Source organism: Haloferax sulfurifontis ATCC BAA-897, from assembly GCF_000337835.1.
Classification (GTDB): domain Archaea; phylum Halobacteriota; class Halobacteria; order Halobacteriales; family Haloferacaceae; genus Haloferax; species Haloferax denitrificans.
Genome location: NZ_AOLM01000004.1, coordinates 112,822 through 168,625 on the forward strand (window position 1 = coordinate 112,822; position 55,804 = coordinate 168,625).

A 55,804-nucleotide genomic window follows, 5' to 3' on the forward strand; every position below is an offset into this window, starting at 1 on the left:
GCGACGATGGCGTCGGCGCACGTCGGGACGGCGATTCCGAACTCGCTGGCGGTCGAATACCACTCCTACGAGCTGGGCTGGTGGGGCGACCTCGTCGAGGAGACGGTCATCGAGGACGGCTACATCGAGATTCCGGAGAAGCCGGGCCTCGGCGTGACGCTGGACATGGACACCGTCGAAGAACACATGGTCGACGGCGAGACGCTGTTTGACGAGGCGTAAGCCGAAGTCAAATCAGTCGGGCTTCGCTCGACGCGATTCGACGAGTCGTAAGCTTCGGCGAACCGGTGAATCTCTGATTCGCCTCGTCCGACGAGGCGTAAGCCGAACCGAAACCACAGCAGGACTCACGGACCCGCGTTTCCATTTTTCCGACCTCGCACGCGGAGCCGTCGGCTCGTCTCCTCACCTCTCGTCGACCAGTCGAACGCCGGCGGAGGGACGGCAGGCGAACACGTCGGCGTCGGGGCCGACGCGCTCGGGGGCGGCGGCTCGAATCGCGCGCGCGGCTTGGTCGAGCGCGTCGCCGTCGACTAACGCGACCGCGCTTCCGCCGAAGCCGCCGCCGGTCATCCGCGCGCCGTAGACGCCCGGCGTCTCGGCGGCGAGTTCGACCGCCGCGTCGAGCTCCGGACAGCTCACCTCGTAGTCGTCGCGCAGGCTGTCGTGGGCCGCGAGCATCGCGTCGCCGACGCGGTCGAGGTCGCCAGCGACGAGCGCGTCGCGGGCGCGTCGGACGCGCTCGTTTTCCGTCACGACGTGCCGAACGCGGCGGTAGTGAACCGGGTCCAGCGCGTCTGCGTGGGCGTCGAGGAGGGCGCGGTCCACGTCGCGCAGGGAGTCGAGGTCGCGGTCGGCGCGCTCGCGCAGGCGGTCGAGCGCCGCCTCGCACTCGCGGACGCGGTCGTTGTAGCCCGATTCGGTCAGTTCGTGGGAGACGCCGGTGTCGATGACGAGCACGCCGACGCCGTCGCCGAGGGGGACCGACTCGGTCTCGCGGCTCCGGCAGTCGAGAAAGAGCGCCGAGTCGGCCTCGCACAGCGCGGCCGAAAACTGGTCGAGGATGCCGCACTCGACGCCGACGCCCTCGCGTTCGGCCCGCCAGCACGCCAGCGCGAGGTCGGCGGCGGGGCGGTCGCGCCCGGCGACCGCAAGGAGCGCGCGACCGACGGAGAGTTCGAGCGCGGCCGACGAGGAGAGTCCCGCGCCCGTGGGCACGTCGGATGCGATGGCGAGGTCCGCGCCGCCGATTGGGTCGTCCTCGCGGAGGACGCGCGCGACCGCGGCGACGTAGGCCGCCCACCCGTCGGGGTCGTCGTCGGGGGCGAGCTCGGCCGTCTCGTCGAAGTCGGCGGCGCGGACGCGGAGTCTGTCGTCGCTTCTCGGGCGGGCCGCGACCGCGACGTGGCGGTCGACGGCCATCGGGAGGCAGAGGCCGTCGTTGTAGTCGGTGTGGCCGCCGACGAGGTTCACGCGGCCGGGAGCGACGGCGACCGCCGGGGCCGTGCTCGCAGGTGCGTCTGCGGTCGACGCCGAGCTGTCGCCCTCGACCCGGAGCGACGCGAGCGCGGCGTGCGCGCGCTCCACCGGGGTCGAGGCCGTCGGGGCCACGTCGTCGGTATCGTCTCCCCCGGTCATTCGTGGCCGCTCCCGTGCGGTTCCTCGTCGCTCGCCGCGGCGTCGTCGCCGTCGCCCGCAACCGCGTCGCCGCCGAGTCGCCGGGCTATCTGCCGGCCCAGTTCGCGCGGGTTCGCTTCGGTCACGCGGAGGTCGTCGCCGACCGCGACCCGGCCGGGCGCGAGCACGCCCGCGCAGATGCCGCCGCGGGACTCGCGGAGCGCGTCGCCCACGTCGTCGTCGCCGACGAGGTCCGCGAGGTGCGCGCAGGGCGGCCTGAGCTTCGTGCCGCGAAGTTCGGCCCCGCCGAGTTCGAACGTCGCGTCGAGCAGACCGGCGAAGTCGACGCCGCGGACGACGACGTTCCGGCGGTGCCGGCCGCCAGCGAGGTCGAGGTCGTACTCGCGCGCCGCGTCGTCCAGCACCGCGGCGTCGACGAGCGTCACCGGACAGCCGTCGGTCGCCGAGTAGAAGCCGTCGCCGTCGGCGTAGCGGTCGCCCTCGATGCCGCCCGGCGCGACCGAGACGGCCTCGTGGGAGGCCATCGGTTCGGCCTTCGACGGCGCGGTGTACAGCGCCTCGACGCGCCCGCGAACCTCGGAAGTCATACCTCCGGCTACCACTCGGGGACACGAATAGATTGGGTCGGCGGCGCGGGGCTGGGCAGTGCGGGGCGGGCCGGTCGTCGCGGCGGCGACTCAGCAGAGCGGCTTCGGGTCGACGCCGAGTTCGGCGAGGCCGTCGGCGTAGTCGTCGTACGCCAGTTGGACGACGTACTCTGCGACCATCCGGGCGCGCTCCCAGTCGGCGTCGGTCGCACAGCGGTCGTCGAGGAGGTCGAGACCGGCCGACAGCGTCTCTTCGGTCTCGGCTTTCAACTCGCGGAAGAGGTCGGCGCGGGGCTCGTCGGCCTCGTTGACGAAGAAGCCGATGACCTGCGTGTGGGTCCGAACCGAGACGAGGCCGCGGCCGACCATCCCGGCGGCGGCGCGCTCGATAGCGACCTCGCGCCCGCGGAGGTACGCGTGCATCACGCCGGGTTCGTCGGGAAGGTCGATGTCCTCGCCGAGGGCGTCGAGGACGCGGTCGAGATGTTCGGCCTCTCGGGTCGCGGTGGCCTCGAAGGCGGCTCTCGCTTCGGCGTCGGCCTCGTCTGCGGCCCACGCCGCGAACGTCCCGCGGGCCGCGTGCTCGGAGTACGCGGCGGCGCGGAGCACCGCCGGTTCGGAGAGGTCCGCCTCGGTCAGCGCCAACAGGAGCTTCGACGAGCCGAGCCGGTCGAGTTGGGTTCGCTTCGCCGTCTCGACTGACTCGCGGAACGAATCGGCGTCCATGCCGGATATCGGCTCGCCAGTCACCTGAACGTTCGGACCGGTCGGCGAATGTGGGATTCTCACGGCAATCAATCCCGGTATCATTCGTGATATTCCGCGGAGAGGGTTGAAATACCGGTGTCCGTTGAAGAAAGTATATGGCAGACTCCTCGGGGCAAGTCGACGCCGGCGCGCGAGCGCGCGTCGACGGAGACGCACTTCTCTCGCAGTTGGATATCGATGCGGCGGAAATCGACCGACGGAAATCGTTCGTTCGGCTCTCGGAGGGAGACGAACGTCGCCTGCGCGACCTCGAACCGCTCTTGGACGAGTTTGCGGACGAGTTCGCGGCGGAGTTCTACGACCACCTCGGCGAGCACGCGACGGGGAAGTTCTTCGGTCGCTCGACGAAGACGACCGAGATGTTACAGGCCGACCAGGCCACGTATCTCCGCGAACTCGGCCGCGGCGAGTACGACGGGGACTACTTCGCCAAGCGGGCGCGCATCGGGAAGTTACACGATATGATAGACCTCGGGCCGAAGTTCTACCTCGGCGCGTACTCGGTCTACTACGAGGGCATTCTCGGTGCCGTCGCGGACGAGGTGAAAGCCGAGTTCACCGGCGGCGACACGGCCGGGAGCGATGCCGACACCGAGTTCGACGCCGACGGCAACCGTGGCGGCCTCTTTTCGGGACTTCTCGGCGGCGTGTCCGGCGTTTCGGGCGGGCTCGGCGGCGGCGACGACCGGGTCGAAGCCGCCGTCGACGAGGTCGTCGCGCGCGTCCTCCCCGTGTTGAAGCTCCTGTCTCTCGACCAGCAGGTGGCGATGGAGACGTACATCCACTCGTACAGTCAGGCGGCGCGCGAGGCCGCCGAGCGTCGGCGCGCCCTCGCCAACGAGGTCGAAGCCGACGTGAGCGCCCCCGTCGAGTCGCTCCTGCGGAGCTCCGAGGAGGTCACGGAGCGAACCGACGACATCGAGGCCACGGCGCAGGCGCAGGCCGACGACATGGCGACCGTCGCCGCCGAGGTGTCCGAGATGAGCGCGACCGTCGAGGAGATCGCGGCGACCGCAGAGGAGGTTGAGCGGACCAGCGCCGACGCCGCCATGCGCGCCGCCGAGGGCGAGGACGCGGCCGACGAGGCCATCGACGTGATGCGCGACGTGAGCGAGGCCGCGGAGACGGCCTCCGAGGACGTCCAGCGACTCCACGACCAGATCGCGGAGATAGACGAGGTGCTCGACGCCATCAACGACATCGCCGAACAGACGAACCTGCTCGCGCTCAACGCCTCCATCGAGGCCGCCCGCGCCGGCGACGCGGGCGAGGGATTCGCCGTCGTCGCCAGCGAGGTGAAGAACCTCGCCGAGGAGTCGCAGGCCCGCGCCGCCGAGGTCGAAGGCACGGTGGGACACATCCAGACCGAGGCGCAGGAGACCATCGACAGCCTCTCGCAGACGACCGGGCGACTGTACGACGGCATCGACCGCGGGGAAGACGTGATGCGGAGCCTCTCCGACATCTCGGCCGCGGTCGAACAGGCCACCGTCGGCGTCGGCGAAGTCGCCTCGGCGACCGACGACCAGGCCGCGAGCGCCGAGCAGGTCGCCGGCATGGTCGACGACGCGACCGCCCGCGCGACCACCGTGTCGGACCAAATCGGCGATATCGCAGACGCCAACCGCTCGCAGACCGAGCAGGTGCTCTCGATTCGCGACGCGGCCGACCGCCTCGGCGGCGGCGAGACGGGCGGCGTTGACGGGTCGAACGCCTCACCGGAACCGGGCTCCGACGCCCCGTCCGCCGGTGGGGTCGACGGCCCGCCGGGCGACGTCGTCGACGAGTTCGACTTCGACGAACCGCCGTCGCGCCGTCTCAGTAACGACGGCGGAACGACCGAGTAGCGAACGCTCCGCTCTCTTTTCGGCCCGCGGAGCGTTCTTCCGACCGGCGCGCGTATCGTGTGCGTATGACTCCCGAGGAACTGGCGGCCCGACTCGCCCGCGGCGACCCCACGACGGTGCTCGACGTGCGCGACCGCGACGAGTTCGAAGCGTGGCGCGTCGACGGCGCGGCCGTGACCGCGACGCAGATTCCGGCGATTCGCTTCACGCAGGCCGAGATTCGCGGCACGGTCGACGAACTCGCGGCGGAGTTCCGAGGCGCGCCCTCGCCGGTGGTCGTCGTCTGCGCGGAGGGTCGGTCGAGCGCGCACGTCGCGGACTTGCTCTCCGCGGCCGGCGTCCCCGCCGAGAACCTCGAAACCGGCATGGACGGCTGGGCGCGCGTCTACCGCGCCCGCGAACTCTCGGTCGGGAACGCGGACGCGACGGTCCTCCAGTACGACCGCCCCTCCAGCGGCTGTCTCGCCTATCTGGTCGTCGGCGGCGACGAGGCCGTGGTCATCGACCCCCTTCGGGCGTTCGCGGACCGATACGTCGCAGACGCCCGCGAGCGCGGCGCGGACGTCGTCGCCGCCGTCGACACCCACGTCCACGCCGACCACGTCAGCGGCGTCAGAGCGGTCGCAGAGCGCGCTGACGCGACCGCCGTCCTCCCGGCGGGCGCGACCGACCGCGGCCTCGACTTCGACGCGCGACTCGTCGCGGACGGCGAGCCCGTCGGCGTCGGCGACGCGGAACTCGTCGCCGTCCACGCGCCGGGACACACGACCGAGATGACCGCGTTCCGCCTCGGGGACCTGCTCGTTGCGGGCGACAGCCTCTTTTTGGAGAGCGTCGCCCGCCCGGACCTCGAAGACGGCGACGAGGGCGCGACCGACGCCGCGAGACGGCTTCACGCGACGCTCACGGAACGGTACGGCGAGTTCGCGGACGACACGCTGGTCGCGCCAGCCCACCGCGGCCCGCGGACGGTCCCCGACGGAGACGGCGCGTACGTCGCCGAACTCGGGGCGCTCCGGGAGCGACTCGGGGCGCTCGCGATGGACGAGGACGCGTTCGTCTCGTTCGTCTGCTCGGATATGCCGCCGCGGCCGGCCAACTACGAGCGAATCATCGAGACGAACCTCGGGCGCGACTCGCTGACCGACGAGGAGGCGTTCGACGTCGAGTTGGGACCGAACAACTGCGCGGCGACGAGCGAGGCGTGAGACGCGGTCCGCGGGCAGATTGCGAGCCGAGCGAGTACGTCGGACCGGCGCGTCGGCTCGGCGACTCGGTACGAAGCGGAGAACGCGGGCCGGCGGACCGGCCCCGGTGAGTACCCGTCGTCAGTCGTCGTCAGCGGCGGTGCCGGCGGCCGCGGCGTCGCCCTCGATGCTCGGCGGGTAGACGCCGCGGTCGAGTTTGAGGTCGCTCTGCGGGCGGGCCATGCAGGTGAGCGCGAAGCGCTCGGCCTCCTCGTCGGTCAGCCCGCGGGCGGCGGGCTGGGTGACGTCGCCTTCGAGAATCTCGGCGGAGCACGCGAGGCACATCCCGACGCGGCAGGAGTACTCCTGTGCGATGCCCTCCTCGATGCAGGCCTTGAGAATGGTCTGCTTGTCGGAGACGGTGATGGTCTCGCCCGTGCCGACGAACTCGACGGTGTACTCGGTCATACCGCGGCGTATGCGCGACCGCACCAAAACTGTTTATCAAAGCCGCGGCGACCCCGTCGCCGACCGCGACGACACGCGGTTCGGACTACTCCTCAGCCTCGGCGTCGGCGTCCGCGCTCTCGTCGGCGTCCGCCTCGTCTTCGTCTTCGTCGTCCAGTCGGATGGTGAGCACCGGCACCGGCGACGTGCGGACGACGCGCTCGGTGACGCTCCCGAGGAGGTAGTGGCTCAGGCCCGTGCGCCCGTGGGTGCCCATGACGACGAGGTCGATGTCGTGGTCGTCGATGTACTCCCGGATGGAGCGGTAGGCGGTCCCGGTGACGACCTCGGCCTGCACGTCGATGCCGGCCTCCTCGGCGGCCTCGCGGACGTGTCGGGTCGCGGCGTCGCCCTCCCGTTCGAGGGCGTCGATGACCACGTCCGCGCCGGCGTCGAGCGAGGTGTAGATGCTGGTGTCGACGACGTACAGGGCGTGAATCCGCGCGTCGTACGTCTCCGCGATGTCGAGGGCGTGGTCGATGGCGCGTTCGGCGGCCTTGCTTCCGTCGGTGGGGACGAGGATTTCGCTGTACATGACGGATTATACTTAGTTCGGAACGCGGTTAATACTACTCCTCGTTCCCGTCGCCTCGGAACGACAGGACGGCTTCCTCGCACGTCTGCAGTCCGTCGATTCGCTCGGTCTCGCCGTCGAGTGCGACCGTCTCGACGACCGACCAGCCGGCGTCGTCCTCGTAGGCGACGCCTTTGACCCACGCGTCGGTGGCGAAAAGCAGGCTTCGGGCGGGGCCGTCGTCCTCGACGGCGACGACGAGGTCGAACGCGTCCGCGCGATTCAGCGACGTCAGCTCCTGCGGTTCGAGGGGCCGAGGGGGTAGCGACTCGATGAGCGACATATCGGAGTGCTACCGGTCGGCGGGGATGACGCTTTCGAAGGGGCGGGCCGGGGGGCCTCCGCGAGTCGTAACCTTTCTGCCGTCCGGCGCGTCACGTCACCTCATGACCCCCTCCCGCGCCGGACGGCGTCCCGACCGGACGGCGCTCGCCGTCGTCGCGCTCGCGGCCGCGGCGCTCGTCGTCCGCCTCGTCGGCCTCGGCGACCGGCCGCTCCACTGGGACGAGGCCCGCGTCGGCTACTGGAGCCTCCGGTCGCTCGAAACCGGCTTCCTCTCGTATCGCCCCGTCGCCGGCGGGCCGCTGGTCTACCACCTCTCGCGGCCGTCGCTCGCGCTCGTCGGCGCGACCGACTTCGCGCTCCGCCTCCCCTTTGCCCTGTTCGGCGCGGCGCTCCCGCTCGCCGCGCTCCTCTTCCGCGACCGCCTCGCCGACGACGAGACCCTCGGGTTCGCGGCCGTCCTCGCGGCGAATCCGATCCTCGTCTACTACGGGCGGTTCGCCCGCGGCGACGTGCTCGCGGTCGGCTTCGCGCTCGTCGCCTTCGGCTTCGCGCTCCGCCTCGTCGACGGCGCGGGGCGGCGCAACGCCTACGGACTCGCCGCGGCCGTCGCGCTCGCGGTCGCCTCGTCGGGGCTCGGCGTCGTCGCCCTCTGCTGTCTCGGCGTCGCCGGACTGCTGGTGTTCGACCACGCGGCGCTCCTCCCGTCGGCGCGCCCGGCCGCGATGCGCCTCGGCGAGTACGCCGCCCGACTCCGCGGCGCGGCGACCCCCGCGGCTCGCTCGGCCCTCGTCTTCGTCGCGGTCTACGTCTTCGCCTTCGCGCCGCGGGCGGGCGACACCGACGGCGCGGGTCTCTACACGCCGGGGACGGTGCTCGGCGCAATCGACGCGGCGCTGTTCGACTCGGTCCGTCGCTTCGTCGGCGTCCGCGTCGTCGACCGCTACCCCGAGGGGACCCACGAGTACCTCCCGTATCTCGGCGACCTCCTCGGAACGCTCGCGTTGGCGGCGCTCCCGGTCGTCGTCCTCGGTGCGGCGGTCTTCCTCGTCGACCGCTACACGGCCGGCGGGCCGCGCTCGGAGGTGTCGGCGGCGGTCTACTGGGCCGGCGCGTCGCTGGCGTTCGTCCCCATGCTGACCGAGGTGTCCGCGCCGTGGCTCGGCGTCTACGTCGTCGTCCCGCTCGCGCTCCCGGCGGGCGTCGGCCTCGCGGCGCTCGTCCGCTGGGGCCGTCGCGCCTTCTACTCACGGGACGCGCCCCGCGTCGCGGCCGCGGTCGTCGTCCTGCTCGCGCTCGTCGCCCAGACCGGCGCGGTGGCGTCGAGCGAGGTGTACGCCCCGAGCGACCGCGACGCCGAACTCGCGCAGTTCGCCCAGCCGTCGGAGGAGTTCTCGTCGTTCCGCGACAACCTCTCGGCGTGGGTCGGACCGACCGACGACGACGCCCCGGAGGTGCTCTACTACGGGAGTTCGATGTACGTCGCCGACGGCGCGGCCGACTACCCGCCGGTCCCCGAGGCGTGGGGCGAGCGGCTCCCGATGGCGTGGTACGTCGAGCGACTCGGGGCCGACTCGACATCGGCGGCGACGCCCGAGGCGCTCGAAGCCCGGTCGTCGGTTCCGCCGGTGGTCATCGCGCCCGCCGACGAGCGCGGGACGGTCGCGCCGCTCCTCGACGGCTACGTCGCACACCAGTACGACACCGGCCTCTGGGGGCGGTCGGTCGTGGTGTTCGTGAAAAACTGAAACTGCGCGTCTTCGACGGTCTCAATCGGTGACGGCGAGCCGGGTCCGGTCGGGTCTACGGGCCGACGCTCAGCGGAAACCCATCGCTTCGATCTGTTCTTGGTAGCGGTTTCGGATGGTGACCTCTGTCACCTGCGCCACGTCCGCGACCTCGCGCTGAGTCTTCTTCTCGTTGCAGAGAAGCGACGCGGCGTAGATGGCGGCGGCGGCGAAGCCGGTCGGCGACTTGCCCGACAGCAGGCCCTGCTCGGCGGACACGTCGATGATCTCGGTCGCCTTCGCCTGGACCTCCTCGGAGAGGTCGAGCGCGGAGGCGAACCGCGGGACGAACTGCTTGGGGTCGACGGGCTTGAGTTCGAGTCCGAGTTCCTGCGAGATGTAGCGGTACGTGCGGCCGATCTCCTTCTGCGGGACGCGCGACACCTCCGCGACCTCGTCGAGCGAGCGCGGGATGCCCTCCTGACGACACGCGGCGTACAGCGCCGACGTGGCGACGCCCTCGATGGAGCGGCCGCGAATCAGGTCCTCGTTGAGCGCGCGGCGATAGATGACCGACGCGACCTCGCGGACCGACCGCGGGACGCCGAGCGCCGAGGCCATGCGGTCGATTTCGCTGAGCGCGAACTGGAGGTTGCGCTCGCCGGCGTCCTTCGTCCGGATGCGCTCTTGCCACTTGCGCAGGCGGTGCATCTGCGAGCGTTTCTCGGACGAAAGCGAGCGGCCGTAGGCGTCCTTGTCCTTCCAGTCGATGGTCGTCGTCAGCCCCCGGTCGTGCATCGTTTCCGTGATGGGCGCACCGACGCGCGACTTCGACTGCCGCTCGGAGTGGTTGAACGCCCGCCACTCCGGGCCGCGGTCGATCTGTCGCTCGTCGAGGACGAGGCCGCAGTCGTCACACACCAACTCCCCCTGGTCTGCGTCCGTGACGATCTGGTCAGAACCGCACTCCGGGCAGTTGACTTGCTCGTCCTCTTGTGCCGTTGCCTCCTCCTCTCGTTGACGCTGCCGGCTCGGACGTTCCATTAAAAGGTTTCTGGTGGAGCGTGAATTTAAACCTTTGTAACAGAAATATGATACAGGCCGCTGTCTGGCGATTCGACGAGTTCGGATTCGGGCAACCCGGACGCACCTACTTATACGGTTCCCTGACAAACGGTGAATCGAATGGTCAGACGTGCTACCGCGACACTCGTTGTCGTCGCGCTCGCGGTCCTCGCGGGCTGTCTCGGCGGGGGCGGCGCGGACGCGACGACGACGGTCGAACCGACCGCGACAGCGGCGGCGTCGACGACGTCGCAGTCGGGGTCGCCGACGACCGCGGCCGCCCTGGGCGACGTGACAGTCGAGGTGGTCGAGGTGGTCGACGGTGATACCATCAAAGTCGTCATGCCGGACGGCGCGCGCGAGACGGTCCGCCTCCTCGGCGTCGACACCCCGGAGGTCCACGCCGAGAACACGCCCGACGAGTTCGAGGGGGTCCCCGAGACGGAGGCCGGACGGACCTGCCTCCGCGCGGCCGGCGAGAACGCGAGCGCCTACGCGAAGTCCCGGCTCGCCGACCGGACGGTCGAACTCCGGTACGACGAGAAGGCGGGCGAGCGCGGCTACTACGGGCGGCTCCTCGCGTACGTCGTCGTCGACGGCGCGGAGTTCAACTACGACCTCATCACCGAGGGCCACGCCCGGGTCTACGAGAGTTCGTTCGAGGAGCGCGAGCGCTACGAGCGCGCCGAACGCGACGCCAGAGAGCGCGGGGTCGGCCTCTGGTCCTGCGCGACCGAGGGCGCGGCCGCGGGGGGCGCGGACGCGACCACCGACGACGGCCTCTCCGTCTCGGTCGTCGCCGACGCGCCCGGCAACGACAACGACAACCTGAACGAGGAGTACGTCACGCTCCGGAACGACGGCGACGCGACACTCGACCTCTCGGGGTGGACCGTCTCCGACGCGGCGGGCGCGACCTACACGTTCGCCGGGGGGACCGAACTCGACCCCGGCGCGTCGCTGACGCTCCACACGGGGTCGGGAACCGACACCGACGAGGACGTCTACTGGGGTCGCGGCGGCGCGGTGTGGAACAACGGCGGCGACACGGTCACGATTCGGGACGCCGGGGGAACGGAGGTCCTCTCGTACACGTACGAGTAGCAGTGTTGTCCGAGTAGAACCTCGTCGGGACGAGCAGAATCGCTCGCGCGGGGTCGAGGGGAATGGGGGTGGAGCGTGCTCCCCCAACGGTGGTACGACACCTGTCAACATTAGTCTCTAGGTTGTCACGTTCGCGGAGATATCCGCGCGTCATCGGCGAATCTGCCTCTGCCTAATTACTACTGTGCATTTACAAAGATATATAAATAACTAGAGAAAATGTATGCGCAACATGAGCACGCTCGAATCCTCGTCCGTCGAAGCCGCCGTCACCGCCGGCCGCCCCGCCGACCTGACTCCCGTCGTCCTCGACGCGTCGCGGCTGGAGTCGACCGCACCGTCGCACCTCCGCGACCTGAAGGCCGGACTCGCCGAGGAGGGCTACCTCCCGGCCGAACTCACCGTCGAAGCCCGCTTCGGCGAGGACGACCCCCTCGCGGTGCAATCGGAGTCCGACCGCCTCCGCGAGTACGTCCGCGCCGCCGCGTTCCTCGGCGTCGGCCGGGTCGCCGTCGACGTCGCGGAGTGCTGTCGCCCCGACGACGCCGAGTCGGCGCTCGCGGCGCTCGGCGAGCGCGCCCGGCGCGAGGGTGTCGCTTTTGAGCTTCGAGGTTCCATCGACGGCTGATGGCAACCAAGGCCGCGCTGGAGGCGCAGTTGGCGGTGGTCGCCGGCTTCGAGAACCCGAAGGTCTCGCTCGAACAGTACCCGACGCCGCCGGACCTCGCCGCGCACCTCGTCCACCTCGCGGACCTCCGCGGCGACATCGAGGGCGCGACGGTCCTCGATTTAGGTTCGGGTACCGGCATGCTCGGACTGGGCGCGGCGCTCCGTTCGCCCGCCCGCGTCGTCGGCGTCGAACTCGACGACGACGCGCTCGCCACCGCGACGGACAACGCCCGCCGGGTCGGCGCGAGCGCCCCCATCGACTGGATTCGCGCCGACGCCACCCGCCTGCCGCTCTGTCTCTCGGACGACCGGCAGGCCACGGTGCTCATGAACCCCCCGTTCGGCGCGCAACGGGGCAACGAACACGCCGACCGCGCTTTCCTCGAATCGGTCGCGTCGGTCGCCGACGTGTCCTACTCGGTCCACAACGAGGGGAGCAAGGAGTTCGTCGAGTCGTTCGTCGCCGACGCCGGCGGCGACCTCACCGACGCCTTCCGGGCGACGTTCGACCTCGACCGCCAGTTCGAGTTCCACGACGAGGACCGCCGACAGCTCGACGCCGAAGTGTTCCGCATCGAGTGGTGAGCCGGCGGCGCACCGTCGCGCAGACCGGGAGCCGCGGCGGTCGTCCCGCCGGTACCGTCACCGCGCGACGCCTAACCCACGCTAATTGTACGTCTCTGCTCGCGCGACGCGGACTCTCGTCCCGCGCGACTCGGCGAACACGAGGGAGTTCTCGCGGACGAACCGAATCCCGTCGAGCGTCGTCGTCGTGTTCTCGGTCGGCATCGGTCCCCTGACGGTCCCGCTGTCGGACGACACCTGCACGTCGTAGCCCGTCGCCGTCGGCACGACCGAGACGCTCCGCCGGGCGACGACGGGTTCGGCCCGGACCGGGCCGGTGTCGTACGCCAGTCGCGCCTCGCCGTCGGCGACGAGGAACACCCGGTAGGCGGTTCCCGCGCCGGTGACGACGTAGCCGTCGCGGACCGCCGTCACCCGGTCGCGCCAGCCGAGACCGCCGAGTCTGACCGCGGATTCGCCGTCGAACGCCAGCCGGTTCGTCGAGACGGCGGTCGTCCAGATGCCGCGCCGCTCGCTTTTGACGATGACCCCCGAGGTGTTGGTCGTCGTCGACTCGCCGAACAGTTCGACGTCGAAGACGGCGGTCAGCCCGTTCGGCACGTCCTCGGCGTAGGTCACCTCGTAGTCCCTGACTGTGACGCTCTCGCCCGGCAAGTCGTCGCCGCTCGCGGTGAACGTGTTGTACAGCATCGCCGGCCCCGACAGCGCCGCGACGACCACGAGGAGCACGGCGGCCCCGGCCTGCCAGCGGCGGGCCGAAAATATGGAGGTGTCGGGCGCGTACGCCCGGAGCGGCTTGTCGGAGGCCGCGACCGTCAGCGCGACGACGGTCGCGAGCGCGACGACGAGCGCGAAGCCGACGGCGCGAAACAGCACGTAGGTATCGCCCCCGCGGTACCAGTACACCGCCCACAGCGACTCGCTGACGGCAAACAGGAGGACGCCGGCGAAACTGCGGAGCGCGGGCGGGGGCGACCCCTCGCGGCGGTGACTGAGCCACACGCCGAGGAGGACGCCGAACAGGAAGCCGATGGCGTGGCCCTGAATGGCGATTTGGGACCACCACGGCGTCGAGAAAGTGGGGCGGGCCGACGAGACGACCTCGGGCGACAGCATCGCGTTGTAAAACAGGCTGACGACGCGCCCGGAGACGAACGCCAACACGGTCGCGAGCGGGCGGAAGACGAGCGCGAAGCCGGCGAACGCGAACACGACGCCCGAGAAGCCGACGACCGGGCCGAGCGCGAAGACGGCCGTCAGGAGCCCCACACCGAAGACGACCGCGGGGAAGACGACGAGCGACCGGACGTACGGGTTCTCGCGGGCCGACCCGAACGAGGTGGACCCGCGGCGCGTCGGATAGTGGCTCCACGCGTACTCCGCGACCGGCGCGAGCGTGAGCGTGCCGACGAGGTTGCCGACGAGGTGGCCGGGACTGGAGTGGGCGAACGCGGCGGTCAGCATCCCGGTCGGATAGAAGTACGACCACGCCCGGAACGGGATGACGATGGGTCGGTACCACGACGACCAGCCGTCCTGAACCACGAGGTAGACGAGGAGGACGCCGCCGGCGCTGACGAGCGTTCCGAGCGGGAGGCCGAACAGGAAGCGCCGCCGGAGCGCCGCCGAGACCCGACTCGGTCTGTCGACGACGGCGAGCGCGACGGCGGCCGCGAGGAGCGCGAGGAGCGCGGCGAGCCGCTGGAACGGTATCCAGCCCGGAATCTCTAGCATTAGCTACCTGTGTCGTGCGAACGGGTGGTAAAGAAACCCGCGGAGAACTGCTTGAGAAGTGCTAGCGAACGACACGAACCCGACCGCGAGAGGCGACTCCGCGTCGGGCGGTCGGTCGCGGGGAGCGTCGCGGTCGACGGCCGCTCAGATTTTGCCTTCGGCGTCGTCGGCCAACTCCTCCATGCGCTTGCCGACGCGGCCCGCGCTGGAGAACTCGTCGTCGCTCATCGCGGTCGCGAGGGCGTTGCCGAGCACGAACACGGCGTGTTTGTGCTCGCTTTTCGATTTGTGGACGTGGGAGGGCTCGACGGCGAGCTCGTCGTAGGGGTCGAACAGGCTCGAATCGACGTGCTCGCGGGCCGAGAAGTGGTCCTTGATGATAACCATCTGTTCGTGAAGCTCCAGCAGTTCGTCCTTGTGCATGAGCGTTGGGTAGGAGCGAAGGCGGTTTAAGAGTTATTGGGGGATTCTGTCACTCGGCTCAGAAGACGTACTCGTCTTCGTGGCCCATCATTCCGTCGTCTTCGTACGCGCGGTCCTCGTCGGACATCGGACCGCTGGTCTTGTACGCGCGGATACCGGTCGACAGCAGGTCCTCAATGGCCTCGTCGCGGTTGACGAACTCGCCCTGTTCGACGAGTTGGACGATCTGCATCTCCAGGTGTTCCGGCACGGTAATCTCTACTTTGGGCATCTGAACGTCCGTCGCTTTGGAAGGGCCGTATATAACTCTACCGGGGGAATAATCGGGTTTTCCGAAGGTCGTCCGGGCGAACGCGAACCGTCGTTTACCTTCGGTTAGTGCGGTCCGTTTCTCCGGTCGCCGGCGGGTGTCCGGAGTCGTTAGTGATAGGTGCGTCGGGCCGAAGTTTCGAGCATGGCCAACGACGTGACCCACCTCTACGAGGAGTTCGGCGGCGACCGACTCCCGCCGGGCCAACGCGAGACCCAGCGCTTTCCCGTCCTCTCCAAGAGCGGCACGCCCTCGTGGGACCCCGAGACGTGGTCGTTCGAGGCGTGGGGCGCGGTCGACACCGAACTCGACCTCTCGTTCGACGAGTTCCGCGACCTCCCCTCCGAGACGCAGGTACAGGACTTCCACTGCGTCACCGGCTGGAGCAAGTTCGACTGCGAGTTCGAGGGCGTCACGTTCCCGGCGCTCGCCGACGCGGTCGGCGTCGACGACGACGCGGTCCACGTGATGTTCCACGCCATGGACGGCTACACGACGAACCTGCCCCTCGACCAGTGCATGCGCGACGAGGTCATGTTCGTCTGGGGCTACGACGGCGAGGACCTGCCCGCCGACCACGGCGGCCCCCTCCGGGTCGTCACCCCGCACAAGTACGCCTACAAGGGCGCGAAGTGGGTCTCGGGCGTCGAGTTCCTCACCGAGCCCGAACGCGGCTACTGGGAGAAACGGGGCTACTCGAACACGGCGAACCCGTGGAACGAAGAGCGCTACAGCTAACCTAAGTTTTTGGTCCACCGTGAGACTGCATGCAGTCTCACGAGCCTTCGCTCGCTATCGCTCGCGAAGACAGATTTTTGCGTGGTGAGCGTAGCGAACCACGGAAAAAGGTGGGCGAACCCGTGGAACGAAGAGCGCTACAGCTAAGCTGATTTTCAGGCGTTTTCGGCGGTCGCTTCGCGTCCGAGCCACCGGCGTTGTCGCTCGGTGGACAGATGTGCACGTTCGACCGGGGTCGCCCGACCGGGGTGCGGAACAGAAGGGAGAGTTTCAAGCGTCCCCGGTCCTGAGCCACGGTCGATGGAACCGTTGCGGACCGACGAGGTGGTGACCCACCTCGTCAGCAGGTCGGTTCGACTGTCTGCGCCCCCCGTCTCGGCGTCGCTCGCGGCGATGCAACGCCCGCGGGCGCTGTGGACCGCCCCCGACGAGCCAACCGTCGTCGGCGGCGGCGTCGCCGTGGCCGTCGAGGCCGACGGTCCCGAGCGACTCGCGCGCGTCCGCCGGGCGGCCACGGCGCTGTTCGACGGCGCGGACGTGGACGCCCCCGACGCCGCTCGCCCGCGATTCTTCGGCGGCCTCGCCTTCCACGAGGAGGCGACCGGCCGCGACCCGTGGGCCGACTTCCCGGCCGCGCGCTTCGTCGTCCCCGAAGCGCAGGTCGTCTTCGACGGCGACGACGCGTGGCTCACGGTCACCGCCGTCGGCGCGGACGCCGACCCCGAGGCCGTCGGCGACCGACTCGACGAGGTCCGCGAGACGCTCGAATCGCTCGACGACACTCCCCCCGAGGGACCGCCGGGCGTCTCGAACCGCCACCGGACGACCTCGGTCGAGGCGTGGCACGAGAGCGTCGACGCCGCGGTCTCTCGCATCCGCGCCGGCGACCTTCAGAAGGTCGTCCTCGCGCAGGCGCTCGAAGTCGAACTCGACCGCCCCGCCGCCGCGCCCGACCTGCTCGCCCGCCTCGGTCGGACGTACCCCGACTGCCACCGCTTCCTCGTCGAACCGAACGGCGGGGCGAGCTTCCTCGGCGCGACGCCCGAGCGGCTCGTCTCGCTCCGCGGCCGCGAGGTCGAGACCGGCGCGCTCGCCGGGACGACCGGCCGCGGCGACACCGACGACGAAGACGAGTGGCTGGCGAACGAACTGCTCGGAAGCGAGAAGGACAACCACGAACACGAACTCGTCGCGGAGACGATTCGGGAACAGCTCGCGCCCCTGTCGGCCGAGATTCGCGTCGGCGACCGCGGGATTCGGAAGCTCGCGACCGTCCAGCACCTCTGGACGCCCATCGACGCGACGCTCGAACGCGACGAGCACGTCCTTTCTCTCGTGGACGCGCTCCACCCGACGCCCGCGGTCGGCGGCCTCCCGCCGGAAGCCGCCCTCGACGTGATTCGGGACACCGAGCCGTTCGACCGCGGCTGGTACGCCGCGCCGGTCGGCTGGTTCGACGCCGACGGCGACGGCAGTTTCGCGGTCGCGCTTCGCTCGGCAATCGTCGAGGAGACGCTGGCGACGCTGTTCGCGGGCGTCGGCCTCGTCGCCGACTCGGACCCCGACGCCGAGTGGGACGAGGTGCAACTGAAGTACCGACCCGTCCTCGACGAACTCGAACGCGACGACTGAGTTCGGGAGCGACGACCGGCACCGGAGCCGACGACCGCCTCCAATTCGAACCGATTCGATTCGACTCGATTTGACGACGACTTAGACGAGATGACAGCACCGAACCGAAACGCCCTCTGGGCACGGACCTTCGCCGACGAACTGGCACGCACCGGCATCGACGCGGTGTGCATCGCACCCGGCAGTCGCTCGACGCCCCTCACGGAGGCGTTCGACCGCCACGACGACATCGAGACGTTCTCGCACCTCGACGAGCGCTCGGCGGCCTACTTCGCGCTCGGCCGCGCCCGACGCACGGGCGAGGTGACGCCCGTCCTCTGCACCTCGGGGACCGCCGCGGCCAACTTCCACCCCGCGGTCATCGAGGCGTCGCAGGCCCGCGTGCCGATGCTCGTCCTCACGGCCGACCGCCCGCCGGAACTCCGCGACAGCGGGGCCAACCAGACCGTCGACCAGGAGAAGCTCTACGGCGACGCCGTCCGCTGGTACAAGGACATGCCCGAACCGGAGGCCACGGACAGGAAGCTCCGGAGCCTCCGAACCACCGCCGCCCGCGCGGTCTCCGAGGCGACCGGCGTCGACGCCGGTCCCATCCACCTCAACTTCCCCTTCAGAAAGCCGCTCGAACCGACGTACGTCGAGGGCGACGTGCCCGCCGACCTCGACCCCGAGGCGCTCGACGGCCGGAGCGGGAGCCGACCCTACGTCAAGACGACCGCGGGCGCGCCGGAGCTCTCCGAGGACCACCTCCGAAAGCTGGCCGACGACCTCGCGGTCGACCGGGGGCTCGTCGTCGCCGGGGCCGCCGACCCGCCGGGATTCAACGCCGAGGCCGTCGCCGCGTTCGCCCACGCGACCGGCTTCCCCGTCGTCGCCGACCCGCTTTCGGGGCTTCGCTTCGGCGGCCACACCCGGACGACGACCGTCCTCGGCGGCTACGACGCCTACCTCGACGAGCGCGTCACCGCCGACTGGCCCGACCCGGAGGTCGTGGTCCGCATCGGCGCGTCGCCGACCTCGAAGGCGCTCCGGAAGTACCTCGCGCGCACCGACGCCCGACAGTACCTCGTCGACCCGACGGGCCGCTGGCGCGAGGCCGAGTTCGGCGCGACCGACCTCGTTGAGGCCGAGCCGTCGGTGCTCGCGTGGCGGCTCTCGCAACTCGTCCGCAACCGCCCCGACGAGGCGTGGAACGCGCTGTGGACCGACGCGGAAGACGGCTACTGGAGCCTCGTCGACGACGAGACCGACGCCTTCGAGGGCCGACTCGCGGCCGACGTGGCCGACCTCGCGCCCGAACCTTCGACGCTGTTCGTCTCGAACTCCATGCCCGTCCGCGACCTCGACCGCTTCGCGCGCCCCTCGACGAAGTCCCGAACGGTCCTCGGCAACCGCGGCGCGTCCGGCATCGACGGTATCGTCTCCTCGGCGCTCGGGGCCGGCTCCGCGGCGACCGACCACCTGACGCTCTTGACCGGCGATCTCGCGTACTACCACGACATGAACGGCCTGCTCGCGCTCGGCCGCCTCGGCGTGGACGCGACTATCGTCCTCGTCAACAACGACGGCGGCGGCATCTTCCACATGCTCCCCATCGAGGAGTACGAGCCGCCCTTCACGGACCAGTTCAAGACGCCCCACGGTCTCGACTTCGAAGCAACCGAGGACCTCTACGACCTCTCGTTCGCGTCGGTCGACCCGGACGACTTCCGCGACGCCTACGCCGAGTCGGTCGCCACCGACGGCACCGACGTCATCGAGGTCCGCACCGACGCCGAGTCCTCGCACCGCGTGCGCGAGCGCATCGCCGAGCGCGCGGTCGAGCGACTGTCCGATTGACCGACTGGCCGAACCAGTCGACCGACTGACTTTTCTCCCGCGCTCCGAATCGTGGCGACATGTCCTCCACGTCTTTCCGCCAGTATCGCGGCAGTGTCTACGCCGTCGCCGGGTTCCTCGGCGTCCTCGTGTTCGCGTACGCGACCGTCATCGCCTACGAACCGCTCGCCGGGGTCTTCGCCGGCGGGACCGTCGTCTTCGGCGTGGTGCTCCTGTCGGACCTCGCCGAGCGCGGCTATCCCTCGGCGCTCGGCCGCCGCGGGACGCTCGCGCTCGTCGCGGCCGTGGTCGCATTTCCCGTCCTCTGGTTCGTCGTCCAGCGCCCCTTGACGGGCATCGGTCTCGCGCCGCTCGTCGCCGTGGTCGCGTGGGGCCTCGCGCGGTTCAACGCCGTCGGCTACCCCGAATCGATGAGTCGTCGCCGGTCGCTTGCCACCGCCTTCGTCGGAACGGGAATCGTCGCCTACGGCTCCGTGGCGGGAGCGACCGCCTTTCTCGTCGGCATCGCGGGCGCGATACTCGTCGGGCTGACGTCGTGGCTGACGAGCCCCCGCGGGCCGCTTCGAGGCTGACTGACTGACTGACTGGCTCACTCACTCCGCGTCGGCGGCCCGCCCCGAGGCGACCGACTCCGTCCACCGCCCGACGAGCCGGCCGGCCACCCAGTAACAGCCGGCGTCGAGGACGACCGACAGGCCGCCGATGACGCCCCCGACGACGCTCGCGGCCGCGACGCCGATGAGCGCGATGAATGCCAACGAGAGAAGCGGGGCTCCGTTCAGAACTGCGCCGACGAGGAGCACCCCGAGGAGGAACGCCGTCCCGATGAGCGCGCCCGCCGCGAACCCGCGGAGGACGAGTCGCCAGAGTCCGCGGAGGCCGTTCCGCAGGCCGGCCAGCCCGCCGTCAGCCAGCGCCCACCGGGTCGCGGCCGCGGTGAGGAGCCACAGGTAGGCGAAGACGGCGACGCCGGGGAGCGTCCCGAAGCCGGCGAGTTCGCCTTCGAGCGCGCCGCTCGCGTGCGCCGCGAGGAGTCCGACGAGGCTCAGAACGACGAGGTTGAACGACGAGACGACCCACGCCTCGAAGTGCCCCCGCGCCCCGACGCGGCCGGCGGCGGCCTCAGCCACGCGCCAGCACCTCCGCGAGCGCGACGAGGACGAGGAGCACGGCGGTGGTCGCACCGTAGCTCTTCGCGAGGAGCGAGCGCCCGGCACCCGCCGAACCGACTCGTCGGAGCCGGAACACGGCGAGCGTCCGGACGAACGACCCGAGGACGAACGCGGTCACCGCGAGGAGCTTCACCGTCAGTATCGTTCCCCAGCGACCGCTCGGTCCGGGCGGGCCGAGCGCGCCGAGGTTGCCGACCCCGGTGACGACCATCGCGCCCATGGTCGCCCAGAAGACCCACTCGTACGTGACTGCGAGCGTGGCTGGTTCGCCGAGAGAGGCGGTCGAGCCGCCGGCGTCCGCGCGTCCGGGACCGGCGGCTCTGAGCGTCGCCCACGCGAACGCCGCGCCGCCGAAGACGAGCGCCATTCCGACGAGGTGGACGAGTCTGACGAGGAGGGTGGTCGCGGCCGACATGCGCGGGAGTCGTTCGCGGACTGACAAATATTCCCGGGCCGGGGGAGCGGTCGGGCGGCGGGCCGCCCCCCGAACCGCCGCCGCAAGCGAATCTTTTTGCGCCGCCCGCGCCGCCTCTCGGTATGGTCTCGGAGATTTTCGACCCCGACCGCTGGGAGCCCGTCCCGGGGTCCGACGAGTTCGACGATATCACCTACCACCGCGCCGTCGACGTGCCGGCGGTCCGCATCGCGTTCGACCGCCCCGAGGTCCGAAACGCCTTCCGGCCCGGAACCGTGGACGAACTCTACGCCGCGCTCGACGACGCCAGAAAGCGCGCGAACGTCGGGTGCGTCCTCCTGACGGGCAACGGCCCCTCCGAGAAGGACGGCGGCTGGGCGTTCTGTTCCGGCGGCGACCAGTCGGTCCGCGGCGGCTCGGGCTACGAGTACCGCGACGACGACGAGGCCGACGCCTCCGATGACCCGCTCGTCCGCGAGGCGAAGGCCGGTCGCCTGCACATCCTCGAAGTCCAGCGGCTCATCCGATTCATGCCGAAACCCGTCGTCGCCGTCGTGCCGGGGTGGGCCGTCGGCGGCGGCCACTCCCTGCACGTCGTCTGCGACATGACGCTCGCCTCCGAGGAGCACGCGAAGTTCCTCCAGACCGACCCCGACGTGGCCTCCTTCGACGGCGGCTTCGGCTCCGCGTACCTCGCAAAGCAGGTCGGCCAGAAGAAGGCCCGCGAGGTGTTCTTCATGGGCAAGACCTACTCCGCCGAGGAGGCGGTGGACATGGGCATGGCGAACGAGGCGATTCCCCACGAGGAACTGGAGGAGGTGGCGCTGGAGTGGGCCGACGAGATGACGAAGAAGTCGCCGACGGCCATGCGTATGCTGAAGTACGCCTTCAACATGACCGACGACGGCATGGTCGGCCAGCAGGTGTTCGCCGGCGAGGCGACCCGACTCGCCTACATGACCGAGGAGGCACAGGAGGGCCGCGACGCCTTCCTCGAAAAGCGCGAACCGCGCTTCCGCGACTACCCGTGGCACTACTGAGATAACGCCGGCTCGCCGCCCGATACCGGTCTCTCGCCCGCGATGCGGCCTCGTTTCGTTTCGTCTCGGCTCGTCTCCCGCGACGAAACGCGTCACCTCGCCATAGTTTAGGCACGCCGAAAAATAGGAACGCTCTTGTGTGTTTAGGGTAGCCTAAATCCTATGGACGAGAACTCCACCGGGAACGAGGGACTCACGCGACGCAACTACATTCGCTACGGCGGCACGGCGCTCGGGGCCGGGATGCTCGCCGGCTGTACGTCGGACTCGTCGGGAAGCGACGAGACGACAGCCGCGGCCGAGACGGCGACCGAAACGACCGCCGCGACCGAGACGGAATCGGAGACCGAGACCACCGAGGCCGACGCCTCGTACTCGGTGACGATGGAGCCGATGGGCGAGGTCACGTTCGACTCGGTTCCCGAGTCGTGGGCCGCCTACGACGGCGGCTACGCGGACATGGCCGTCGCGCTCGGCGTCGGCGACGGGGTGACCGGCGTCGGCGGCGCGGGCCGGTACTACACCTACGTCTACGACGAGCTTCCCGGCGTGAGCGTCGACCGCGAGCAGATCGAGGCGTACCCCGAGGTCAGGACGAAAGAGGAGTTCTACGAACTCGACAACGACGTCCACCTCTACGACCCGAACATGCTCATCAACTGGTTCGACTGGGACCAAGAGGACGTGGACGAAATCGCGGAGAACGTCGCCCCGTTCGTCGGCAATCTCATCTTCCGCCGGTCCGACGGCTGGCACGACTACCGCTACTACACCCTCTACGAGGCGTTCGAGAAGGTCGCGCAGGTGTTCCAGCGCGAAGAGCGCTACGAGGCGTTCGCGGCGCTCCACGACGAGTTCATCGCGGAGATACAGTCGCGACTGCCGCCGGCGGACGAGCGTCCGAACGTCTTTCTCACCTACGAGGGGACGACCGAGCCCGAGACGTTCTCGCCGTACCGCCTCAACGACAAGGGCACGAGCAAAAAGCAGTGGAACGACCTCGGCGTCACCGACGCGCTCACCGGGACCGACATCGAGAACCTCAGCACGACCAACCGCGGCGAACTCGACTACGAGAACCTCCTCGAAGTCGACCCCGACGTGATGCTCGTTCGCGGCCACGAGCGCAAGACGGCCGCGGAGTTCCGCGACACCGTCCTCGCGTACATGGAGGACCACCCCGTCGGCGGCGAGCTGACGGCCGTCCAGAACGGCCGGGTCTACCGCGGCGGCTACCTCAATCAGGGGCCGATTCACAACCTGTTTCTGACCGAGCGCGCCGCGAAGCAGATGTACCCCGAGGAGTTCGGCGAGGTGACCGGCGACGCCGAACTGTTCGACCGCCAGCGCGTCGCGGACGTCGTCACCGGGGAGTTCTGAGATGGCGGACGCCGCGGCGTTCGACTACGACGTGGCCATCGTCGGCGGCGGACCGACGGGCTGTTCGGCGGGCGTCTTCACCGGCCGGTACGGCCTCGACACCGTCGTCTTCGACCGCGGTCGGTCGTCGCTCCAGCGCTGTGCCTATCTGGAGAACTACCTCGGCTTCCCCGGCGGCGTCGACATCGAGACGTTCTACGGGCTCATCCACGACCACGTCGAGGCGGCCGGCTGTGACCTCGTTTCAGACCTCGTCGAGGCGGTCGAACTCGTCGGGGACGACGAGACCGCGACCGCGGACGTCGCGGGGGATTCCGGCGGGGATGCCGCCGACGCGGCCGCCACCGGCCCCGGCTTCGCGGTCACGACCCAGAGCGGCGAGACCGTCACCGCGAGGCGGGTCGTCGCGGCCGCCCGCTACGGCGGCGACTTCCTCGAACCGCTCGGCGACGACGAGATGTTCGTCACCTACGAGTACGACGGCGAGACGCGGACGACGTTCGACCGCGACTACGCCGACGTTGAGGGGCGCACGCCGATCGACGGGCTGTACGTCGCCGCACCGGTGAGCGAGGTCAACGTGCAGGCCATCATGTCGGCCGGACAGGGCGCGCGAGTCGGCCGGTCGGCCATCACCGACCACCGCCTCGAACGGGGGTACCCCGAGGACCTCGCGCGCCACTGGGACTGGTTGCGCCCCGAGGCGGAACTCGCCGACGAGGCGGCCGCCCGCGACGACTGGCGCGAGCGGTTCGACAGCCGCGTTCCCGACGACTGCGACCTCCCCGAGGAGCGACTCCGCGAACTCCGCGAGGCCGACGTGGAGCGCCAGCGCGAGATGTACGTCTCCGACGAGACGGTCGAAAACCGAGCCGAGAAGGGTCGCGAGCGACTCGCCGAGCACCTCGGCGTCGCCGCCGACTCGGATTCGGCTTCCGACGCCGGTCCCGAGTAGCGAGGAATCCCCGTCACCGGGTCGGCTGACGGCGATGACCACGTCGTCGCCGACGCCGGGGAGAACGCGCCTCGTCGGGGGCGGCGCGACCGCCGAGCCACCGTGTTCTCCCACTCATCGCCTCGGGGTCGCGCGCTTTCGGATAGGAACTTACTCACTGCTCCGGCACTCGTATGCAGACAATGAGCACGCAGGACATCTCTCGCAGGCGGGCGTGGGTGATGGCGTCGCGGCCGCAGACGCTTCCGGCGGCCGCCGCGCCGGTCGTCGTCGGCACCGCGGTGGCCGTCCACGCCGACCTGTTCGCCCCGCTCCCCGCGCTCGCGGCGCTCGCGGGCGCGCTCCTCATCCAAGTCGGGACCAACTTCGCCAACGACTACTACGACGCGGTGCAGGGCGCGGACACCGAGGCCCGCGAGGGCTTCACCCGCGTCACCGCGGGCGGACTCATCCCCCCGGCCGAGGTCAAGCGGGCGATGTATCTCACCTTCGCCGCCGCCGTCCTCCTCGGCACGTACCTCGTCTACGTCGGCGGCGTGCCCATCCTCGTCATCGGCCTGCTCTCGGTCGCTTCGGGCATCGCCTACACCGGCGGTCCGTACCCCCTCGGCTACCACGGCCTCGGCGACCTGTTCGTCTTCGTCTTCTTCGGTCTCGTCGCCGTCGTCGGCACGTTCTACGTGCAGGCCGCGAGCGTCCTCGCCGCCCCCCTCACGGTCGGGATTCCCGAGGGGACCGTCACGCTCGCCGCCGTCCTCGCCAGCCTCCCGATGGCGGCCATCTCCACGAACATCCTCGTCGTGAACAACGTCCGCGACAAGGAGGAAGACGCGACCACGGGCAAGCGGACGCTCGCGGTCCGGTTCGGCTACGGCTTCGCCCGCGCCGAGTACCTCGCCATGCTCGCGCTCGCCTACGCCGTCCCCGTCTACCTCTGGACCCGCGCCGGCTTCGACTGGTTCGTCCTTCTCCCCATGTTCTCGATGCCCGTCGCGGCCCGCATCGCGCGGACCGTCGTGACCGAGACGAAAGGCGAGAAGCTCAACCCCGCGCTCGAAGACACGGGGAAACTCCTCGCGCTCTACGCCGTCCTCTTCTCGGTCGGCCTCGTCCTCGCGTGACGATGCGCGTCCGCGAGTTCGCCGTCGACCTCCGAACGCCGCTTTCGACCGCCGCGGGCGATATCGAGCGCCGCGAGGGGCTCCTCGTCGCGGTCGACGTCGCGGGCGAAACCGGCGTCGGCGAGGCGACCCCGCTTCCGGGCTGGACCGAGTCGTTCGCCGACTGCCGTGACGCGCTCGCCGGGCTCGCCGAAGACGACGCCACCGGTGACGCCGACCCCGAGTCCCCGCTCGAAGACGGGACGCTCGCTGACGCGCCCGCCGCGAGACACGCCGTCTCGCTCGCCGTCGCCGACGCCCGCGCTCGCGCCGCCGGCCGGCCGCTCGCCGCGGCCCTAGACACCGACCCCCACACCTCGCTTCCGGTGAACGCGACCCTCGGCGACGACGGTCCCGAGGCGACCGTCGAGGCCGCCGAAACCGCCGTCGCGTCGGGGTACGACTGCCTCAAACTGAAGGTCGGCGCGCGGGACCCGACCGACGACGTGGCGCGCCTGCGGGCGGTCCGCGAGGCGGTCGGTCCCGACGTGTCGCTCCGGGCCGACGCGAACGCCGCGTGGGACCGCTGGACCGCCGACCGCTTTCTCGACTCGGTCAAGGAGTCGGTCCTCGACCTCGACTACCTCGAACAGCCGCTTCCGGCCGACGAACTCGACGGCCACGCCGCGCTCCGACGGCTCCACGACACGCCCATCGCGCTCGACGAGTCGCTTTCGGCGGTCCCGGTGGGACGGGCCATCGCCTCGAACGCGGCGGACGTGCTCGTCTGCAAGCCGATGGCGCTCGGCGGCCCGGACCGCGTCCGCGACCTCGCCGCCCGCGCCCGCGACGCCGGCGTGGCCGTCGTCGTCACGACCACCATCGACGCCGTCGTCGCCCGACTCGGCGCGCTCCACGTCGCGGCGTCGCTCCCCGGCGACCGGGCCCACGGGCTGGCGACCGCCTCGCTCCTCGATTCCGACCTCGCGGCCGACCCGGCACCCGTGCGCGACGGCCGGATGCGTCTCCCCGACGGGCCCGGACTCGGAATCGACGTGTCCGCGGTGTTCCCGTAAACCGGCCGCCGGCCCTTCAACTCTCCACGGACCCAACGTTTTTCACGATTCTGCACGTCGTCCCGGGGGATGACCGAGGTCGAACTCGACTCCGACGCGGTACGGCTCGCGCTCGACGGCGGCGTGGCGACGGTGACGCTGGACGCCCCGGCGGTTCGGAACGCGCTGACGGTCGAGGTGACCGCGGGCGTGCGCGAGGCGCTGGACTCGCTCCCCGACGCGGCGCGCTGTGTCGTCGTCCGCGGGAGCGACGAGGCGGGCGCGTTCTGCGCCGGCGGCGACGTGAACGCCATGCTGGAGCTACAGGCCGACGCGATGTCGCTCCCCGAGGCGGTCGACCACGTCGTCCGCGACACCGCCGACGCCGTGCGCCGCGTCTACGAGTGCGACCTGCCGACGGTCGCGGCCATCGACGGCCCGGCCGTGGGCGCGGGCGGCGCGCTCGCCATCGCCTGCGACCTCCAACTCCTCCGCGAAGACGCCTTCGTCAGCTTCGGCTTCCGCCGGGTCGGCCTCGCGGTCGATTCGGGCGCGTCGTACCTCCTTCCCCGACTCGTCGGGCGCAACGTCGCCATGGAACTCGTCTACACCGGCGAGGAACTCGGTCCCGAGCGGGCGCTCGAACTCGGCGTCGTCAACCGCGTCGCGGGCGAGGACGAGTTCGAGGCCGACCTCGCCGCCCTCGCGGAGCGCATCGCCGGCGGCCCGACGAAGGCGCTCACCGCCTCCAAGCGCCTGCTCCGCCGCCCCGACGACTCCATCGAGGCGGCCATCGAACACGAGGCGTCGGCGCAGGCGGTCATACTCGACACCGACGACCACGCCGAGGGGCTGGAGTCGTTCGTGAGTCGCCGAGAACCGGAGTTCGAAGGGACGTAGCCGGGCAGTCGGGCGGTCTCACCCGGCCTCGCGCCTCCGCCGGCCCCGCGTTCGGTGCATACTTGTCGCCGCCCGGCGACGCCGGGAGTATGGTCACCGTCACCGTCTGGAACGAGTACCGACACGAGAAGGAAGACGACGAGGTCGCCGAAATCTACCCCGACGGCATCCACGCGACGATAGCCGAAGGGCTCCGCGAGGCCGGCTACGACGTGCAGACCGCCACGCTGGACGAACCCGAACACGGGCTCACCGAGTCGGTCCTCGACGACACCGACGTGCTGGCGTGGTGGGGCCACAAGGCCCACGACGAGGTGGACGACGACATCGTGGACCGCGTGGTCGACCGCGTCCGCGACGGGATGGGGCTTCTCGTGCTCCACTCGGGGCACTACTCCAAGCCGTTCAAGCGCCTGATGGGGACGACCTGCTCGCTGAAGTGGCGCGAGTCGGGCGAGAAAGAGCGCGTCTGGGTCGTCGAGCCGGGCCACCCCATCGCCGACGGGCTTCCCGAGTCGTTCGAGGTCCCCCGCGCCGAGATGTACGGCGAGCGGTTCGACATCCCCGCGCCGGACGAACTCGTGTTCACGTCGTGGTTCGAGGGCGGCGAGGTGTTCCGCTCGGGCTGTTGTTACACCCGCGGCAAGGGCCGCGTCTTCTATTTCCGGCCGGGCCACGAGACCTACCCAATCTACGAGCAGGCGGAGGTTCGCACCGTCCTCGACAACGCCGTCGAATGGGCGGCCCCCGGCGACGGTCCCGACCCGTACTTCGGCAACGCGGACCCAATCGAAGACCTCGACTGAGGCGGGGGTGGACCGCCCAGCGGGACCGTCCGGAGCGCCGACTATCATAAGTGGATGCGGTCCGGAGAACGTCCATGGCACAACCGACGAGCGGACAGCGGCGACTGATGTTCGCCCTGTTCGCGTTCGCGACGCTCGTCTTCCTCCTCGGCATCGTCGTCATCGGCTACCTCGCCGGCGCGTTCTGAGGTCGGTTCCGGGGCGGTCGCCTCGCCGATGAGCCCCGCGCTCAGCGGGTCGCGTCGTCGGGGTGGTAGGTCTTCCCGCGCGAGCCGTCGGCGGTCATCCGGCGGAGCGTCGCGGCGGCGTTGCTCGCGTCGTAGCCGAACAGCACGTCTTTGGCGTACTCGTCTGCGACCTCGATGGCGTGGATGAGGTCGTCCACGTCCACGTTCACGGCGTACAGTTCGAGCGAGAAGTCGGCGTCGTACGGCTCCAGAAGGGAGACGAAGCCGCGGGCGATGGTTTCGAGCCAGTAGGTCGTCCCGTAGTGGGTGTCGTACAGCGGGACGACGAACTCGTCGACGTACTCCGAGAGCGCCTCGATGTCGAGGCCGGCGCGGCGATAGAGGTGGCCCGGGTAGGGGTCGGGATACAGCGTGAGATACAGGCGGCCGGGGACGCGCTCGGCGGCGTCGGCGACGAACTCGGTGATGACCTCGGCGCGCCACTCGAACCACGCGCCCTCGTCGTCGGCGTCGCGGTCGCGGTCGTCGGCCCACGCCTCGAACTGCGAGGTACACCGCTCACACCGGCAGTACTCGTCGCGGGGGAAGCCCACGTCGTCGAGGCGCACGTCGCCGTTGGCCGCGGCGGCGTCCGCGACGATTTCCAGCAGGCCGGCGCGGTACCTCTCGTTCGTCGGGCAGATGTACGCCCAGTCGAAGTACGTGCGGTCGCGCGTCGCCGGGTTCCCCTCGCCGTCGACGGGGACCAGTTCGGGGCTCTCGTTGGCGGCGGCGTTGTCGCCGAAACACGAGATCATGTTGACGGCGTTCGACAGCGGTTCGGCCGCCCGGCCGGTCACGTCTTTGACCTCGTAGAACCCGCGGTCGAACTCCGGCCAGTCGACTTCCTCCTCGTTGCGCGTGACGACCCCGTACATGGCTCCGCCTTCGCGCGGGCGTCGGGTAAGTCGTTCGCTCTCGGGCGTGCGGCTCGCTCCCCGGCTCGGCCGCTGGACGGTCGAGAGTCGGGCAGACTCGGTCGGAGTCGACCGAGCGCCGAGAACGTGGTTACTCTTCGATTTCGACTTCGACGGTCTCTCCGCTACCGGAAAACACGGTGTAGAGGACCGCGATGAGCGCCAGTACCAGGACCAGTTTGGCCTTCTTGGACATACCGAGAACTTCGACCGCACCGCACTAAGTGATTACGACACCGGGAGAACGCGCGCAGGTGACTGGGAACTGGCCACTCGCGCTCTACTGCGGTTCATTTTTTGTGAGAATTCACAGAAACGTTATATTATCTGAGACCATTCTGTTTGTCGTTCAGTTCGTTCCTTCCGCCCGATGCCACTCGACTCCTCGATTCGCGTCCTTTCCGCCGACGGCGACCGCGCGATTTTCCGCGCCGTCCAGCGGGCGGTCTCGCCCGCCGTCGTCGACTCGGCGGCGACGCTCGCCGCCGCCCGCCGCGCCCTCGACGGCGACGCGTACGACTGTCTCGTCCTCGGCGCGGCGTTCCCCGACGGCGACGGCGTCGCCCTGCTCCGCGAGGTTCGCGCGACCGACGACGACCTCCCGGTGGTCTTCCTCGCGACCGACGACGACCTCCCGGTGGTCTTCCTCGCGACCGACGACGCCGACCACGCCGTGACGGAACTGGTCGATTTGGGTATCGACGCCTACCTCGACCGTGTGGCGGTCCTGCGGCGGGCCGAGCGCGACAACGGCGACGACAGCGGCGACAGCGACGGCGATGGCACCGACGCCCCCGCCGACGCGCCCTCTGACGACGCGCTCGGTTCGCGCGTCCGGCGGCTCGCCTGCGAACACCACAAGGCGCGGGTCGCCATCGACGCGTTCGACCGGGGGGCGACCCCGGCCGACGCGAGTTGGTTCATCGAGGACGCCCTCGACGCGCTCGACGACGTGTTCTACGTCTACGACCGCGAGGGGAAACTCGTCTCGTGGAACGAGCGGCTCACGGAGCTCACCGGGATGTCGGCCGCCGAACTCACCGGGATGTCGGCCGACGCGTTCTTCCACGAGGCCGACCGCCCGGCGGTCGAGCGCGCTGTCGAGGAGGTCATCCGAACGGGAACGACCGTCGTCGAAGCGCGGTTGCCGACCGACGACGGCGCGCTGTTGTTCCAACTCACCGGCCGCCGGCTCGCGGGACCTGACGGGGAGCTCGTCGGCTTCTGCGGCGTCGGCCGCGACATCACGACCCGCCGGCAACACGAAGAGCGCCTCGCACAGCAAAACGAGCGCCTCGGCGAGTTCGCGCGGGTCCTCTCGCACGACCTTCGGAACCCGCTTTCCGTCGCGATCGGCTTTCTCGACCTCGAACGACGGGCGAACGACTCCGCGAACCTCGACCGGGTCGCCACCTCGCTGACCCGAATCGACGACATCGTCACCGACGTGTTGACCGCGGCCCGCCGCGGGACGGCCGTCGTCGAGTTCACGCCCGTCTCCGTCGAGGCGGTCGCCCGCCGCGCGTGGGACACGGTCGAGACGGGCGACGCGACGCTCGTCGTCGAGTCGACCGCGACGGTCCACGCCGACCCCGGCCGGCTCCAGCGGCTGTTCGAGAACCTGTTTCGGAACGCTGTGGAACACGGGACCGCGGACGAGCGGGCCTCGCCGCTGACCGTCCGCGTCACCGCGTCGCCCGCCGAGGGGACGGTCGCGGTCGAAGACGACGGCTCCGGCATCGCCGCCGCCGACGCCGCGCGGGTGTTCGAACGCGGCTTCACCACCTCGGCCGAGGGGACGGGCTTCGGCCTCGACATCGTCCGGTCGCTGGCGGAGGCCCACGGCTGGTCGGTCTCCGTCGGGGCCGCGGCGACAGGCGGCGCGAGATTCGAGTTCGACGGCGTCGAGTTCGCCGACGGGGACCACCGCTGTCCGGCGAGCGCCGCGAGAAAAAGGGGGTTGGACGACCCGTAACGCCGGTCAGTTCACGTCGAGGTTGGCCGCGACTTCGTCCTCGCGGACGATGGTCTCGCAGTAGTCACAGCGCACGCCGTCCGAGAGGACCGTAAAGCGGGACTGGATGGGTTCGTCGGCGTTCGAGATGCAGTTTCTGTTCGGACACGAGATGATGCTCGCGACGGCGTCGGGGCGGACGACCCGGTTCTTCTCGACCACGTCGTAGTCGCGGACGATGTTGATGCTCGCGGCGGGCGCGATGAGCGACAGCACGTCCACCTCGGACTGGCTCAGCTCGCGGCCCTCGACCTTCACGATGTCCTTGCGGCCGAGGCGGTCGGAGGGGACGTTCATCCCGACCGAGACCGCCTCCCCGCTGGTGCCGTCGATGCCGAGGATGGCGAGGACGTTGAGCGCCTGTCCCGCGGCGACGTGGTCGATGACGGTGCCGTTTCGAATCTTCGAGACGCGGAGTTGGTGGTCGTCAGTCATCGTCTTGGGAGAGGAGGATGTCCAGAAGCGCCATCCGGACCGGGATGCCGTTGTGGGCCTGTTCGAAGTACGTCGCGTGGTCGGTGTCGTCGATGTCCGGCGAAATCTCGTCCACGCGGGGGAGCGGGTGCATGATTGTGAGGTCGTCGGACGCCGCTTCCAGCGTCTCCGAGTCGATCTGGTACTGCCCCGCGACCTTGCGGTACTCGTTTTCGTCGGGGAAGCGCTCGCGCTGGATGCGCGTCACGTAGAGCACGTCGAGTTCGGGGAGCACCTCGTCGAGTTCGGTGTGTTCTCTGACCTGCGCGCCCGAGGCGTGGAGGTCGTAGCGGACGTTCCGGGGGAGCCGCAGGCTCTCGGGGCTGATGAAGTGCTGGCTGGCGTCGAAGTTCGTCAGCGCCTCGGCCAGCGAGTGGACCGTCCGGCCGTACTTCAGGTCGCCCATGATGCCGATGGTGAGGTCGTCGAGGCCGGCGTTCTCCCGGATGGTGTAGAGGTCCAGCAGGGTCTGACTCGGGTGCTGGCCCGCGCCGTCGCCCGCGTTGACGAGCGGCACGTCGACGAACTCGGAGGCCATCGTGGCCGCGCCCTCGCTCGGGTGGCGGAGCACGAGCGCGTCCGCGTAGCCCTCGACCACGCGGACGGTGTCGGCGAGCGTCTCGCCCTTCTTGACCGACGACGACTCGACCGGGCCCATATCGACGGTCTGGCCGCCGAGGCGTTTCATCGCGGAGTCGAAGCTCATCCGGGTTCGCGTGCTCGGCTCGAAGAAACAGAGCCCGAGAACCTTTCCGGCGTGTCGTTGCCGGAACGCGGCCGGGTCGGCGTCGATGTCGGCCGCGCGGTCGAGCACCGCCTCGATGTCCTCCCGCGAGAGGTGCGACGCGGAGATGAGGTGGTCCTGACGCATCGATGAATGACGCGACCTACACCGACTTGAATCCCCCGGCATCGGCCGCTCCGAGTGATATTCACCACCATGCACAGAATCGCCGGCGTCGGCGACTGCGGCGGACACGGCACGGCGGGCGAAACGGTCGAAAAGCGAGGCGACGAGGCGGCACGACGAAACCGCTGAGGCGGCACGACGAAACCGCTGAGGCGGCACGACGAAACGCCGAGACGACGACTGACCTCGACCCTACGGCCAGTTGCCGGCGGAGTCGTAGGAGTCGACGACGCGGCGGATGGCGACGACGTAGGCCGCGGTGCGGAAGTTCGGCAGGTCGTGGGTCTCGTAGGCGTCGACGAGTTCCTCGAAGGCGTCGACGATGACGCGCTCCAGCTCGTCGTTGACGCGCTGTTCGGTCCAGTAGAACCGCTGGCGGTTCTGGACCCACTCGAAGTACGAGACGGTGACGCCGCCGGCGTTGGCGAGGATGTCGGGGAAGACGTGGACCTCGCGCTCGGTGAGCACGTCGTCGGCGTCGGGCGTGAGCGGGCCGTTGGCGGCCTCGACGACCACGTCCGCGTTCACGTCGTGGGCGAGTTCGCCGTCGATGGCGTTCTCCAGCGCGGCGGGGACGAGCAGGTCCACGTCGAGGGTGAGAAGCTCCTCGTTGGTGATGGCCTCCGTTCCCTCGTAGTCGGAGACGGTGCCCGTCTCGTTTTTGAACCCCTTGACCGCGCGGGTGTCGAGGCCGTCGGGGTCGTAGACGCCGCCGGAGGAGTCGGAGACGGCGACGACCGTCGCACCGAGGTCCTCGATGAGCTTCGCGGTGACGGAGCCGGCGTTCCCGTAGCCCTGGACGGCGACGGTCGCGCCCTCGATGTCGCGGCCGAGGTAGTCGAACGCCTCGCGGGCGGTGAGCATCGTCGAGCGCCCGGTCGCCTCGACGCGGCCCTCGCTTCCGCCGTTCGAGAGCGCCTTGCCGGTGATGACGCCCGGCGCGGTGGTGTTTTCGAGGGTCTCGTAGGTGTCCTTAATCCAGTTCATCTCGCGCTGGCCGGTGTTCACGTCGGGCGCGGGGATGTCGCGGCTCTCGCCGATGAGGGGCCGAAGCTCCTTGGCGAACGACCGGGTGATGCGTTCGAGCTCGGACTCGGAGTACGCCTTGGGGTCGATGACGATGCCGCCCTTGCCGCCGCCGTAGGGGATGTCCACGACGGCGCACTTGTACACCATCCAGCCCGAGAGCGCCTTCACCTCGTCGCGGCTGACGTTCGGGTGGTAGCGAATCCCGCCTTTGTACGGGCCGCGGTCGCCGTTGAACTGCGACCGGTAGGCGCGAAACAGCTCCACGTCGCCGTCGTCCATCTCGACGGCGAGGTTCGTTTCGAGGACTCGCTCGGGGTTCTTCAGCCGCTCGATAACGTCGTCTCGCACGTCGAGGTAGGCGGCCGCGTCGTCGATTTGCTCCTGTAGACTCTCGAAGGGATTCGCCTCTTGTGCCATGCCCTAATACGCTCCGGGCATCCGGTTAAGCGTAGCGGGGATTTTAGCATACCACAGTATTGAGACACATACCCAACGATAAAACGTGGCAGTCGGTGCGCCGACCGCGACGGCGCGCCGGCCGGGGCGCGCTCAGTACGACTCGCCGGCGCGGTCGAGAATGTTCTCGGCCTGCTTGACGAGCGGGGCGTCTATCATCTCGCCGTCGACGCCGAAGACGCCCCGGCCCTCCTCTGCGGCCTCGTCGCGGGCGCGAAGCACCTTTTTCGCCCACGCGACGTCCTCGTCGTCGGGTGAGAACGCCTCGTTGATGACGGGCACCTGCGCGGGGTGGATGGCGAGTTTCCCGTCGTAGCCGAGTCGCCGACCGAACGCGGCGTCCTCGCGGAGTCCCGCCTCGTCCTGATAATCGACGTGGAGCGTGTCGATGGCGTCGACGCCGGCGGCCGCGGCCGCGACGACGACGCGCTCGCGGGCGTAGAGCACCTCGGTCCCGTCGCCGGTCCGGGTCGCGCCCACGTCGGCGGCGAAGTCCTCCGCGCCGAAGACGACGGCGGCGGTGTCGGGCGCGGCCGCGACCTCGGGCGCGGCGAGGACGCCCGCCGCGCTCTCGACGATGGCGATGACGGGACAGTCAGCGCCGACCTCGCGGGCCGCGCCGGCGACGCTCGTCACGTCCTCGGCGCTCGTCGCCTTCGGGACGACCAGCACGTCCGGCGGGTGTTCGGCGCAGACGGCCTCGATGTCGTCGCGCCCGGCGGCACCGGGGTTGACGCGGACCGCGACCTCGGCGTCCGGGTCGAACTCGGGGTCCGCGAGGACCGCGGCGACGGTCTCGCGGGCTTCGGCTTTCCTGTCGGGCGAGACGGCGTCTTCGAGGTCGAAGACGAGCACGTCCGCGCCCGCGCCGGGGGCCTTCCGCAGGAGTTCGGGTCGGTCGCCGGGGGAAAACAGGACGCTTCGTCGGGGCATGGTGTGTGTATCGAGGGGGGCGGTGAAATATCGACGCGTCGGCGACCCGGCTCAGGGCCAGAGGCCGCGGTGTTCGTGGGCCTCGGAGACGCGTTCGAGCGCGACCATGTAGGCGGCGTCGCGCCACGTCACGTCGTGTTCCTCGACGCGCTCGCGGACGGCGGTCCACGCGCGGAGCATCTCCGTCTCCAGTTCGTCGTGGACGCGTTCGAGCGACCACGAGCGGTGGTTGAGGTCCTGCAACCACTCGAAGTACGAGACGGTGACGCCGCCGGCGTTGGCGAGGATGTCGGGGACGACCGGAATCTCGCGTTCCTCGAAAATCTCGCTCGCCGCGGAGGTGGTCGGACCGTTCGCGCCCTCGACGACGAGGTCAGCCTGCACGTCGCCGGCGTTCTCGGCGGTCAGGACGTTGCCGACGGCGGCCGGGATGAGCACGTCGACGTCGAGTTCGAGCAGTTCCTCGTTCGAGAGCTTCCGCGGCGCGTCGTACTTCATGACCGCCTCGGGCTCTTCCTCGTGGGTCGGCACGTCGTGCGTGTCGAGGCCGTCGGGGTCGTAGATGGCCCCGTTCACGTCGGAGACGGCGACGACCGTCGCGCCCTCGTCGTCGAGGAGTCGCGCGGCGGGCGCGCCGACCGAGCCGAACCCCTGGACCGCGACGGTGGTGTCTTCGACGTCCCAGCCGAGGTAGTCGATGGCCTCACGGGCGATGATGGCGACGGAGCGGCCGGGCGCGGTGTCGCGGCCCTCGCTCCCGCCGACGACGGGCGGCTTGCCCGTCACGACGCCCGCCTTCGTCTCGCCTTCCTGCATCGAGTAGGCGTCCATGAACCACGCCATCGTCTGGGCGTCGGTTCCCATGTCGGGCGCGGGGATGTCCTTCGTGGGGCCGATGAAGGGCCGAAGCTCCTCGGCGAACCGCCGGGTGAGCCGCTCTTTCTCGTCGGCCGAGAGGTCCTTGGGGTCGACGACGATGCCGCCTTTGCCGCCGCCGAAGGGCAGGTCCATCACGGCGCACTTCCACGTCATCCACATCGAGAGCCCGATGCACTCGGCCTCGGTCACGCCGGGGTGGAACCGGAGGCCGCCCTTGTAGGGGCCGCGGACGCTGTCGTGCTGGGCGCGGTAGCCGGTGTAGACCGCGGTCGAACCGTCGTCGCGCTCGAGCGGCACCGAGACGCGGTGAACCTGATTCGGATGCCGAAGCCGCTCGATGACGCCGGGGTCGACGTCGAGGTTCGCCGCCGCGCGTTCGAGCTGTCGGCGGGCCGTCTGGAGGGCTGTCTCTTCGGTCGGTTCGTCGTCCGTCGCGGTGGATGGTACTGCGGATGCCATGATTGGTCGTGCCGGCCGAGCGCCGGCTGTGCCGGGGGACAGACGCGTTGTCCCGCGCCCGCAGTGACGGCCGAACCGTCGACCGAACGGCCGACCGAATCAGCCGCCATCGGGCGCTTTCGCAATCCTCTATTGTGGATAATTATAATGGTTGTTATCTAGTTTTGTTCGGGGCAATAGTTGTCACACGGTGCGACCGACCGGCACGGTTTTATCACGGTCTATCACACGCACCACTATGACCGGTCTGTACTACGAGGAGTTCGAGGTCGGCCGGACCATCGAACACGAAAAGCGCCGCACCGTCTCGGAGTCGGACAACCAGCGGTTCTGCGACATGACGATGAATCAGCAACCGCTCCACCTCGACGCCGAGTTCGCGGCCGACTCGCAGTTCGGCGAGCGACTGGTCAACGGCCTCTACACGATGAGCCTCGCGGTCGGCCTCTCGATTCCCGACACGACCGACGGGACCATCGTGGCGAACCTCGGCTACGACGACGTGTCCCACCCGAACCCGGTGTTCTACGGCGACACGCTCCGGGCGCAGACGACCGTCCTCGACAAGCGCGAGACCTCCGACGGCGAGCGCGGCGTGGTGACGATGCGCGTCGAGGTGTTCAATCAGGACGACGAACTCGTCTGCGAGTTCGAGCGCACGGCGCTGTCGCTGAAACGCGAGTTCGCCGACGATGTCGACGCCGACGCGGACGACGCCTGAACCGGCTGACTGGACCGGCCTCCAACCCACCCGCACCGTTTTCTCTCCGGCGTCGCTAAGCCGGACATGGATTTCGACGGTCTCTCTGCGCGAGTCGCGTCGGCCAGCGACCGGGCCGCGTCGGTCGCCGACCGCGCCCCCGAACCGGCGACCGTCGCCCGAGTCGGCCTCGGCGCGATGGTGTTGGCCGCGGGCGTCCACAAACTTCTGGACCCGCTTTCGTGGTCGGCCTACGTCGTCCCGTGGCTCGCGCCGTTGCTCGTCGTCTCGCCGGTGACGTTCATGCTCGTAAACGGCGTCCTCGAAGTCGGCTTCGGCGCGGCCATCGTCGCCGACCGCTACACCGGCCTCGCGAGCGCCGTCGCGGCCGTCTCGCTGTCGGCGACGTGTCTCTACCTCGCGGTCGTCTTCGTCGTCGAGGGGGGCCTGTTCGGCGACGTGCTCGCCCGCGACATCGGACTGGCGGGGCTCGCGTGGGCCGTGCTTCTCGACTCGCTCCGGCGGCCTACCCGAACACCGTGACGAGGATGAGTTGCGTGTTCATCAGCCCGGCGACGCCCCACGGGACGGCCACGCCGATTGGAATCGCCCCGCGGTAGCGACTCGGGAGGACGTGCCACGCGACGACCGCGACCGCGAGCACGACGAGTTTCAGCGAGATGAGCGCACCCACCGGCCCGAGCGCGGGCATGAGCGCGAGAACGACGGGGTTCAGTTCGGCCAGTCCCCGGCCGAGACCGTAGAGCGTCGTCAGCACGTCGAGGACGAACGCCAGCATCGTCACGGTCCAGAGGACGTGCTCGTCGCTCACCGCGTGTGTGAGTGCCGGTCGGGGCGTCTCGGGAATGGGGAGTTCGTGGCTCATGGCGGGCTATCGGCAGGCGACAGTTCCCGAAACCGGGCCGAGACGACGGGCGGGACGCGGTGGAGCGGGACGGGAGTCAGCAGGCGATAGCGTCCGTAGCACCCCCGACACCCTCAGTACGAACCGCTTAGGTCAGTTACCGTGAGATTACCCGCCGGAAAAACAGAGCATTAACCCCCGAGTCGGCTCAGATGACGGTCCCGTGTTTCTTGTCGGGGAGCGACTTGTCCACGTCCGCGTAGAACTCGAAGCGGGCCGCAAGCTCGTCGCGGAGGGTCGACGGCGGGACGATTTCGTCGATGACGACCTCGCTCGCCATCCGGTGGGCGTCGATGTCTTCTCTGTACTCCTCGCGGAGTTCGTCTTCCATCCGCGCCCGTTCTTCGGGGTCGTCGATGTCGGCGAGCTTGTTCGCGTACACCGCGTTGATGGCGGCCTCGGGGCCCATGATGCCGATCTCCCCCGAGGGGAGCGCGATGACGCTCTCGGGGTCGTAGGCCGGGCCACCCATGGCGTAGATGCCCGCGCCGTAGGCCTTCCGCACGATGACGGTCTGCTTGGGCACCGTCGCCGACGACGTGGCGTAGATGAACTTCTTTCCCTTCTCGAGGATGGCGTCTTTTTCGACCTGCGAGCCGGCCATGAAGCCGGGCGTGTCACAGAGGTAGAGGAGCGGAATCTCGTAGGCGTCGCAGGTCCAGATGAACTCCGCGGCCTTCTCGGCGGCGTCGGGGAAGATGGCTCCCGAGCGCTCGGTGGGCTGGTTGGCGACGATGCCGACCGGGCGGCCGTCGATGCGGGCGAACGCGGTGACGATTTCCTCGCCGTAGTCGGGCTTCAGTTCGAACACCGACTCGGCGTCGACGACGCGCTCGATGAGGTCGTGGGCGTCGTAGGGTCGGTTCGGCGACTCGGGGATGAGTTCGTCGATGCCGTCGGGCGAGTACCGCGGCGGTTTCGACTCGGAGCGCGGCGGCTTCTCGCCGGCCTTGTCGGGGAGGTAGGTGACGAGTTGGGCGACGAGTTCGCGGGCGTGGGCCTCGTCGCGGGCGACGAGGTCGGCGCTCCCGGACTCCTCGGCGTGCATCCGCGCGCCGCCGAGGTCCTGCATGGAAATCTCCTCGCCGGTGACCATCTTCACCATGCGCGGCGAGGCGATGGCCATCGCGGACATCCCCTCGACCATGACCGTGAAGTCGGCGAAGACGGGCGTGTAGGCCGCGCCGGCGATACACGGCCCGTAGAGGACGCAAATCTGCGGGACGTACCCCGAGAGCATCGAGTGGTTGTAGTAGTACTTCCCGATGCCCTCGCGGTTGGCGAAGAAGCCGGTCTGCTGGTCGATGCGGCCGCCGGAAGAATCCATCAGGTAGAGCACCGGCTTGCCCGTCTTGAGCGCCCGCTGTTGCATCCGGAGGAACTTCTCGACGCCGCGGCGGGCCATCGACCCGGCCTTGACCGTGAAGTCGTTGGCCATGAAGTGGAGGTCGCGCCCTTCGAACTCGGCGGCCCCCGTGAGCAAGCCGTCGCCGGGGAGGCGGGTGTTCGGGTCCGCCTCGTCGACCTCGGGAGAGTTCTCGTGCCACGAGTCGAAGTTGGCGAACTTGCCGTCTTCGAACGCCAGCCCGTCGGGGAACCAGAGGTCGAGGCGGTCGCGGACGAACAGCTTTCCCGACTCCGGCAGGCGCTGTTTGTACTTCTCGGGGCCGCCGCCGAGGATGTCCGCGATTTCCTCGCGGAGTTTCTCCTCGCGCTCTGTCGGTCCCATGTCGTCGTCCAGCGGGAAGGTGTCCGCGGGCGGTTCGGCGTCCGCGACGGCCTCCTCGCCGTCGCCGACGAAGACGTTCACGTCCGTCCCGAGGTGTCGCGCCAGCGCGTTGGCGATGGCCTCGGCCTCGTCGCCGGTCGCGCCGTCGCCGATTCTGACCTTCATACTCGGTGATGCACCACCGTATTCAAAATGGTTTTCCATGCACGATTTGCCGGGCGGTCGAATAGAGGCCGGCGGCAGTCCGGCCGCAGTCCGCTCGGAGACCAGTCGCTATCGACTGCGGAGTCCGTGGAAAACGAGTGTGCCCGGTCGTTTCGGTTCGCTCGGTGCGGTCGGTGCGGTTACTGTGGTCGACGAGTCGGGCGCGCTCAGTCCAGCGCGGCTTCGAGCATCGCCACGAGGTCGGTGTTGCCGACGTACATCGGGGTCCGCGCGTGGAGTTCGTCCTTGTCCACGTCGAGAAGCGACTTCGTGCCGTCGGAGGTCGCGCCGCCGGCCGTCTCGATGACGTAGCCGATGGGGTAGCCCTCGAACTGGACGCGGAGTTTGCCCTCGGGGGCGGACTCCAGCGTCGGGTACGCGAAGATGCCGCCGTAGGTCAGAATCTGGTTCACGTCGCCGATCATCGACCCGCCGTAGCGGAGCTTACGCGAGGCGTCCTGTTCGACCTCGCGGGCGAACGCCTCGAAGTCGTCGGTCCAGTCGGGGACGCGGCCGCCGAAGCCGTACACCGACCCCTCGTCGGGGAGCGTAACGTCCTCGCGGACGAGCTCGTGGCTCGCGTCGTCGTGGATGACGTACTCGTCGACGGTCCCGTTGCGGGCGACGACCATCGTCATGACCGGGCCGTAGAGGACGTAGCCGGCGGCGACGAGGTCGCGGCCGTGGGCCGGCAGGGGGGCCTCGTACACCGCGAAGATGGTCCCCATCGTGTTGTTCGGCTTCAGGTTAGACGAGCCGTCGAGCGGGTCGACAGCGACCGACAGGCGACCGGTGCCAACGTCCACGGACTCGGGCCGCTCCTCGCTGGCGTACTCGCCGACGCCGTCGAGCGCGCCGATGCGCTCGCAGAGGAGGTCGTCGGCGAACACGTCGGCGGCCATCTGCGTCTCGCCGCTCGGGTTCTCGTCTTCGGCGGTGACGCGCCGGCCGGGCAGGCCGGTCCGAATCTCGGGCGCGGTGCTCGCGATGACGTCGACCACGCCGTCGATGGTCCGCACGTCGCGGGCGGTCTCGGCGGTGTTGATGTCTGTCGTCGCCATCAGGCCCACCCCTCGGAGCGTCGGCGAGTCGTCGGCGAGTCGTCGGCGAGGCGGGAACTGCCCCCGAGCGTCGTCGGGGCGGAAGATACCGTCTGCGGGGAGTCGACGGCCGTGTCGGAACCGGGCATCATCTGATTCAAAATGGTGTAACTACCTATATAAATACTGCGTCTAGAGTGGTTTAGGAGATATTGCTGGATTCAGTCGTTATGAGGTCTGTAACAAAATATTACGGGAGAATACGATGCGAATAAAAATTACTACTCAGATAGTAAAAATTCGGACGGCAGTCAGAACCGGCGGTCATTCCATGGCGTCGCGCGCCTGGCCCTTCCACGCGCTGACGACGGTCGGGTCGATTTGGAGGGCGTCGGCGACGTGTTCCGGGTCGGCGGTGGCGAGTCGCCTGACGGACCGGACGCCCGCCTCGGCGAGCAGTTCGGCGTCGGCCTCGTCGACGCCGGCGAGCGTCGTGAGCGGTTCGGGTTTCGACCGCTCGCGCCACGCCGCCTCGGCCGCGAGCGCGTCTCCCGAGCCGTCGGCCGACGCGCCGGTCGTCTCCCGCCCGCTGGGCGTCCAATCACCCGACGCCGTCGGCCCCGAGGGCGTGTCCCGCCCGCCTTCAGACCCCGACGGCGTCCAGTCCCCGTCTCGCGCGGACCCGTTCGTCCCTGTCGTCTCGCCCCGGCCGCTCGGCGTCCAATCGCCGGCCTCGCCGTCGCTGTCGCCGTCGTCGGCGTCGTCTGCGCCGCCGGTCTCGTCCCAGTCGCCCGAACTCGCGGCGACCCACGCGCGCTCGTCGTCGCCCAGTCCGCGGACCTGCGACGAGCGCCGGTCGAGGTCGTCGCCGGAGTTGAACGACCACGAAAGCGAGTGCCAGCGCCGAATCTTCGCCGCCACGCCGGGGTTCGTCCCCGCGGCGACGAGGTCGCGGTAACACACCTCGCCGTCGACGATAGCGGCCGCGTCGATGTTCGCCCCGGCGAGGCAGTCGGCGGTCGCCGGGCCGACGTATTTCAGGTCCTGTAGCTCGGTCGGGACGCCGTCGCTCGCGCGGTCGCCCCGCGGTCTGAGCAGGTGGGTCAGCGCCTCCTCGGGGTCTTTCGGTCCCTCGTCCGGCCCGTTCCCCCGGGTCGAGCCCTCGCCGTCGCTCGGGCGCGCGTCCGAGACGGCTTCCCCTCCGTCCCCGCTCGCGTCGTCTCCGTCGTATCTGCCGGCGTCGTTCACCCCAGTCACCGTTGCATATCCCCATTCTTGCGCCCGACTTGAGTCTTCCCGTGGTAGTCACGGGTCTGTCACTATTCCGAACGCATCGGCAAGTTTTACCCCCCCACCTCGCGCAGAACCGGACATGTACGATACCGAAGATATCGACACGGTGGGCGTCGTCGGCGCGGGAACGATGGGCAACGGCATCGCGCAGGTGGCCGCGATGGCCGGCTACGACGTGGTCATGCGCGACCTCGAACCCGAGTACGTCGAGCGCGGCCTGTCGGCTATCGACGACAGCCTCTCGCGATTCGTCTCCAAGGAGAAACTGACCGCGGAGGAGGCCGACGCGACCAAAGGGCGCGTCTCGGGGACGACCGAACTCGCGGACCTCGCCGACTGCGACCTCGTGGTCGAGGCGGCCGTCGAGAACATGGACGTCAAGCGCGAGGTCTTCGCCGACCTCGACGACATCGTCCCGGAGGGCGTCGTGCTGGCGACGAACACCAGCACGCTCTCCATCACGACCATCGCGGCCGCGACCGAGCGCCCCGAACTCGTCGTCGGCCTCCACTTCATGAACCCCGTGCCGATTATGAAGGGCGTCGAGGTCGTCCGCGGCGAGAAGACCGACGACGACGTCGTCGCGTTCGCCCACGAGTTCTCCGAGGACCTCGGCAAGGAGACGTGGGAGTCCGACGACAAGCCCGGCTTCGTCACCAACCGCATCCTCATGCCGTGGCTCAACGAGGGCATCCGCGCCTACGACGAGGGCGTCGCCGAAAAGGAGGACATCGACCGCGGCATGACCCTCGGCACGAACGTCCCGATGGGGCCGCTCACCCTCGCGGACCACATCGGCCTCGACATCTGTCTGGACGCCTCCGAGACGCTGTTCGAGGAGCTCGGCGACCGCTACAAGCCGGCGTACCTGCTCAAGCGCAAGGTCGCGGCGGGCGACCTCGGCAAGAAGACGGGCAAGGGCTTCTACGAGTACGACTAACGGCGCTCGTCGGGCGTCTGCGGTCGTCCCCTTTCGTCAGCCGCGGGACGGCGAAACTGTTGCCCCGCGAATGGGAAGGCTATCAATCCTGAAACCCCGCGCGAACGCTTTTTATGCCGTCCCGCGTGAAACTCTCACAATGATTACGGTCGAGAACCTGCGGAAGACCTACGGCGACTTCCCCGCCGTCGTGGGAAGCGACTTCTCGGTCGAGTCGGGCGAGGTGTTCGGCATCGTCGGCCCCAACGGCGCGGGGAAGACGACGACGCTGAAGATGCTCGCCGGGCTCGTCGAGCCGACCGGCGGGTCGGCGTCGGTGCTCGGATACGACCCCGAGGAGCCGGCGATGCGGCGCAAACTCGGCTTTCTCCCCGAGGAGTCGCCGCTGTACGAGGACATGACGGCGCGGTCGTACCTCCGGTTTTTCGCCGACCTCTACGACGTGCCCCGCGACGTGGCCGACGAGCGCACCGGCGCGGTGCTCGACCGCCTCGACCTCGAATACCGCGACCGGCGACTCGGCGACATGTCGAAGGGAATGAAGCGAAAAGTCGCCATCGCCCGGTCGCTCGTCAACGACCCCGACCTGCTCATCTACGACGAACCGGCCAGCGGCCTCGACCCGCTGACGACGAACGTCGTCTTGGAGTTCGTCCGCGAACTCCGCGACGAGGACAAGACCGTCGTCTTCAGCGCGCACAACCTCTTTCACGTCGAGTCCATCTGCGACCGCGTGGTCATCATGAACCGCGGGGAAATCATCGCCCGCGGGACGGTCCCCGAGATTCGCGCGGAACACGGCGAGACGACCTACCGCGTGTTCACGACCGTCCCGCTCGCGGAGACGCTCCCCGCGGACGACGAGGCCGACGGCGAGGAGCGCCACGTCGCCGTCGTCGACGAGATGTCGGCCGTCGAGTCGCTCCGCGAGCGCGCCGAGGCCGCCGGCGGCCGCGTCGCCGACATCCGAACCGACGAGGCGTCGCTGGAGGACATCTTCCTCCGCCTCGCCCGCGAGGCGCCCACGACGAGCGAAGCCGAGGGCGGACGCGGCGGGGGCGCCGGCGGGACCACCGCCGTCGACGAGCCCGAACGGCGCGTCGCCGGAGGGAACGAGCAGTCGTGAGCGACCGCCGAACCCGACTCGTCGCGCACGCCCGGACCGTCCTCCGCATCGCCCGCTGGGAGGTGTCGCGCTCGGCGGGGACGCTCGACCGCCGAACCGCCGTCATCGGCCTCGTCGCCGTCCTCGTCGCCGGCGGCATCGCGGCGGGCGCGGCGGGCGGCGGCGTCGCGCTCGACCGCGACCTCTACCGCGTCGGCATCGCCGGCGACAACCCCTACTACGACGCGGTCGAGCAGTCGTCGGCGCTCGACCCGCGCCCCGTCTCGGACCCGAACGTCGAGCTCGTCGTCAGCGAGACGCACATCTCGGTCGCGGACACGCAGACCGGCCGGGCCGCCTACGCCGCGTTCCGCGACGCGGTCCAGTCGTACAACGAGCGACAGATGGCCCGCGAGGAGAACCAGTCCGCCGCGTTCCCCGTCGTCGTGGACCTCCAGTACCGCGAACGGGACGCGCTGGTCCCGACCGGAAGCCGCGTCGACGCCAGTGCAGGCGGTGGCGGCGACCCCGGGACTGCTGGCGGCGGCGGAACCGACACCGAAGCAGGGGATGGCGGTGGAACCGGCGACACCGCGGGCGGGACAGCCGGCGGCGGCCCGAGCGCGTCCGACGCCGCGGCGGCCGACGACGGCAGTGTCGACGCCCCGTCGCTCGGCGGGATGGCTGGTCTGTTCGGCGGCGACACCAGCGGGTCGCCGGCGAGCATCAGCCCGCCGTTCCCCTTTGCCTCGCTCGTCCTCGCCTTCGCCTTCCTCGTGCCGATGAACTTCGTGATTCAGGCCTACGGGTCGAGCGTCCTCAACGAGCGCATCAACCGCCGCGGCGAACTGCTCCTCGTCGCGCCCATCTCGCCGGGCGACATCGTCGCCGGCAAGACGCTCCCGTACCTGCTCGGCACGGTCGCTATCACCGTCGCAATCGCGGCGGCGGTCGGCGGGGGCGTCGTCTCGGTGGCCGCGGTCGTCCCCGTCGGCCTGCTGTTCCTCGCGTCGACGTTCGTCGGCGCGATGTTCGCCCGGTCGTTCAAGGAGCTCACGTTCGTCACGGTGACGGTGTCGGTGTTCCTGACGACGTACACGTTCGTCCCGGCCATCTTCACGAACATCACGCCCATCGCGCTCATCTCGCCGCTGACGCTCGTCGTCCGCGACCTCGCCGGCGAGTCGATTCCGCTCGGCGAGTTCCTGTTTTCGGTCGGGCCGATTCTCCTCGCCGCGGGCGTGTTGTTCCTGCTCGGCGTCGGCGTCTACCGGGAGGAGGACATGTTCACCCAACGCCCGGTCCCGCTGAAGTTCCTCGACGCGCTCGACAGCCGCATCTCGCGGGCGCGCTCGGTTGCGACGCTGTCGGCGCTGTCGATTCCGTTCGTCTTCATCGCCGAACTGCTGGCCATCGCCGTGCTTTTCGTCCTCCCCATCGACCTGACCGTCCCGATGATTCTCGTCGCGGTCGCGGTCGTCGAGGAGCTGGCAAAGAGCCTCCACGTCCTCGCCGCCTTCGAGAAGGCGCGGTTTTCCCGGACGCTCCGGTCGTCGCTCGTCCTCGGCGGGCTCTCGGGGCTCGGCTTCTTCGTCGGCGAGAAGTTCACCGCCATCGCCCAACTCGCCGGGTTGCAGTCTCTCACCCTCGGACAGACCGCCTTCGCGCCCTCCGGCGTCGGCATCGCCGACGGCACCGGCGTGAGCGTCCTCGTCGTCCTCGGGCTGTTCCTCGCGCCGCTTGTGCTCCACGCGGTGACCGCCAGCGTGACCGCCTTCGGAGCGAGTCGGGGGCGCTCGGCGTACGGCGTCGCGCTCGTGGGCGCAATCGCCATTCACCTCGTCTACAACCTGCAGGTGGTGAGCTCCCTTGGGTAACCCGCGATTCGCCATCGCCCGGCGCGAACTCGGCAGTCTCCGCAAGGAGAAGACCATCGTGCTGGCGCTGGCCATCCAGCTGTTCGTCGCGGCGTTCTCGTCGTTCCTCGTCGTCGGCCTCGTCTCGCTGTACGACCCCGGCGCGGCGAGCTATCAGGTCGACGTGGCCGTCACGGGCGACGAGGAGGCCGTCGAGGACCTGCTCCGCGCCGTCGGGACCGAAGACGGACTCAGCGGGCGGCCGTACGCCTCCTCGTCGGACGCGCTGACGGCGTTCCAACAGCGGGAGGTCGATGCCGTCTTAGAGGCCTCGACGGGCGAAGACGACAGGATACGAGTCACGGCTGTCGCGCCCGACTCGGGGGTAGAGACGACGGCGGTCGTCGTCCGCCTCCGCGACGCGCTCCGCGAGCTGGAGCGCACCGAGCGCGCGGAGCGGAGCGCGTCCCTCGCAACGGACCCGCTTTCCCTCCCACCGGCGACGGAGTCGAGCCCGTACTTCGGCTTCACCTACACGGTGCTCGTCCCGCTTCTGCTGTTCCTGCCCGTGTTCATCTCCGGGTCGCTGGTGGTGGATTCGCTCGCCGAGGAGGTCGCCCGCGGCACGCTCGAACTCCTCCGCGTCGCGCCCGTGAGCTTCGCGGCCGTCGTGGACGGGAAGCTCCTCGCGGCCGGCGGACTGGCCCCGGTGCAGGCCATCGCGTGGATGCTCCTCCTCCAACTGAACGGGACCGCTATCGAGAGCGTGCCGTGGCTGTTCGGTATGGTCGCCGGACTGTCGGCCGTCGTCGTCACCCTCGGCGCGGCGGTGGCGATTACGTCGCCCGACCGCCGGGTGGCACAACTCCTGTACTCCATCGGCGTGCTCCTCGTCTTCGCGGGCACGTCGCTTCTGCCCCTGAACCCCGCGAACACGGCCGCGCGACTGGCGCTCGGGACCGCGGGCGTCGGCGCGAAGGCCGCCGTCGCGGGGCTGGTCTTCGTCGGCGTCGTCGCGCTTGTCGGCCTCCGATTCCTCGTCGACCGGGTGGACCCGAACGAACTCGGCTGAGGTGCTCGGGTGTCGTCCCCGGGTTTCGGCGCTCGCGTTTTCGGTGCCGGCCACGCCGCACCGGAAGTCGTACAAGCCCCGAGTCCGAGAGGCGACACATGGCACTCGGAGGAACCGCGAAGAAGCTCCAGAAGGTCGCAGAGATGGCCGAAGACGTGTACAAGAAGCTCAACGAACTGCGCGAGCAGGTCGTCGAGGTCCGCGAGACGGTCAACGAGACGAAGTCGCGCGTCGACCGACTCGAAGCCGAGAACGCCGAACAGCGGGCGATTCTCGAAGCCATCGCCGAAGAGCAGGGTATCGACCTCGACGCCGTCATCGCCGACGCACACATCGCCGAGGCCGAGGAGGACGCGGCCGGCGACGAGACCGCAGACGCCGACGCATCTGACGCCGACGCGTCGAGTGACGCCACCGACGAAGCGTAAGCCGACTAGCCCCTCCGTCTCTCTGGTTCTCTTTCGGCACCACGCTCCCGTCGGAGCCCCGACTCGGACTTCAGAGCGGCGTCTCTCGACTCGTTCTCGTGCGAGTCCGCTTCCGGCGAGGGGGAACGACGGGATGAAAACGTTCAGGGTCTGGGGCAACTTTTGCCCGCGTATGACCACGCACCGCGGCCCCTTCGACTCGGTGCTCGACACCGTCGGCGAGACGCCGCTCGTCAGGGTCCACGCGTCGCCCGACGAGGTGCCCGTCTACGCGAAGCTCGAATCGTTCAACCCGGGCGCGAGCGTCAAGGACCGCATCGGGAAGTACATGCTCGAACGGATGCTCGAATCTGGCGAGCTCCCCGAGGGCGGCACCATCGTCGAGCCGACCGCCGGCAACACCGGTATCGGCTTCGCCGTCGCGGCCGGCCAGCTCGGCATCCGCGCGGTGTTCGTCGTCCCCGAGCGGTTCAGCGTGGAGAAACAGACGCTCATGCGCGCGCTCGGAGCCGACGTGGTGAACACGCCCACCGCCGACGGGATGGGCGGCGCTATCGACCGCGCCCACAAGCTCGCCGACGAACTCGACGACGCCGTCGTCCCCCAGCAGTTCTCCAATCCGCTCAACCCCGAGGCGCACTACGAGACGACCGCGCCCGAGATTTACGACGCGCTCGACGGCGCGGTCGGCGCGCTCGTCGCCGGCTGTGGCACCGCGGGCACGCTCATGGGGCTGGCGCGCTACGGCCGCGAACGCCACGAAGACACGTTCGTCACCGCCGTCGAACCCGAGGGGTCGCTCTACGCCCGGCTCCACGGCCGCGACGTGGCGGAGGCGTCGTACAAGACCGAGGGCATCGGCACGCACGACCCCGCGACCAACGAGCTGTTCGACCCCGAACTGGTGGACGAAATCGTCCAAATCGGCGACCGCGACACCCACGCCGAGATGCAACGCCTCGCCGCGGAGGAGGGACACCTCGTCGCGTCGAGCGCCGCCGCCAACTCGCTGGCCGCCATCGACGTGGCCGAGCGCGCCGCCGCCGGCGACCTCGACCTCCCCCACGACGCCGTGGTCACGGTGTTCCCCGACTCCTCGGAGCGATACCTCTCGAAGGGCGTCTACGGCGACTTCGAGTCGTGGGAAGGGTAGCAAAGGCCGGCCGGAAGCCGACCCGGGTCGAACCGCCGGTTCGGCGGGCGCTCAGGCGAGCCGCGAGTGCTCGACCTTGAAGCACCGGTCCTGAACGAACGAGAGCCCCGCCTCCTCGGCGCGGGCGGCCGCGTCGTCGTCGCGGATGCCGAGTTGGAGCCAGACGGCGGCCACGTCGCCGCGGGCGTCGGCGCGCTCGATTGCGGCGTCGACGATGTCGCCCGCCTCCTCGGACGGTCGGAACACGTCGACGATATCGACGTCCTCGTCCACGTCGGCGAGCGAGTCGTACGCCGTCTCGCCGAGAATCTCGTCGTGGAACGGGTTGACGGGGACGACGCGGTAGCCCTGTCTCTGTATGTACGCCGGGACGTCGTGGGCGGGCTTGCCGGGCGTGGCCGAACAGCCGACGACCGCGACGGTCTCGGCGTCGAACAGCGCGCGGATGTCGTCGTCGCTGGTGATGGGCATACGTACGAGGAGACGGGGCGCGGATAAAAACGTCAGGCGGCTGTGCGGCGCGGCCGCCGTCCCACTCCCGCCCGTCGGTCCGCAGTCTCTGGTCTCTGGAATCGACGTCTCACAGTCGTAGACGGCGCGAGGTCTCGTCTAGTGGTCCGCGATGCGGATGTCCGGCGGCGCGTCCTCGTGGGTCGTGATGATGCCGTCGAAAAGCTGTTTGATGGTGTTCATCGTCCGGTCGTCGTGGGCGTCGGCGTCGATGGTGAACAGGCCGAGTCCGCCCACGCTCTGGATGCGGCCGGTGAACACGTGGAGGAACCGGAAGACGGTCTGGAGGTCGGCGTACATCAGGAGCGTCGACAGCGAGTGGAGCATGATGCGGTTCTCCGAGAGCCCGCGGTCCTGGTAGTACTCCTGCAGAATCTCCGAAAGCTTGATTCCGATACCGGTCATGTCGACCGGCGACGACGTGTAGCGGATTCGCTCGTCGTCGCGGACTTCGCCGACGCCCTGCTGTTTCGTGACGCAGTCGACGACTGCGACGGGTTTGCCCTCGTAGTCGAGTCGTTTGCCGAAGTCCGAGAGGATGCGGTCCGCGCCGTCTTTGGTCGTGACGATGATTGACCCCTCGCCGTTTCGAGTCCCCGCCGCGAGGATGTCGAGCGCCAGCGAGCGCTTGCCGGTCAGCGGCGGTCCGACGAGGAGGAGGTTCGTGCCCGGTTCGACCTCGACGTCGAGATCAGCGCCCAGGTTATACATGCAGGTACCTCGGCTCGATGTCGTCGACTCCGAGGAATGCACTCGCCTGACGCTTCCGCTCGCCGGGGGTCATCGGATAGTACGACCATACAGTGAGCCGGTAATATTCTTTTTGATTGGAGGATCGAACACTTCCGGTTCGTCGGGGTGTTCTCCGGGAACTGACCGGTCGCTCGTCCCCACCGTTTATATGAGTCCTCCCGCCGGTGCCGCCGCCCGTCCGAGGATGAACGCGAACGCCGCGAGGAACATTCCGTGTTTGAGCCGACGCTGGGCCGCGGCCGGGTCACTGAACGACCGGGCGGCGGCGACGAGCATGAGCGCGTCGGCGGGGACGACCACGGCGAGGTACGCCAGTCCGAACTCCCCCCGGACGAACGGCACCGCGCTCGCGCCGACCGCGACCACGAGGACGGCCGCACCGAACCACAGCGACGCCGCCTCGCCGACGACGATGGGGAGCGTCCGAAGCCCCTCGGCTCTGTCGCCGCCGATGTCTTCGACGTCCTTGACGATTTCGCGGGTCAGCGTCGCCAGCGCGGCGAGCACGCAGAGGACGGCCGCGCCCAACGGCTCGCCGATGGCCGCGCCGCCGAACAGGAACGTCGAGCCGGTGAGCGCGGCGACGACGACGTTGCCGACGCCGGGGAGTCCCTTGAAGAACTCCGTGTACGCGAGGAGCGCGACGAGGTTGACCACGGCGATGGCGATGGCGACGACCGGGAGGACGAGCGCCGAGACGACCGCGCCGCCGAACAGCGCGACGCTGAACCACTTGGCCTCGGCGGCGCTCACCGCGCCGCGGGGAATCGGCCGGTCCGGTCGGTTGATGCGGTCGATGTCGCGGTCGAAGTAGTCGTTGACGGCGTTGCCCGCGCCCGTGGCGAACACGGTGGCGAGCACCGCCGCGACGACGACGAGCGCATCGCTCGGGGACGCCCCGGCGACGAACGCCCCGGTGAACGTGAGCACGCCCGCGGCGACCGCGTTTCCCGGTCGGGTGAGTTCGGCGAACCCGCGCGCCCGCGCTCCGAGAGACATACCCCGTATTGTTCCGAGGTCGGGTATAAATCGCGCGGAGTCGCCGCCTCGAATCAATCCATTTAAAGCAGTCCACAACAGACGAAGTCATGTAGGGCGCTTAGCTCAGTCTGGACAGAGTGCTTGGCTTCGGACCAAGTTGCCGTGGGTTCAAATCCTGCAGCGCCCATTCGTTTTCCGAACGATCTAGATTCAACAGACGGCGTAGACTTCCTTTTAAACAAGTCGCTCTTCGCGCGAAAGAGTCCGTTCCGATCCATCACGGGGGTCGTCGCCGTCATGCGATTCGCTAGCGCTAAAGTATCGGCGTACCCACAAAAAGGTGGGTGGTCCTCGTCATTGATCAATATAGGGATGAAACGCTCAACGAAAGGGAGATGCTCTGACCGGGCGCTGGGGTTTTGTTAGTTGACGAAATATGATTCGATATGGCTGACGGTCGCCCGCCGTCCAGCGAGGAATTTCGCCGCTACATCGCCAGTCTCCATCAATTAAACCGGATGTGTAGACGTCCAACCGACAGCCCCGCCGAAGACGGATTCACTGAACAGGTGGATGATGATGACCTCGAACGCGAACTTGATGACCTAGAAGAGGAACTTCGGGAAGACAGATTACTCTGAACGGTATGCGGTTTACCCGTCTGGATCTCGTTCGTCGCCAGCATTCGACGTCGATACACAATAACTCGTTCTCCTTCTGTGATTCCCAGAGGTAGACTAGGATAATTCACAGATGCAGTGCGCCATATCGTACTACCCCGCACCGCTGGGGACGTCCTCACGGAAATGTTTTTCGCTGAATCGGACCGGGCGCGCGCCCGGCCAGCGCGTCTACTGAAAGAGAAGAGAGAGGTCCACAGCCAATGGACCCACAACCAGCACGAGATACGCAGCCATCCCTTTCGCCAGTCGTTCCGCACTTGGAACAGCGCCCTCATCAGCAGTCCAGTACTCAGTCCACTCCTGACCCAGCCGCGACCACACAGCCCCAACCGAAAATGCGGCTGCGCCCGTGATCGTCGCCGCCGCCATTCTGTTGCTGTCGTGGTCACCGTCGTAATAGTCCGACAGCCGTGTGTCAACCGTCTCCGCCCGGTAGTCTTCCGGTGGCGCATGTTCGCTTGGATCTACGCGGTGTGGGTCTTCGATGTCTGCAATCGTTGTCGCAGTCGTCACGGGCCGACCGTCCTCGAACTGGACGCGGTCGGAATCCCGCTTTATGTTACCAGGGAGATCGTGTTTCCGGGGGTCGTAACTCAACTCGTCCACGTCAGGGAAGCCAGCGTACTTGAAAGGGAGCGACGCCTTGCGCGGATGGACAAGCTGAATCGGAGTGTCACGTTGCTCGTGGTGGCGGGTAAGCCGGACATCCCGGTCGAACCGAATTCCATCTGGCGTGATCGGCGCGAACGGCTCCCCCTGGAACGGGGTCGGGTTCATCACGACTGGATACCGATACCCAGGTTCGGCCGGCACGACCGGCGGCGCTTCGTCTTCCTTCCCGAGCAGCGAGTACACCTTGTGACTGGTAATGCGACCACTCTGCCGCAGGTACCGGGCGGCAGTCTGGATATCCTGCCAACCCGCAAGATCACAGAGCATCTTCGGATCAACCGAGATGTCCGCAAGAAACGTGAGACCAGTCGCCCGGAGCGGATGGGGGGACAGCTCATCAGGGTCCAAGCCGTTGGCGTTTTCTGCAGCTTTCGTAATCAGTCGGCTCACCGAGTACCGCTGGTGTTGAAGGCAGTCATTGTGGTCGAAAAAGGTCATCAGGCACGCAGTGATGCGCTCAGACCACCCGAATGGGACAGTGCGTGCTGACCGGTCGTATTTGGGCTCCCAGCGCTCACTATAGAGGATGTCCTCAAGTGTCTCCGGCCGACAGTAGCTAGCCTTCTCAACGACGGTATCGCGGGCGTCTGCGTTCAGGTCTCGCCACTTGACGTCATCAGCCCACTCGCCCTTATCTTGTAGCTCCTTTAGTCCGCGGCGGCCCCAGATGTCGCGGGCAGTGAGCCAGCATCGTTTGCAGCCGCAGGGGTCATAGCTCGGGATCTTGATTTCGCCTCGCCGCCAGTCGATCCACTCCTCACGGAGGTGCTGGATCTCTTGGAGACGGAGACCTAGTCGCCCTGCGAGTAGGATGATGTAGCAGGCGGCGAGTCGCGCACTAGGATTCTTAATCTTGAGCGCACCCTGATAGAGTCTGAAATAGGCGTCGGTGTTGAGGGCTTTATCGGCCGATGGAAGAGCGTTTGGGTTCGTCATGCACACCTCATATGAGCGTTTGCGGTAAAAGGGTCAGCCGTGAGACAGGGACGTAACTGACAGCTACTGGCGAACCAGAGAGGCGAGTCTCCGTTCGACAATCTCTGACGGCCACGATGATTCGATTGTGTCACGCTCAACTCCGAAGGTCTCCACTGCCCGATTCACGGTGGTTGTCGAGCATTCCTGTTGCTCGAAGAGGTACGAGTAGGCTGTCACCTGTAGCTCGTACCGACGTCTTGTCTCTGGCGTTTGGTTCGTCAGTGTAATCTTCACGTCGGAAACGTGCCGTTCGCCCGAATGTAACTCGACGACGAAGTCGCTCGTCCCGTGGATCTCGATCTCGACGTCGTCGATTGTCACGAGTCCATCGACAGGTCTCTCGACGGCAACCCGGTCGGCCCGCTGAATCCGACTCCACAGGTCCGACGCTAGGAAGTCGTCCAATACCTCCTCTCTGAAGAAGTTGAACAGTCCGTCACGTTCGTCCTCGTCGATTCGCGGAGCGTGGTCATCCACGACGTCGTCGAACACGTGGCGAACTTCGCTCTCTGCCGAACGAAGTGTCTCTTCGGACATCTCGCGTTCGACGAGCGTGGTCAGAGCCTCGTGTAAGCAGGTGCCGACATCGTCCGGACCCAGTTCGTCGAACTGGAGAGGGACATCGTCAGGAACGTCGTTAGCCTCTGTGTGCAGAGCTTTCCCGAGGAGGTGATTGAGAACCTGTGCGTCGGGGTCGTCCGTGAGTGGGTACATCGTACTTGGGTTGATGAACCGTGGAACCCACGGGTCAAGATCCGCGCGACGCGGTGGATTGACGGCAACGTCGTCGTTACGGGATGTGGATCTATTCGTCCACGTAGCGCGAAGCTCGACGTCGTTGACGCCGACGTCGAACGCTCCCGTCTCTGTATCGACCGTGTAGGACCCAGTCTGATCGCCGTTGAAGTTGAGTCCGTCCCGTATCGTGTCGAGCCACCGGTCACGAGGACGGGGTTCACCGGGTAGCGACCGTGGAAGCGGTACGACGAGGTGATCTCTCGCCCGCGTGAGCGCGACGTACAGGAGTCGCCACGCCTCGGCTCGCTCGTTCGCCGCAACTCGCCTGAGGCGTTCGGGACCGACAAGTGACGTCGAGTCCGCGGACTCGGCGACGTCGTCGCACCAGTGACCCGTGGCCCACCGCAATCCGACGTCGCGGTCGCGCGTGTCCTCCGGGTCGTAGAGCCCGTTGACGAACGGTGGGAGCGAAGTGTCCGAGGGAATGTCGGTGTCGGTCGGGGGTGCGAGTCCGGCTATGTTCCCTTGAGTGATGAAGCGTTGGGCCTGTGGCCCGTGCTTCCAGAGGCCGAATCCGGGATTCGCAATCACGACGACGTCGTCTTGGTCGCCCTTCGCGTCGTGTATCGTGCGGAATTCGACGTCGTGACTCGTGTCTGCCGTACTCGGCTGGTTCGGCCCCATGTAGGTATTTTCTCGAAATGGGGCGATCAGCTCAGTGAGTTCGAGGGGAGTGAAGTGCTCGTCCGCTTCCCACTCTTCTATGGTTTCTACGAGTGCATCGAGGTTGGCGACTCGCTGTGCAGAATCGACGTCAAAGCATCTGTTGGGATCTGCTCGAAGGGCGAGTCTCTCGATGATGTCCTCGATATAGACTGCAGCGGGACGGGAGAGGAAGCTATCGCGCCGTTCGCGCAGTTCAGCGAGGCCATCGAGTAGGTGCTGGTGAGAATCCGACAGATTGCAGTCGTCGAGAACCGCGTCGATGTCCCAACGATGGGTTTCGAAGTTGCTTGCAAGTGGTTCGAGACCGAGGTTCGACTCGGTGACGAGGTTGCGGGTTCGCTCTGGGTCAGCAGGCGCGACCAGCCATTCACAGACATCGAGAACTGCGTCCACGACGTCACACTCAAAGAGATCTTCGCTCGCGTTTCGAACGCTGAGTCCCATCTCCTCGAACGCCTCTTCGTAGGCGTCCATCTTCGACGACCATCTGAACAGAACCGTAATTCCGAGAGGCTCTCCGCCGTCGTCGGTGAACGTCCCATCCGCGAGTCCCTTCGAGACCAGTGTCGCTAACGTCGTCGCTTCGCCACGGCCTTCGACAGGTTTGACCCACGTGTAGGAATCGGGGTCAGAAGCCAGAGGGTCGAAGGACGCGATGTGGACACTCGATTCGTCGGTCGAATCTCGATCCGCTTCGAGCCCAGGGTATCGGACGTCCAACTCTCCAATGTTCCCACGTGCTGGATCGGTGAGAGCCGTCTCAGAGATTTCGTTGATCGCACTGGCTATGTCGGGGACGCACCGGTACGTGGTCTTCGCGGTCCGGTGCTCGTGGACGTCCCAGTCGATCCCGAGGTATTCTCCTTCGACCGTCGCCGTCTCGAAGAGAGTTGGTTCCGCGTGCCTCCACAAGTAGACGCTCTGGAGCAGGTCACCGGCACCCAACACACGCGTAGTGGGTGTAACTAAGTGTGAGAGGGC

Annotated in this window: 56 protein-coding genes and 1 tRNA gene (2 of these 57 running past the window's edge); 29 read left to right on the forward strand and 28 right to left on the reverse strand. The window is 68.7% G+C overall.

Annotated elements, in window-relative coordinates; genetic code table 11:
- Positions 1-222 carry the 3' portion of a mandelate racemase/muconate lactonizing enzyme family protein gene (locus tag C441_RS02900; RefSeq protein WP_007273707.1) on the forward strand. Its footprint begins 1,017 nt before the window's first position, so only the last 222 of its 1,239 coding nucleotides appear in the window; its start codon lies beyond the left edge, outside the window; its stop codon occupies positions 220-222.
- 183 nt (positions 223-405) lie between these two features.
- On the opposite strand, the gene galK is transcribed toward C441_RS02900, so the two are convergent.
- The 3 genes from galK to C441_RS02915 form a co-directional block, all read right to left on the reverse strand.
- Complete coding sequence (galK, locus tag C441_RS02905) at positions 406-1,638, reverse strand: galactokinase (protein WP_007273708.1); 1,233 nt, start codon at positions 1,636-1,638, stop codon at positions 406-408.
- Complete coding sequence (locus tag C441_RS02910; RefSeq protein WP_007273709.1) at positions 1,635-2,225, reverse strand: MOSC domain-containing protein; 591 nt, start codon at positions 2,223-2,225, stop codon at positions 1,635-1,637. The genes galK and C441_RS02910 overlap by 4 nt, the downstream gene beginning before the upstream one ends.
- Before the next feature lie 90 nt (positions 2,226-2,315).
- The gene (locus tag C441_RS02915) at positions 2,316-2,951 is read right to left on the reverse strand and encodes a hypothetical protein (RefSeq protein WP_007273710.1); all 636 of its coding nucleotides are present in this window, start codon (positions 2,949-2,951) and stop codon (positions 2,316-2,318) included.
- 137 nt (positions 2,952-3,088) lie between these two features.
- Here C441_RS02915 and C441_RS02920 point away from each other — a divergent pair, with 137 nt between their 5' ends.
- Together C441_RS02920 and C441_RS02925 are read left to right on the forward strand one after the other, a co-directional pair.
- A complete protein-coding gene (locus C441_RS02920) occupies positions 3,089-4,840 on the forward strand; it encodes a globin-coupled sensor protein (RefSeq protein ID WP_007273711.1) in 1,752 nt (583 codons plus the stop codon).
- Positions 4,841-4,905: 65 nt separating this feature from the next.
- A complete protein-coding gene (locus C441_RS02925; RefSeq protein WP_007273712.1) occupies positions 4,906-6,048 on the forward strand; it encodes an MBL fold metallo-hydrolase in 1,143 nt (380 codons plus the stop codon).
- 120 nt (positions 6,049-6,168) lie between these two features.
- Here C441_RS02925 and C441_RS02930 read toward each other — a convergent pair whose 3' ends face one another.
- The 3 genes from C441_RS02930 to C441_RS02940 form a co-directional block, all read right to left on the reverse strand.
- A complete protein-coding gene (locus C441_RS02930; protein ID WP_004969999.1) occupies positions 6,169-6,495 on the reverse strand; it encodes a 2Fe-2S iron-sulfur cluster-binding protein in 327 nt (108 codons plus the stop codon).
- Between the two features lie 85 nt (positions 6,496-6,580).
- Positions 6,581-7,069 carry a universal stress protein gene (locus C441_RS02935; RefSeq protein ID WP_007273713.1) on the reverse strand — a complete coding sequence of 163 codons (489 nt, stop codon included), beginning with the start codon at positions 7,067-7,069 and terminating at the stop codon, positions 6,581-6,583.
- 34 nt (positions 7,070-7,103) lie between these two features.
- On the reverse strand, positions 7,104-7,391 hold the full coding sequence (locus tag C441_RS02940) for a hypothetical protein (RefSeq protein WP_007273714.1): 288 nt from the start codon (positions 7,389-7,391) through the stop codon (positions 7,104-7,106).
- 103 nt (positions 7,392-7,494) lie between these two features.
- Here C441_RS02940 and C441_RS02945 point away from each other — a divergent pair, with 103 nt between their 5' ends.
- Entirely contained in the window at positions 7,495-9,138 is a 1,644-nt protein-coding gene (locus C441_RS02945; RefSeq protein WP_007273715.1) for a flippase activity-associated protein Agl23, read from the forward strand.
- Between the two features lie 69 nt (positions 9,139-9,207).
- Here the strand turns inward: C441_RS02945 and C441_RS02950 are convergent, their stop codons facing one another.
- Positions 9,208-10,161 (reverse strand): transcription initiation factor IIB, encoded by a 954-nt coding sequence (locus C441_RS02950; RefSeq protein WP_004043457.1) that lies wholly within the window; start codon positions 10,159-10,161, stop codon positions 9,208-9,210.
- Positions 10,162-10,302: 141 nt separating this feature from the next.
- Between C441_RS02950 and C441_RS02955 the strand changes: the two genes are divergently transcribed.
- From C441_RS02955 to C441_RS02965, 3 genes are all read left to right on the forward strand, one after another.
- Positions 10,303-11,286, forward strand: a complete 984-nt coding sequence (locus C441_RS02955) for a lamin tail domain-containing protein (protein ID WP_007273716.1) — start codon at positions 10,303-10,305, stop codon at positions 11,284-11,286.
- A 232-nt stretch (positions 11,287-11,518) separates the two neighbouring features.
- On the forward strand, positions 11,519-11,914 hold the full coding sequence (locus tag C441_RS02960) for a hypothetical protein (protein WP_049920406.1): 396 nt from the start codon (positions 11,519-11,521) through the stop codon (positions 11,912-11,914).
- Positions 11,914-12,540 carry an METTL5 family protein gene (locus C441_RS02965; RefSeq protein WP_007273718.1) on the forward strand — a complete coding sequence of 209 codons (627 nt, stop codon included), beginning with the start codon at positions 11,914-11,916 and terminating at the stop codon, positions 12,538-12,540. Before C441_RS02960 ends, C441_RS02965 begins: the two co-directional genes overlap by 1 nt.
- A gap of 81 nt (positions 12,541-12,621) precedes the next feature.
- On the opposite strand, the gene C441_RS02970 is transcribed toward C441_RS02965, so the two are convergent.
- The 3 genes from C441_RS02970 to C441_RS02980 form a co-directional block, all read right to left on the reverse strand.
- On the reverse strand, positions 12,622-14,274 hold the full coding sequence (locus tag C441_RS02970; RefSeq protein ID WP_007273719.1) for a rhomboid family intramembrane serine protease: 1,653 nt from the start codon (positions 14,272-14,274) through the stop codon (positions 12,622-12,624).
- Positions 14,275-14,418: 144 nt separating this feature from the next.
- Positions 14,419-14,697 (reverse strand): UPF0058 family protein, encoded by a 279-nt coding sequence (locus tag C441_RS02975; RefSeq protein ID WP_004969989.1) that lies wholly within the window; start codon positions 14,695-14,697, stop codon positions 14,419-14,421.
- Positions 14,698-14,755: 58 nt separating this feature from the next.
- On the reverse strand, positions 14,756-14,968 hold the full coding sequence (locus C441_RS02980; protein WP_004043463.1) for a ribbon-helix-helix domain-containing protein: 213 nt from the start codon (positions 14,966-14,968) through the stop codon (positions 14,756-14,758).
- 183 nt (positions 14,969-15,151) lie between these two features.
- Here C441_RS02980 and C441_RS02985 point away from each other — a divergent pair, with 183 nt between their 5' ends.
- The 4 genes from C441_RS02985 to C441_RS03000 all read left to right on the forward strand — a co-directional run bounded on the left by C441_RS02985 (position 15,152) and on the right by C441_RS03000 (position 19,788).
- Positions 15,152-15,745 carry a sulfite oxidase-like oxidoreductase gene (locus tag C441_RS02985; RefSeq protein ID WP_007273720.1) on the forward strand — a complete coding sequence of 198 codons (594 nt, stop codon included), beginning with the start codon at positions 15,152-15,154 and terminating at the stop codon, positions 15,743-15,745.
- A 300-nt stretch (positions 15,746-16,045) separates the two neighbouring features.
- Complete coding sequence (locus C441_RS02990; RefSeq protein WP_007273721.1) at positions 16,046-17,377, forward strand: isochorismate synthase; 1,332 nt, start codon at positions 16,046-16,048, stop codon at positions 17,375-17,377.
- Positions 17,378-17,467: 90 nt separating this feature from the next.
- Positions 17,468-19,216, forward strand: a complete 1,749-nt coding sequence (menD, locus tag C441_RS02995) for a 2-succinyl-5-enolpyruvyl-6-hydroxy-3-cyclohexene-1-carboxylic-acid synthase (RefSeq protein WP_007273722.1) — start codon at positions 17,468-17,470, stop codon at positions 19,214-19,216.
- A 59-nt stretch (positions 19,217-19,275) separates the two neighbouring features.
- Positions 19,276-19,788 carry a hypothetical protein gene (locus C441_RS03000; RefSeq protein WP_007273723.1) on the forward strand — a complete coding sequence of 171 codons (513 nt, stop codon included), beginning with the start codon at positions 19,276-19,278 and terminating at the stop codon, positions 19,786-19,788.
- A gap of 21 nt (positions 19,789-19,809) precedes the next feature.
- On the opposite strand, the gene C441_RS03005 is transcribed toward C441_RS03000, so the two are convergent.
- Together C441_RS03005 and C441_RS03010 are read right to left on the reverse strand one after the other, a co-directional pair.
- Positions 19,810-20,346: a hypothetical protein gene (locus tag C441_RS03005; protein WP_007273724.1), complete on the reverse strand. Its 537-nt coding sequence runs from the start codon at positions 20,344-20,346 to the stop codon at positions 19,810-19,812.
- Entirely contained in the window at positions 20,339-20,803 is a 465-nt protein-coding gene (locus tag C441_RS03010) for a hypothetical protein (RefSeq protein WP_007273725.1), read from the reverse strand. Before C441_RS03010 ends, C441_RS03005 begins: the two co-directional genes overlap by 8 nt.
- Before the next feature lie 122 nt (positions 20,804-20,925).
- Between C441_RS03010 and C441_RS03015 the strand changes: the two genes are divergently transcribed.
- From C441_RS03015 to C441_RS03045, 7 genes are all read left to right on the forward strand, one after another.
- Positions 20,926-21,843: a 1,4-dihydroxy-2-naphthoyl-CoA synthase gene (locus C441_RS03015; RefSeq protein ID WP_007273726.1), complete on the forward strand. Its 918-nt coding sequence runs from the start codon at positions 20,926-20,928 to the stop codon at positions 21,841-21,843.
- Positions 21,844-22,005: 162 nt separating this feature from the next.
- Positions 22,006-23,223 carry an ABC transporter substrate-binding protein gene (locus C441_RS03020; RefSeq protein WP_007273727.1) on the forward strand — a complete coding sequence of 406 codons (1,218 nt, stop codon included), beginning with the start codon at positions 22,006-22,008 and terminating at the stop codon, positions 23,221-23,223.
- A 1-nt stretch (position 23,224) separates the two neighbouring features.
- Complete coding sequence (locus C441_RS03025; RefSeq protein WP_007273728.1) at positions 23,225-24,178, forward strand: NAD(P)/FAD-dependent oxidoreductase; 954 nt, start codon at positions 23,225-23,227, stop codon at positions 24,176-24,178.
- A 182-nt stretch (positions 24,179-24,360) separates the two neighbouring features.
- Positions 24,361-25,299, forward strand: coding sequence for a 1,4-dihydroxy-2-naphthoate polyprenyltransferase (locus C441_RS03030; protein ID WP_049920392.1), 939 nt, complete (start codon positions 24,361-24,363; stop codon positions 25,297-25,299).
- Between the two features lie 2 nt (positions 25,300-25,301).
- Positions 25,302-26,354 (forward strand): o-succinylbenzoate synthase, encoded by a 1,053-nt coding sequence (gene menC, locus C441_RS03035; protein WP_193363596.1) that lies wholly within the window; start codon positions 25,302-25,304, stop codon positions 26,352-26,354.
- Between the two features lie 69 nt (positions 26,355-26,423).
- Positions 26,424-27,233 (forward strand): enoyl-CoA hydratase/isomerase family protein, encoded by an 810-nt coding sequence (locus tag C441_RS03040; protein WP_007273731.1) that lies wholly within the window; start codon positions 26,424-26,426, stop codon positions 27,231-27,233.
- Positions 27,234-27,322: 89 nt separating this feature from the next.
- Positions 27,323-28,039 (forward strand): ThuA domain-containing protein, encoded by a 717-nt coding sequence (locus C441_RS03045; protein WP_007273732.1) that lies wholly within the window; start codon positions 27,323-27,325, stop codon positions 28,037-28,039.
- A gap of 229 nt (positions 28,040-28,268) precedes the next feature.
- Here C441_RS03045 and C441_RS03050 read toward each other — a convergent pair whose 3' ends face one another.
- Positions 28,269-29,144, reverse strand: coding sequence for a hypothetical protein (locus C441_RS03050; protein ID WP_007273733.1), 876 nt, complete (start codon positions 29,142-29,144; stop codon positions 28,269-28,271).
- Between the two features lie 409 nt (positions 29,145-29,553).
- Between C441_RS03050 and C441_RS03055 the strand changes: the two genes are divergently transcribed.
- The gene (locus C441_RS03055; RefSeq protein ID WP_007273734.1) at positions 29,554-31,158 is read left to right on the forward strand and encodes an ATP-binding protein; all 1,605 of its coding nucleotides are present in this window, start codon (positions 29,554-29,556) and stop codon (positions 31,156-31,158) included.
- A gap of 6 nt (positions 31,159-31,164) precedes the next feature.
- On the opposite strand, the gene pyrI is transcribed toward C441_RS03055, so the two are convergent.
- The 5 genes from pyrI to gdhB form a co-directional block, all read right to left on the reverse strand.
- Positions 31,165-31,632 (reverse strand): aspartate carbamoyltransferase regulatory subunit, encoded by a 468-nt coding sequence (gene pyrI, locus C441_RS03060; protein ID WP_004043480.1) that lies wholly within the window; start codon positions 31,630-31,632, stop codon positions 31,165-31,167.
- Complete coding sequence (gene pyrB, locus C441_RS03065) at positions 31,625-32,542, reverse strand: aspartate carbamoyltransferase (RefSeq protein ID WP_007273735.1); 918 nt, start codon at positions 32,540-32,542, stop codon at positions 31,625-31,627. The genes pyrI and pyrB overlap by 8 nt, the downstream gene beginning before the upstream one ends.
- Before the next feature lie 231 nt (positions 32,543-32,773).
- On the reverse strand, positions 32,774-34,027 hold the full coding sequence (locus tag C441_RS03070; protein WP_004969967.1) for a Glu/Leu/Phe/Val family dehydrogenase: 1,254 nt from the start codon (positions 34,025-34,027) through the stop codon (positions 32,774-32,776).
- Positions 34,028-34,159: 132 nt separating this feature from the next.
- Positions 34,160-34,999, reverse strand: coding sequence for an HpcH/HpaI aldolase/citrate lyase family protein (locus tag C441_RS03075; RefSeq protein WP_007273736.1), 840 nt, complete (start codon positions 34,997-34,999; stop codon positions 34,160-34,162).
- A 51-nt stretch (positions 35,000-35,050) separates the two neighbouring features.
- Complete coding sequence (gene gdhB, locus C441_RS03080; protein WP_007273737.1) at positions 35,051-36,337, reverse strand: glutamate dehydrogenase GdhB; 1,287 nt, start codon at positions 36,335-36,337, stop codon at positions 35,051-35,053.
- Positions 36,338-36,527: 190 nt separating this feature from the next.
- On the opposite strand from gdhB, the gene C441_RS03085 reads away from it, so the two are divergent.
- Entirely contained in the window at positions 36,528-37,058 is a 531-nt protein-coding gene (locus C441_RS03085; protein ID WP_338041842.1) for a MaoC family dehydratase, read from the forward strand.
- A gap of 66 nt (positions 37,059-37,124) precedes the next feature.
- A complete protein-coding gene (locus tag C441_RS03090; protein WP_007273739.1) occupies positions 37,125-37,580 on the forward strand; it encodes a DoxX family membrane protein in 456 nt (151 codons plus the stop codon).
- On the opposite strand, the gene C441_RS03095 is transcribed toward C441_RS03090, so the two are convergent.
- The 5 genes from C441_RS03095 to C441_RS03110 form a co-directional block, all read right to left on the reverse strand.
- Positions 37,564-37,923 carry a DUF5658 family protein gene (locus C441_RS03095; protein ID WP_007273740.1) on the reverse strand — a complete coding sequence of 120 codons (360 nt, stop codon included), beginning with the start codon at positions 37,921-37,923 and terminating at the stop codon, positions 37,564-37,566. The genes C441_RS03090 and C441_RS03095 overlap by 17 nt on opposite strands.
- Before the next feature lie 187 nt (positions 37,924-38,110).
- Positions 38,111-39,856 carry an acyl-CoA carboxylase subunit beta gene (locus tag C441_RS03100; protein WP_007273741.1) on the reverse strand — a complete coding sequence of 582 codons (1,746 nt, stop codon included), beginning with the start codon at positions 39,854-39,856 and terminating at the stop codon, positions 38,111-38,113.
- 206 nt (positions 39,857-40,062) lie between these two features.
- Positions 40,063-40,956: a class 1 fructose-bisphosphatase gene (locus C441_RS03105; protein WP_007273742.1), complete on the reverse strand. Its 894-nt coding sequence runs from the start codon at positions 40,954-40,956 to the stop codon at positions 40,063-40,065.
- Positions 40,956-41,084, reverse strand: a complete 129-nt coding sequence (locus tag C441_RS20470) for a hypothetical protein (protein WP_275040255.1) — start codon at positions 41,082-41,084, stop codon at positions 40,956-40,958. Before C441_RS20470 ends, C441_RS03105 begins: the two co-directional genes overlap by 1 nt.
- 175 nt (positions 41,085-41,259) lie before the next feature.
- A complete protein-coding gene (locus C441_RS03110; protein WP_007273743.1) occupies positions 41,260-42,183 on the reverse strand; it encodes a helix-hairpin-helix domain-containing protein in 924 nt (307 codons plus the stop codon).
- Between the two features lie 124 nt (positions 42,184-42,307).
- Here C441_RS03110 and C441_RS03115 point away from each other — a divergent pair, with 124 nt between their 5' ends.
- The 6 genes from C441_RS03115 to C441_RS03140 all read left to right on the forward strand — a co-directional run bounded on the left by C441_RS03115 (position 42,308) and on the right by C441_RS03140 (position 48,782).
- Positions 42,308-43,168 carry a 3-hydroxyacyl-CoA dehydrogenase family protein gene (locus C441_RS03115; protein ID WP_007273744.1) on the forward strand — a complete coding sequence of 287 codons (861 nt, stop codon included), beginning with the start codon at positions 42,308-42,310 and terminating at the stop codon, positions 43,166-43,168.
- Between the two features lie 139 nt (positions 43,169-43,307).
- Complete coding sequence (locus tag C441_RS03120; RefSeq protein ID WP_007273745.1) at positions 43,308-44,294, forward strand: ABC transporter ATP-binding protein; 987 nt, start codon at positions 43,308-43,310, stop codon at positions 44,292-44,294.
- Positions 44,291-46,150, forward strand: a complete 1,860-nt coding sequence (locus C441_RS03125) for an ABC transporter permease (RefSeq protein WP_007273746.1) — start codon at positions 44,291-44,293, stop codon at positions 46,148-46,150. The genes C441_RS03120 and C441_RS03125 overlap by 4 nt, the downstream gene beginning before the upstream one ends.
- Positions 46,143-47,201, forward strand: coding sequence for an ABC transporter permease (locus tag C441_RS03130; RefSeq protein WP_007273747.1), 1,059 nt, complete (start codon positions 46,143-46,145; stop codon positions 47,199-47,201). Before C441_RS03125 ends, C441_RS03130 begins: the two co-directional genes overlap by 8 nt.
- A 98-nt stretch (positions 47,202-47,299) precedes the next feature.
- Positions 47,300-47,629, forward strand: a complete 330-nt coding sequence (locus tag C441_RS03135) for a DUF5798 family protein (protein WP_007273748.1) — start codon at positions 47,300-47,302, stop codon at positions 47,627-47,629.
- 172 nt (positions 47,630-47,801) lie between these two features.
- Positions 47,802-48,782 (forward strand): PLP-dependent cysteine synthase family protein, encoded by a 981-nt coding sequence (locus C441_RS03140; RefSeq protein ID WP_007273749.1) that lies wholly within the window; start codon positions 47,802-47,804, stop codon positions 48,780-48,782.
- 51 nt (positions 48,783-48,833) lie between these two features.
- On the opposite strand, the gene C441_RS03145 is transcribed toward C441_RS03140, so the two are convergent.
- The 3 genes from C441_RS03145 to C441_RS03155 all read right to left on the reverse strand — a co-directional run bounded on the left by C441_RS03145 (position 48,834) and on the right by C441_RS03155 (position 51,044).
- Positions 48,834-49,253: a CoA-binding protein gene (locus C441_RS03145; protein ID WP_007273750.1), complete on the reverse strand. Its 420-nt coding sequence runs from the start codon at positions 49,251-49,253 to the stop codon at positions 48,834-48,836.
- Between the two features lie 138 nt (positions 49,254-49,391).
- A complete protein-coding gene (locus C441_RS03150; RefSeq protein ID WP_004969949.1) occupies positions 49,392-50,003 on the reverse strand; it encodes an RAD55 family ATPase in 612 nt (203 codons plus the stop codon).
- Positions 50,004-50,189: 186 nt separating this feature from the next.
- Positions 50,190-51,044, reverse strand: coding sequence for a geranylgeranylglycerol-phosphate geranylgeranyltransferase (locus tag C441_RS03155; protein ID WP_007273751.1), 855 nt, complete (start codon positions 51,042-51,044; stop codon positions 50,190-50,192).
- A 94-nt stretch (positions 51,045-51,138) separates the two neighbouring features.
- On the opposite strand from C441_RS03155, the gene C441_RS03160 reads away from it, so the two are divergent.
- Positions 51,139-51,213, forward strand: a tRNA-Arg gene (locus C441_RS03160).
- Positions 51,214-51,472: 259 nt separating this feature from the next.
- Positions 51,473-51,667 (forward strand): hypothetical protein, encoded by a 195-nt coding sequence (locus tag C441_RS03165; protein WP_049920393.1) that lies wholly within the window; start codon positions 51,473-51,475, stop codon positions 51,665-51,667.
- Between the two features lie 210 nt (positions 51,668-51,877).
- On the opposite strand, the gene C441_RS03170 is transcribed toward C441_RS03165, so the two are convergent.
- On the reverse strand, positions 51,878-53,317 hold the full coding sequence (locus C441_RS03170; protein ID WP_007273752.1) for a tyrosine-type recombinase/integrase: 1,440 nt from the start codon (positions 53,315-53,317) through the stop codon (positions 51,878-51,880).
- Between the two features lie 63 nt (positions 53,318-53,380).
- Positions 53,381-55,804, reverse strand: the 3' portion of a protein-coding gene (locus C441_RS03175) for a UvrD-helicase domain-containing protein (RefSeq protein WP_007273753.1). It continues 1,053 nt past the right edge of the window; the window shows 2,424 of its 3,477 coding nt (coding positions 1,054-3,477); the start codon falls outside the window, past its right edge — the gene reads right to left on this strand; it ends in the stop codon at positions 53,381-53,383.

Coding starts and splice junctions, on each gene's coding strand:
- galK (WP_007273708.1), bottom strand. CDS start 1,638: ATGACCGGGGGAGACGATACCGACGACGTGGCCCCGACGGCCTCGACC.
- C441_RS02910 (WP_007273709.1), bottom strand. CDS start 2,225: ATGACTTCCGAGGTTCGCGGGCGCGTCGAGGCGCTGTACACCGCGCCG.
- C441_RS02915 (WP_007273710.1), bottom strand. CDS start 2,951: ATGGACGCCGATTCGTTCCGCGAGTCAGTCGAGACGGCGAAGCGAACC.
- C441_RS02920 (WP_007273711.1), top strand. CDS start 3,089: ATGGCAGACTCCTCGGGGCAAGTCGACGCCGGCGCGCGAGCGCGCGTC.
- C441_RS02925 (WP_007273712.1), top strand. CDS start 4,906: ATGACTCCCGAGGAACTGGCGGCCCGACTCGCCCGCGGCGACCCCACG.
- C441_RS02930 (WP_004969999.1), bottom strand. CDS start 6,495: ATGACCGAGTACACCGTCGAGTTCGTCGGCACGGGCGAGACCATCACC.
- C441_RS02935 (WP_007273713.1), bottom strand. CDS start 7,069: ATGTACAGCGAAATCCTCGTCCCCACCGACGGAAGCAAGGCCGCCGAA.
- C441_RS02940 (WP_007273714.1), bottom strand. CDS start 7,391: ATGTCGCTCATCGAGTCGCTACCCCCTCGGCCCCTCGAACCGCAGGAG.
- C441_RS02945 (WP_007273715.1), top strand. CDS start 7,495: ATGACCCCCTCCCGCGCCGGACGGCGTCCCGACCGGACGGCGCTCGCC.
- C441_RS02950 (WP_004043457.1), bottom strand. CDS start 10,161: ATGGAACGTCCGAGCCGGCAGCGTCAACGAGAGGAGGAGGCAACGGCA.
- C441_RS02955 (WP_007273716.1), top strand. CDS start 10,303: ATGGTCAGACGTGCTACCGCGACACTCGTTGTCGTCGCGCTCGCGGTC.
- C441_RS02960 (WP_049920406.1), top strand. CDS start 11,519: ATGAGCACGCTCGAATCCTCGTCCGTCGAAGCCGCCGTCACCGCCGGC.
- C441_RS02965 (WP_007273718.1), top strand. CDS start 11,914: ATGGCAACCAAGGCCGCGCTGGAGGCGCAGTTGGCGGTGGTCGCCGGC.
- C441_RS02970 (WP_007273719.1), bottom strand. CDS start 14,274: ATGCTAGAGATTCCGGGCTGGATACCGTTCCAGCGGCTCGCCGCGCTC.
- C441_RS02975 (WP_004969989.1), bottom strand. CDS start 14,697: ATGCACAAGGACGAACTGCTGGAGCTTCACGAACAGATGGTTATCATC.
- C441_RS02980 (WP_004043463.1), bottom strand. CDS start 14,968: ATGCCCAAAGTAGAGATTACCGTGCCGGAACACCTGGAGATGCAGATC.
- C441_RS02985 (WP_007273720.1), top strand. CDS start 15,152: ATGGCCAACGACGTGACCCACCTCTACGAGGAGTTCGGCGGCGACCGA.
- C441_RS02990 (WP_007273721.1), top strand. CDS start 16,046: ATGGAACCGTTGCGGACCGACGAGGTGGTGACCCACCTCGTCAGCAGG.
- menD (WP_007273722.1), top strand. CDS start 17,468: ATGACAGCACCGAACCGAAACGCCCTCTGGGCACGGACCTTCGCCGAC.
- C441_RS03000 (WP_007273723.1), top strand. CDS start 19,276: ATGTCCTCCACGTCTTTCCGCCAGTATCGCGGCAGTGTCTACGCCGTC.
- C441_RS03010 (WP_007273725.1), bottom strand. CDS start 20,803: ATGTCGGCCGCGACCACCCTCCTCGTCAGACTCGTCCACCTCGTCGGA.
- C441_RS03015 (WP_007273726.1), top strand. CDS start 20,926: ATGGTCTCGGAGATTTTCGACCCCGACCGCTGGGAGCCCGTCCCGGGG.
- C441_RS03020 (WP_007273727.1), top strand. CDS start 22,006: ATGGACGAGAACTCCACCGGGAACGAGGGACTCACGCGACGCAACTAC.
- C441_RS03025 (WP_007273728.1), top strand. CDS start 23,225: ATGGCGGACGCCGCGGCGTTCGACTACGACGTGGCCATCGTCGGCGGC.
- C441_RS03030 (WP_049920392.1), top strand. CDS start 24,361: ATGAGCACGCAGGACATCTCTCGCAGGCGGGCGTGGGTGATGGCGTCG.
- menC (WP_193363596.1), top strand. CDS start 25,302: ATGCGCGTCCGCGAGTTCGCCGTCGACCTCCGAACGCCGCTTTCGACC.
- C441_RS03040 (WP_007273731.1), top strand. CDS start 26,424: ATGACCGAGGTCGAACTCGACTCCGACGCGGTACGGCTCGCGCTCGAC.
- C441_RS03045 (WP_007273732.1), top strand. CDS start 27,323: ATGGTCACCGTCACCGTCTGGAACGAGTACCGACACGAGAAGGAAGAC.
- C441_RS03050 (WP_007273733.1), bottom strand. CDS start 29,144: ATGTACGGGGTCGTCACGCGCAACGAGGAGGAAGTCGACTGGCCGGAG.
- C441_RS03055 (WP_007273734.1), top strand. CDS start 29,554: ATGCCACTCGACTCCTCGATTCGCGTCCTTTCCGCCGACGGCGACCGC.
- pyrI (WP_004043480.1), bottom strand. CDS start 31,632: ATGACTGACGACCACCAACTCCGCGTCTCGAAGATTCGAAACGGCACC.
- pyrB (WP_007273735.1), bottom strand. CDS start 32,542: ATGCGTCAGGACCACCTCATCTCCGCGTCGCACCTCTCGCGGGAGGAC.
- C441_RS03070 (WP_004969967.1), bottom strand. CDS start 34,027: ATGGCACAAGAGGCGAATCCCTTCGAGAGTCTACAGGAGCAAATCGAC.
- C441_RS03075 (WP_007273736.1), bottom strand. CDS start 34,999: ATGCCCCGACGAAGCGTCCTGTTTTCCCCCGGCGACCGACCCGAACTC.
- gdhB (WP_007273737.1), bottom strand. CDS start 36,337: ATGGCATCCGCAGTACCATCCACCGCGACGGACGACGAACCGACCGAA.
- C441_RS03090 (WP_007273739.1), top strand. CDS start 37,125: ATGGATTTCGACGGTCTCTCTGCGCGAGTCGCGTCGGCCAGCGACCGG.
- C441_RS03095 (WP_007273740.1), bottom strand. CDS start 37,923: ATGAGCCACGAACTCCCCATTCCCGAGACGCCCCGACCGGCACTCACA.
- C441_RS03100 (WP_007273741.1), bottom strand. CDS start 39,856: ATGAAGGTCAGAATCGGCGACGGCGCGACCGGCGACGAGGCCGAGGCC.
- C441_RS03105 (WP_007273742.1), bottom strand. CDS start 40,956: ATGGCGACGACAGACATCAACACCGCCGAGACCGCCCGCGACGTGCGG.
- C441_RS20470 (WP_275040255.1), bottom strand. CDS start 41,084: ATGCCCGGTTCCGACACGGCCGTCGACTCCCCGCAGACGGTATCTTCC.
- C441_RS03115 (WP_007273744.1), top strand. CDS start 42,308: ATGTACGATACCGAAGATATCGACACGGTGGGCGTCGTCGGCGCGGGA.
- C441_RS03120 (WP_007273745.1), top strand. CDS start 43,308: ATGATTACGGTCGAGAACCTGCGGAAGACCTACGGCGACTTCCCCGCC.
- C441_RS03135 (WP_007273748.1), top strand. CDS start 47,300: ATGGCACTCGGAGGAACCGCGAAGAAGCTCCAGAAGGTCGCAGAGATG.
- C441_RS03140 (WP_007273749.1), top strand. CDS start 47,802: ATGACCACGCACCGCGGCCCCTTCGACTCGGTGCTCGACACCGTCGGC.
- C441_RS03145 (WP_007273750.1), bottom strand. CDS start 49,253: ATGCCCATCACCAGCGACGACGACATCCGCGCGCTGTTCGACGCCGAG.
- C441_RS03150 (WP_004969949.1), bottom strand. CDS start 50,003: ATGTATAACCTGGGCGCTGATCTCGACGTCGAGGTCGAACCGGGCACG.
- C441_RS03155 (WP_007273751.1), bottom strand. CDS start 51,044: ATGTCTCTCGGAGCGCGGGCGCGCGGGTTCGCCGAACTCACCCGACCG.
- C441_RS03165 (WP_049920393.1), top strand. CDS start 51,473: ATGGCTGACGGTCGCCCGCCGTCCAGCGAGGAATTTCGCCGCTACATC.
- C441_RS03170 (WP_007273752.1), bottom strand. CDS start 53,317: ATGACGAACCCAAACGCTCTTCCATCGGCCGATAAAGCCCTCAACACC.